The following is a 57671-nucleotide window of genomic DNA, read 5'->3' as shown; positions in this document are numbered from 1 at the left end:
GAAGGCGTTGGCGAACACCAGGGAGAAGAGCGTCACCGAGTTGAGGATGGGCCAGGCGACGACGCGGTTTCCCGCCGCCAGCGCCATGACGAAGGCGACCTGATTGCCCACGGTGAAGAGGGCGCGCACCAGCAGGTTGGTGCGTGCGCGGCCGTCCACGACCAGCTCGCTCAACTGCGCCCCCAGCGTCCCCCGGGCGCCGAAGAGGAGCAGCAGCACCAGACACGCCGCGCTCCTCCAGAACATCAAGGCGGTGCTCACCTCCAGGTTGGACGCCACGCCCGAAGGCTGGCCCTGGAAGAAGAGCTCCCCGCAGAGGCTCTGCACGAGGACGGCCACGGTGATGAAGAACGCCGGCAGCCACAGGGCGCGGCGGCTGTCCGAGCCACCTCCCGCGGCCAGCAACGAGCAGCCGGACACGGCGAGGGCGAACAGGTACTCGGTCCAGTGCACCGTTCGGCCGGACAGCATGAGCGCCAGGGGGATGAGCACATCCCCGATGCGCGAGGCGATGTTCACCCGGGCGACCGTGAGGTGCCGGAAGCCGTAGGAGAAGGCGAAGGCCACCCCCTGGACGCTCACCGCGAACAGCGCGAGCCTCGCGTTGCCATAGAGCGCCCACCCCGCCCTGTCCGTCATCGGCAGCAGCGGCGTCAGCGCCGCCAGCAAGAGGAACGGGACGAAGTTGTTGGCGAAGTTGAGGACGAGGATGGACTGGCGGCGGAGCCCGTAGCTGAGCCGGTCGAAGACGCTGTTTCCCGACCGCAGCAGGACGGACGTCAGCGAGTAGAGGACTGTTTCCATCGCGTCCGCGCGTCGGCGCTCGGCCCGGGGAAGAGGCGCTCCAGACAGGGCCACAACTGGGGATGACAGGGCTCGTCCAGCAGGCGCCCCAACTCCTCCGGCGCCAGGAACAGGCCCCCGTCCACCTCCCGCTCGGAGAAGCGCAGCGGGCCTTCCATTCGGGCGCGGTAGAGAAAGATGCGCCGGTGGTGCCCATCGTCGAAGACGAACTCCGCCACGGGCACCAGCGAGCCCTCCAGGCCCAGTTCCTCCTGGAGCTCCCGCTGGGCGGCCTCCAGGGGCGCCTCGCCCGCGCTCACGTGGCCTCCCGCGGACGTGCACAGGTGGCCGGGCATGAAGGTCATGTGCCGGGAGCGCCGCTGCAGGAAGACCTTGCCGTCGCGCTCCACCATCACATGCACGATGCGATGGGGCAGCTTCTGGCCGTAGATCTGGTCGCGGGGCGCGCTCCCCACCACCTGTCCCTGGGTGTCGATGACGTCAATCAGCTCCATGCCACGGACATCCTATGCGACCAGGGGCTTCCGGCCTTCCGCGGGAATGACCTCGATGCGGTCCCCCACCCACTTCCGGAAGTGTGCGTCCAGGTCGTAGTTCTCTTGCTTCCAACCGTCCTGGACGGAGCCCGTCACCAGCGAGGCGAAGAAGAGCTTCTTGCCGGTGACGATCTCCTCGGTGCCCATGATGCCGTCTGGCCAGATGAGGAAGTAGTAGCGGCTGTAGTTGACGGTGCGGTCCGACAGGCGAATCTGCATGTCCGGGTAGCGCACCCGCAGCCGCTCCACGGCCGCGGTGACGTGCGACGTCTCCTCCGGCATCAACTCGCCGTAGATGTGATACGCGCGGCCGGCGGAGAGCGTCCAGGAGATGGCCCAGTCGCGGATGCCCCGCTCGTAGATGAACTGGGCCAGCTCCTCGACATGCTGGCTGTTGTGGCGGTTGAGACAGGTCAGGATTCGCGGCGCCACGCCATGGTCCACGCACAGGCCCATGGCCCGGAGCGTCTCCTGGTAGGTGTTACCCTTGGCGTTGCGGCTGGGGCGAATCTCGTTGTTGACCCGCTCGTCCATGGAATCGAGGCTGATTTCCACGCGCGTGCAGCGAGACACCGTCTTCATCATCTGCTGCGTCAGGAAGGTGCCGTTGGTACCGAGGATGGTGGCGACACCATGGTCCGTGAGCTTGTCGATGACGTTCAGCGTGTCTCGGCGCATCAACGGCTCACCGCCGGAGAGAATCTGTCGCATGATTCCCGCGCGGATGACTTCGTCGGCCACCTTGAGCTGCTGGGGCGTGGAGAGCCGCTTCGACGGCAGGTCCTCGACGTTCCCGTAGCAGTGGATACACACGAGGTTGCACGGCGCGGTGACGAGCCATCCACAACCGATGGGACTCCGCGGCACAGGCACGCAGCCCTCGAACACCTTCGCAGAGAACTCATCGCGGAGGTTGTCGTAGATGATGGTGCCCCAGCTCTCCTGACGCTCTCTGATGCGTGCGGACATGGCGAAGAATTAAGAACAGCCCCGCAGCCGACGATGGGCCGCAGAGCCTTGGTTGAAGAATCTGAGCCGCCCAATCGAAAGACACACCACGCCCAGGAGGACGCCCATGCCGCCTTGGGCACGGATACCGTCACATCCGCCCGGCAACGCCCCTGAACATCCCGGGGCGCCCCCTCGTAACTTCTTGAAATAGAAGAGCCAGCCTACGCTGACGTCACAGAGATGTTACGCGGATTTCATTTTATCCGCAAGAGCGAGTTTTTCTGTTTCTTCATGAGGTCCCTGGAGGAGGTTCATCTGCCGCGACATTCTCTTTAACTCACGCCACTGACATCGCGGTGTCGGGCGCCGCCGCGAGCCAGCGTCGGCTCCGCGGAGAAGCGGCGAATGCCTCCTGGCAGCGCAATCACAAACACCCCGAGTCCATCAAGACCGGCTCAAGCGCGTGTCAATTCACGAAGACACGGAGCCGCGCACGGATACTTGGGGCTCAATACAACGTCCCACACTCGGCGATCCGCTGGACTCGGAGCGCGGCGAGCCGCGCCAGGGGCATGGCCACTTCGGGCCCTTCCAGCGCCGCCACCGCTCGAGCCACGGCATCCAGGGTGGACATCCCGGAGGGGTGCGAGGGTTCGCGGAGCCGGAGGAGTCCTGGCTCCGGTGGCGGCAGCGCCAGGCGAGGCAGCGTCCGTAGCGCGGCGACCCGCTGTGTCATCCGCCGCGCCTGGGACCAGCTCGCGTCCAGCACCACCAGTTGCCGGGGTGGCGGCGTATCGGGCCGGGGTGGCGGCCCATCGGGATAGAGCAGCCACGTCCCAGGCTCGGAGAGCAGCTCCAGCTCCGCGCTCCCGCTGAGGGAGCCGTGGATGAGGCGCTTCGAGTTCACCAGCGCCAGCGCGGCCACGCCGCCGGTGTTGCTCTTCTTCGCGATCTCCATCACGTGCTGCAGGAGGAGGATTCGCGTCCGCGTGTGGACCTGGGGAATCTCGTCACACAGACACAGGTGAAGCGCCAGGTTGCAGCGGGAACAACGCGGGCGACTGGCGAGACGGGAAGACACTGCCCCCATCTTGGTCCGGCCGTTGGACGAACAGAAGCACTCGTTTCCCCCTGGCCCTCGTGCTGGGATGCTTCGCCATGGGTGATTGGGCGGTGACGACGCACTGGGCCTGGACACGGCCGCGAATGCCTGAAGCCAGGGACTTTCCGAGCGACCGCTGGGCTGCCCGCCTTGGCCGGGTGGGCCCGGGGCTCTGGCAGTTGGAAACGCTCCAGAAATACGGCTACTACCGTGCCCCCGAAGGGACGGCCGCCGTGGGGGTTCAAGCTCCCGACGACTATCTGGTGGAATACGGAGGCGGCCCCTTCTCCGCGGCCTGGAACTATCTCGTCGCCACAGAGCCCTCCGACGCAAGCCGCTTCGCGCGCGCCGCGGCGCTGCTGGGTGAAGACGCCTCCCTCCCGCCTGCGGTTCAACACGCGGTGCTGTGTCTGCGCACCCCCATCCGCTTCGAGCGCCCTCTTGCATCCTGGAGCCTGAGCGAGAGCCATCTGGACTCAGCCCCCGCCGCCCGCGTCGCGGAGGCGCTCATCGCCGGAGGCCACCCTCCTCGCCGGGGACGGCTGGAATGCGTGGTGGGACTCTTCACTTTCGAGTTCGGCTGGGTCCACACAGGCGTCCTGACGCTGTTCATCGACCATTCGATGGAGCGAAGTGGGGCCGAACTCGAAATGACAGGCCGGTTCAACGCACTCTCCGAGACAAGGGAGGTCGGCCCGTTCGCGCACTCCCTGTACATGGAGCGGCCCACACCGGTACCGGTGGCCCTCGTCGCCTGGCCCTTCCCCACGCGGTAACTCGGTCTGCCAGTGGCCCTGCGAGCACGATGTGCATCCGCTCGCCGACACTCCCGGTGGTTGTCCGGCCACCTCATTTGTAGGAGGCTGCGCCGCAAATGACTCCGGAGCGTCGAAAGTACCTTGTCGTGGGCGGGCTGGCCACGCTGTTGCTCATCCTCGACCAATGGACGAAGGTCCTGGTCCGCGAGCACGTGAAGCCCCTGGGCTACACCGGCATGAGCGTCTTCGGCGACGTCATCCGCTTCCAGTACGTGGAGAACACCGGCATCACCTTCGGCATGTTCCGGTCGCTGCCCTACGCCCAGCTCATCCTCAGCGCGGTGGCCATCCCCGTCTTCCTGCTGGTCATCCACCTGGTCCGCCAGACGCCCGCGGACCACTACCGGCTGCACGTCGCGCTCGGCCTCGTCGGCGCCGGCGTCGGCAACCTGATTGACCGCGTCCGCCTGGGCAGCGTGACGGACTTCGTCGTCGCTGACTTCGGGTTCTGGCCGGTGAACCCCTGGTATGCCTTCAACGTCGCGGACGCCGCGCTCGTCGTCGGCGCCATCTTGATGGCCTTCGACTCCCGCCGTCCGCAGCCGGCCCCTGCGCCCGCTCCCGCTCCGAGCCAGGACGACTAGCCAGGACGTGGGCGCGAGAGCGGGCCACCGCTCGCGCGCCCCCTTGGCGCACCATCCGCATCACGCCATGGCAGCGGCGGCCCGCGCCTGCTCGCCAGCAACCGGGCGCTCGGTCGCCTCCTCGCGGCGCACCACCCAGCGCTGGTACTCCTTGCCCGAGTTCAGGTCCTTCAGCGTCCCGTTGATGACCATCAAGGGGACCTTCATGTTGCCCTTCTTGTTCGGCGACTCCCAGCGCTCGAAGGCCTCGGTGAACTGAGGCGTTTCCTTCACCACGTTCAACGCCTTCACCACGTTCGCCGTGATGTTCTCATGGTGGACCACCGTGAAGCCCAGCGCCTTGAACTCTTCGTTGATGCGGGCGGTGTGCTCGGCGGACTCGGTGATGTCCGCGAAGCAGAAAGCGCCCCCGGGCTTGAGCACCCGCTTGACCTCCTCGAAGAACGTCAACTGCGAGGGGTAGCAGTGCGACGACTCGATATTCACCACCACGTCGAAGCGCCTGTCCTCGAACGGGAGCGCGCAGGCATTGCCCACCTGGAAGGACAGCCCGTCCAGCCGGTAGTTCTCCTTGCAGCGCGCGATGGCCACGTCGGAGAGGTCCACCGCCGTCAGTGAGCGAGGCTTCAGCCGCGTCATCAGGTATTCACTGCCACCGCCGCGGCCGCAGCCGACCTCCAGCACTTCGCGACCGGAAAGCTCCGCCTGCCCCACCACGCGCTGGTACAGGCTTTCCCACAACACATACACATTCTCCGGCCGGTTGAAATCCACCGCCTTGTGGTCGCCCTCCATGTCCGCGTAGCCACAGTTGATGAACTTGTAGCCCTGGTGTGAGTACATCTTCGACGCCATGTTGTATTGGAACCGGGCGACCGCCAGACGGAATGATGGCACCACTTTGTGGATGACGATGCCCACCGACCGCGTCACCGCCGCCTGAACCTGAACCAGTGTCTTCTTCACTTCGAACGCCCTTTCGTAACAACTATTTCCCGTAGAACCGGGCACAGAATCCGGCAATCACCCGTTGAACAGCGGGCTCCGCGAGCAACATGAGATGGTTTGACGAAGCGACTTCCAGAATCTGCATCCGGGGCAGGAACCGTTCCCACTCCGCCCAGTAGTTGGTTCCGTCGAACGTCAACTCGCCGGGCGTCAGGGTGAGATACGGCTCCAGGTTGCCGAAGAAGCTGCAACTGCCATTGCGCAGATAGAACACCGCCACCTCCTCCGGACGAAGCAGGGGCTTGAGCCGGAACCGGCCCACGTCGTACGCCGCATGGACCCGAGCGTTCTGCTCGACCATGAAACGCACCTGGTTCTCGTCCTTGCTCAGGCCTCGCGACTGCGCGAGCCCCATCAGCTGGCGCAGCAGAGCCGTGTCATCCAGGTCCGCCTCCACCTCATCGCGGTGGATGAGCGTCTGCTCCAGCCGTTCCGGGTGATGGGCAATGGAGGAGAACAGGGCCGTGTTGACCGCCTGGAACGTCGCCGTGCGCCGTGAGAACTGGAACACATCCAGATGGGTGCTGTCGGGTGCATCCAGCATGACGATGGAAGCCACCCGCGCCCCGCGTTCCTGCAACTGGCGAGTCACCTCGTAGGCCAGCATTCCGCCCAGGGAGTAGCCCCCCAGCTCATAGGGCCCCTCGGGCTGGGCCGCCAGGAGGATGTCCACGTAGTAGGACGCCATGGCCTCGATGCCGGCGATGGGCGCCTCTTGGCTCATCCAGCCGCGCGCTTGAATCCCCAGGAAGGGACGGCGGATCTCCTGGGACAGGGCGCGGTAGACCTCGACGCCGCCCATGCCGCCGTGGAACCAGAAGATGGGCCGGCCCTCGGTGCTGCCGTTGAGACGGACCAGTTCCTGGAAGCGGGTGAACGCGCCAAGGTCCAGGGGCTCCGTCGAACGGCCCACCGCGGCAGGCGCGCTCACGTCCTGTGTATCCAGATGCGGCGAGTCGATGGTGACGACAATCTTCCCGATGTTCTTCCGGTCCTCCAGGGCCTTGTACGCGCTCTGCACGTCGCTGAAGGGGAACGTGCGGTGAATGGTCGCCCGGAGCTTGCCCTCCTCCACCAGTCTGACGAACTCATGTTGATGCCGGGCAATGACATCCGGCCGCGAGCTCGCCAGCTTTCTCAGGTCGAGACTGAAGAAAGTCTGATTGTCATTGAGCACGGACAAGTCGAACGACTTCTCGGACTTGAGCGCGGTCATCGCCAGCTCGATGTACCTGCCTCCCGGCCGCAGACACCTCACGCCCTTCTGGATGGCGGTCCCCGACAGGGTGTTGATGACCACGTCCACCCCCTCGCCATGGGTGAGTTGCTTCACCGCCGCCTCGAAATCCTCCTCGAGGTAGTTGATGCAGTGATGGACGCCCAGACGCTTCAAGTACTCGAGCTTCTCGGCCGAGCCCGCGGTGGCGAAGATCTCCGCGCCCTGAAGCTGCGCGAGCTGGACGGCAATCAAGCCCGTGCCGCCCGTGGCCGTCTGAATCAGGATGCGCTCGCCCGGCTGGAGGTCCGCCTTCTTGAAGGCGTCAATCATGGTGAGCGACACGGCGGGCAACGCGCACGCTTCCTCGAAGCTCAGGTTCGCGGGCTTGAGGAACACCCGCGACTCGGAGCACACGATGGACGTGGCATGCGCGCCCAGCATCTCTCCCATGCCGGCGACCACCGCGTCTCCCGGCTTGAGCGAGCGCACCGCCGCCCCTATCTCCACCACCACGCCGCTCGCCTCGAAGCCCGGGGTGAAGGGATAGGGAGGCATCGTGGGATAGAGGCCCTTGATGCACAGCAGGTCGCCGAAGTTGAGCGAGAACGCCCTCACCGCCACACGGACCTCGCGGTCTTCCAGCGGCTGCGCGGTGTTCATGATGCGTTTGATGTCATCCGCCTGCCCCGGCCGCTCCAACAGCACCCTGCACACCAGGGGCGCCTCGGCGGAGGGCGTGAGCCCCAGCGCCGCGGGAACCTCAGGCTGCGGCGCGGGCGCCGCCTTCTTCGCCAGGGGACGCGACACCTGGAGCTGAGCGCCATACCGGGCCACCAGCGCGTCCGCGAGCTCGTCGACGGTGCCGTGGTCGAACAGCAGCGTGGTCTCCAGCACCAGGCCCAGCCGCTGGCCAATCGCGTTGATCAGCTTGACGGCGATGATGGAGTCCACGCCGTATTCGGTGAACCTGCGGTCGTTCGCAACCGCCGCTGGCGCCATCTCCACGCACGCGGCCAGGCAGTCCCGGACGACGGTCCGCAGCTCGCCCCCCGACAGGCCCGTGGACTTCGGCGACGCGACGGCCGGCGCGGCGACGGTGTGACGCGCGTCTTCCCCCCGCCCTGCGAGTGCCTTCGTCCGAGCGGCCCGAGGCTGCCGGACGATGCCGTCACTCTCCGCGAGGACAATCTGCTGCCCCAGGTGATGCGCGTCCTCCACGGGGAACGCGACCGAGCGGTAGCCCTCGCGCTCCAGTGCGCGCTTCCACAGCGAAGGAGAGAGCGCCGGACCGCCTAGCAGCCGCGAGGCCTTGTCCGCGAACGCCCACCACCCGTCGAGCAACCCGAACGTGAGGTGCGCCATCAACGTGTTGGCCGTGAGTTCGTTGAGTGCCAGCACGCCACCCTGGGCCAGCGCCGCCTTTGCGTTCCGCAGGCTCTCCCGGACATCGGTCGTGGCGTGAATCACGTTGCTGGCAATCACGATGTCGTAGGCGCCCTGCTCCAGGTCCTGCTCCGCCAGCGGACGTGACACGTCGAACAACTGGAACCGCATGAACGGATGGGCCGCGCCATAGGCTTCTCGCGCGTGCAGCAGGAAGGCCTTCGACACGTCCGTGAAGCAATACTCCGCGACGTGCGTCCGGTATGGCGCCAGCGCCGCCAGCACCGAGGCCGTCGTGCTGCCCGTGCCCGCGCCGATTTCGAGCACTCGAAGCCCGGCGGAAGGCGCGCTCCGCACGCGCTCGGCGACGCAGTCCGCGACGGCCGCCGACGTCGCCTGGTTGAAGAAGTCGGAGACGGGGTTGTGCTTGTAGAGGTCCTCGACCAGCGTCATCCGGCCGCCCGGGAACATCACGTCCGTGGTGCGGCGCTTGCCGGTGATGATGTCAGGGAGCGCCCGCAGTGCCGGTTCGAGCAGCCCGACGACGGCTCGCAACGTGGGTACCTGCCGCCACTCGGCGCTCGACTGCGTCCACCGTGCCCACGCCTGTTCCCGGTCCGGCACCTTTCCTTCGAGGAAGCGGGTGCCGTCAGCGGCCACGTAGCCACGACGCGCCAGGATGGCCATGCTTTCGGTGAACCAGTGGCGATGGCTGGAGGCCACACCGGGCCCCATGTCATGCAACTGGGCGGCCAGCAGGTCCACCAGAAGCGACTCGACCGCCGCCAGCCGTTCTGCCTCGAGCCCCACCGCGGCCTTCGTCTCCGCGATTCCCGCGGCGCGGGCGGCGGCGCCCCGGGTCGCCGATGCGACGAGTGACGCGCGCGCAGGGCCACGCTGAACACTGAGCCGGTCATCTGTGCTGACGCCAGCCAGCGCTGCGGGCCGGGTGGTCTTCAGCATCCCCACCTGCTCCAGCGGCGAGCACAGATGGGTTTCCAGCGCCTTCATCGCCTCGGCGGGAGCCAGGGAGCCGATGCCGAACTGCTCCATCCGGCGGCGATACTCCTCCGTGGCCACGATGCCCACGTTGCCCCAATAGCCCCAGTTGAGCGTCTTGACCGCGCACCGCGATGTCTGCGCCAGGTGCGAGGCCAGCGCGTCAACGAAGGTGCACCCGGCCGCATAGTTGCTCTGCCCCGGCGCCTTCGTGAAGCTGTTGATGGATGAGAAGAACACGATGAAGTCCAGCGGCTCCTGCTGGAACACCCGGGCCATGTGGATGCTGGTCTCCACCTTGGCGGCCAGGCTCGCGCGGAAGCGGTCCTCGTCCATCGCCGCCAGGCTCTGGTCCCTCAATACGATGGCCGAGTGCACGACGCCATGGATGGCGGAGTGCTGCTCCCGAATCTTCCGGTAGGCCTCTCGCAGCGCGCCTTCGTCCGCGGCATCCGCGCGGAGGTACGTCGGCCGAGGGCCCAGCGCCCCCAGCTCTCGCAGCCTGGCTTCGATGTCCGCATCCACCGGCCGCCGGCCCAGCCAATAGACGTGGGCCCGGTGCTTGCGAATCATGAACTCGGTCCACACGCCGCCGAGCCCGCCCGCCCCGCCAATGACGACGTACACGCCGCCATCCCGGTAGACGGAGGGCGTGCTCGCGGCGAACGCGTCCCAGTCGACCGGTAGCAGCTTCTGCCGGTGCCACTGCCCCTGCCGGTACACGACGGCATTGCCCTGGGCATCGAACGGGAGGTCCCAGAGCGCAGCGTCCCGCCAGGCGCCCGCATCTGGCAGGTCGACGAGCCGGACCTTCCAATGCCCGTACTCCTTGGCCATCGAGCCGATCAGCCCGTGCACCGCGGCATGCGTGGGGTCCACCTCATCGCCTCGGCCCGTGGACTGCGCGCGATAGGTCACCACCGTCCACTCCAGGCGTGAGCTTCCGTGCCCAGCGCTCAGGAGTGCCTTCACCAAGCGGAACAGTGACAGCACGCCCTTCGACTGCCGGGGAGCCACCTCGTTGAACGCCAGGGGTTCCTCGGGCGCGACCCACACCACGTGGTCGATTCGATCCAGCCCGCGCAGCCGGTCGCGAATGCGCTCGATGCTGTCACCTTCGTCGATGACCAGGCGTTCGACACGTCCACACCGGATTGCGAGACCTGCCGCGATTTCATCCGTGGCGCCGACGGCCAACACGTGCTGCGTGGCAGAAGGCGTGGCCACTTCCGGCTCGATGACAGCGGTCTCCCATACCGGGGCCACCAGGACATCACCGACCAGGGTGTCGGCACTTTCGCGCACGGGCGCCGTCAACACCGGCCGAGTCGAGAACCCCCGCAGCACCACCGCGACGCGGCCCTGGTCATCACAGAGGTCCAGGTCATAGCGCTGCGTCATGCCTTCCCGTCGTCCGGAAGGGGCTTCGTTGTCGGGACTGCGGCGAATCCAGGCCCACGTAGGTCTGGCGCACGCGGAGAAGACCTGGAGTTCCTTCAGAGCGAAGGGCAGCTCACCGCGGTCACCGCCAGGATGCAGGCACATGATGGCCTGCAGCGCCCCGTCGAGCACACTGGGATGCAGGATGTAGGCGTCGCTCTCCGCCACGCCGTCGGGCAGCACGACCTCCGCGAGCACCTGCCCGTCGCCGACGTACACCTCACGAACGCTCTGATGCGCGGGACCGTACTGCAGGCCCAGCCGCTGATAGTTCGTGTAGAGGGTGCCGCCCGCGACGACCTCGCGGCCGCACGCCGCCCTCAGGGCACCGAGGTCGACACGCTGTGGACGCGGCAACGCCATGCGCTGCGCCTGCCCCTGGCTGTGGAGCACCGCCCTACTGCCCTGTCCCGCGCCAGCCGTCTGCACCTCGAAGGAGAACGCACCACCTCCCTCACTGGCTCCGTCGAGCGTGAGGTGGATCTCCCGGTTGACGCCGTTGACGACGATGGGTTGTGACCAGACGACGTTGCTCAAGCGGATGTCGCCCGTGCTCGTGGCGCCCGTCCGGTGGACGACGGCGGCCCGGGCCATCTCCAGATAGGCGACGGCGGGGAGCACCCTGTTGCCGTTGACCTGGTGATCGGCCAGGAACGGCTCGTTCCCGTTCAACGTGGAGGCATACCCCGTTCCATCCGGTCCGGCCCCGTTCCGATGGAGCATGGGATGCAGCCGCTGCGGCGCCGGTGGAGGCTGGCGCTCGGCGAGCGGGGTTTCTCCCGCCACCCAGTACGACTCCCGGGCGAAGGGGTAGCTCGGCAGGGGAATCCGCCGCGAGCGGCCAGCGCGGAACAACCCCTCCAGCTCCAACGTGTAACCCTGAAGATGGAGGTCCGCGATGACGGCCAGCTTCTCCAGGTACTCAGCGGTCGGAGCGCCCTCCGCGCACTGTTGGATGCATGCATTGCCGTACCGCCGGAATTCGGCCTGCTCCCGCCGGGTGTTCTCGTTGACCTCCGAGACGTGCACCCCGGGCGCCCTTCCCTTCGCCAGCCACGTCTCCAACGCGGCCGACAGCTCCCGCTCGTCACGGACCACACACGCCAGACGGTGGGCCAGGTGGCGCCGTCCCAGCAGCAGCGTCTTGCTGATGTCATCGCAGTCGATCCGCTCGAGCTTGAGGTGCGCGGCGAGCCGCTCCACCAACGCCTTCAGCTGGGCCGCGGTGTGCGCCGACAAGGCGATGAGGTATCCCGGCGCCTGTCCCGAGATGCGTCGTTCCTGAAAGGGCGCCTCTTCGAGGATGACGTGCCCGTTGGTGCCGCTGAATCCGAACGAGCTCACCGCCGCGCAGCGCGGCTTTCCCGGCTCCACGTCCCAGCCCCGGGTCTGGGTGTTGACGAAGAACGGACTGCGCTCGAGGTCGATCGCCGGGTTGGTCGCATTGCAGTGCAGCGACGCGGGGATCTTCCGGTGCTGCATCGACAGCAGCACCTTGATGATGCCCGCCACGCCCGCGGCGGTCGCGGTGTGGCCCAGGTTCGTCTTGATGGACCCCAAGGCGCAGTAGCCCCGCTTGCGGGTATAGGCGCCGAAGGACTTCGTCAGCGCATCGAACTCGATGGGGTCGCCCAGCCGGGTGCCCGTCCCATGGGCCTCCACCATCTGGATGTCCTCCGGGTTCACCCCGAAGCGCTCGTAGACCTCCCGCTCCAGCCGCTCCTGTGACTTGCCGCTGGGCGCGGTGAGCCCATTGGTGGTGCCGTCCTGGTTGACGCCGGTGCCACGAATCACGCCGCGGACGTGGTCTCCATCCGCGATGGCATCCGACAGCCGCTTCAGCACCACCACGCCCACGCCCTCCCCTGGCACGAAGCCGTCGGCCTCATCGGAGAAGGTGCCACAGCGCCCCTTGCGCGACAGCATGCCGCCTCGGCTGGAGAGCACGTAGAACGTCGGCGTCGAGTTCAGATGGACGCCACCGGCCAGCGCCATATTCGTCTCCCGCCGCCACAGGCCCTGGCATGCCAGGTGGATGGCGATGAGAGAACTGGAGCAGGCGGTGTCCACGGCCAGCGCCGGGCCCTGCAGATTCAGGAAGTAGGCGATGCGTGCGGGGATGACGGAGCTGGCATTGCCCCAGAACGCCTGCGCCGGAGCCTGACGTGGAAGCAGCGTCGCGTAGTCACCGTTCGCGCACCCGACGTACACGCCGCAGCGCTGATGGTACGGCGTGCTCCCCGCGTACCCGGCATCCTCCAGCGCCTTGTAGGACTCCTCCAGGAACAGCCGCTGCTGCGGGTCCATGCATCGGGCCTCCAGCGCGGAGATGTTGAAGAAGGACGGGTCGAAGCGGTCGATGCCTTCGATGAAGCTGCCCCGCATGCACCGGTCGCCCTCGCCCGACAGCGTGGAGGCGTAGTGGCTCGCCAGGTCCCAGCGGCGAACGTCCTCCACCAGGTCGCGTCCCGCCTCCAGGTGCCGCCACAGCGCCTCCACCGAGTCGGACTGGGCGAAGCGGGCGCTCATTCCCACGATGGCGATGGGCTCCTCCGCCGTCGCGACCGCCACCGTCTTCCGGAGGGAACTCACGGCGACGGGCAGCGGCGCCTCCCTGTCATCACGAAGGACTTCGCGCGGGGGCACAGGCGCCTCTCGCGGCTTGTCGTCCAACAGCCGCGATGCCTCGGCGCCGTGATTCCGGGCAATGAACTGACTCAGCGCCGCGACGCTGTTGTAGTCGAAGAGCACCGTCGTCGGCAGCGACGTGCCACAGGCGTCGTTGATGGCGTTGCTCAGGTTCACGGCGATGATCGAATCCACGCCGTAGTCCGCGAAGCTGTAGTCGACCTGGATCTGCGACTCCGGAACCTTGAGGGATTTCGCGACGCACGCCTTGATGACGTCCCGGACCCGCTCCTCGATGGACGTGGCATCCGTGATGACGGGGCGAGGCTCCGGGGCCCGCTGCCGCTGGGCGCGCGGGCTGATGGGCTGGATGACGCCATCGCTCTCCGCGATGATGACCTGCTGGCCACGCTCGTGAGCATCGGCCGCCGGGAAGAAGACCGAGCTGAATCCTTCCGATTCGAGCACTGCCTTCCACGTCTCAGGAGCCAGCGCCGGGCAGCCAGGAATCCGCAGGTCCTCGTCCTCGTAGCTCCACCATCCGTCGAGCAACCCGAATGTGAGATGCGCGAAGAGGGTGTTGTGGCTGATCTCATTGAGGATGAGCAGCCCGTTCTGGGCCAGCGCGGACTTGGCGTTGCGCAGGGTCCGGCGGATGTCCGGCGTCGCGTGCAACACGTTGCTGGCCAGGACAATGTCGAAGTGCGCACGGGGAATCCCCTGCGCCTCCAGAGGGACATCGATGTCCAGCAGCCGGCGCGTCAGGAACGGGTTGCCGGGGCTGTACGTCTTCTCCGCGTGCTGGAGGAACGCCGGGGAGACGTCGGTGAAGCAGTACTCCTCGACGTCCAGCGCGCAGGTGCGCAGCATGGCCAGGACGTGCGCGGTGGCGCCGCCCGTGCCCGCCCCGATCTCCAGGATGCGGACGCGTGCCCCCGGGGACTGTTCGCGCAGGAGTTCGGCGTACGCCACCACACTCCGGGCGAGCGCGTCGTTGAAGAAGTCGGCCACCGGGTTGTGCTTGTAGACCCCCTCGACCAGGCTCATCGAGCCACGCGAGAAGAGCACATCCGTGGCCAGCTGCCTGCCCACGAGGATGTCGGGGAGCGCCTTGATGGTGGTCTCCGCCAACGTGGTCAGCGCGCGCGTGTTCGGATCCTGCGTCCACCGCGAGCGCGACCCTTCCCACTCCTGCCAGACCTCATCGGGACGCGAAGGAGGCCCGGACCGGGTGTACGTCTTTCCATCGCGCGTGGAGAGGACGCCGTGCCGGACCAGCGCCGCGACGCTCTCACTGAACCAGCGCGCGTACCGCGGTGAGATTCCAGACGAGGCCTGCATCTCGTCGAGGCGCGCGGGCAGCCGCGTGAAGCAGCCCATGGCTTCGAGCTGCGCTCCGAGGAGGCGCGGAAGCGACTCAATCATTGACGGTTTCTCCCTCGATAGCGGCCGCGCCGATGCGCGTCCGCAGCTGTCCGATCAGCGATGGGCGTGTCTGAGCAACCGGTTTTTCAAGCGTCTGTTGTTCCCGCGGGGGCGCGGGGGAAATCCAGTAACGCTCCCGCGCGAACGGGTACGCGGGGACGTGGGTGCGGCTCAACGGCGCCGCGTAGAGCTGTGTCCAGTCAACGGTCCCCCCCGTTGCCCACAGCCCGAGCAACGGCGAGGCGTCTCCCGCCTTCCACGCCGTCACCGCGTCTCGTACGGCGGCTTCTGCCTCGGCGGAACCCTTCCCGGACGGATGCGCCCTGCCAGCGCGGCCCCCCACGAAGAGCCCCTCCCTGCCTCCCGTGAGGAACACCTGCAGCCGGGTCTCCAGCGCCGCCAGGGAGTCGACCACCATGGCCAACCGCTCCTCCATGGCCTCTCGCCCGACCTGGAGCGTGTAGGCCAGCGAGGGAAGCTCCGCGTCCGACCAGCGCCCGCTCCGAACCGCATCCAGCAACTGCGCGGCCTGCTCCCGAAGCCGTTCGGCGTTCTTCGCGGAGAGGACGATGGCCACGGGCCCACGGGGCACATCCGCCTTGGCCGCATTGGCCCGAGCGTTCCCCAGGTACTCCTCCATGACGACGTGCGCATTGACGCCACCGAAGCCGAACGAGCTGACGCCCGCGCGCCGGGGCAGCGGCTGCCCGCGCTCGTCCATCAGGGCCGGCCAGTCCTGCGTCTGCTGAACGATGAAGAACGGGCTGTCCTCCAGCTTGATGTACGGGTTCAAGCGCTCGCAGTGCAGCGTCTTGACCAGCATCCGGTGCTTCATCTGGAGCAGCACCTTGATGACGCCCGCCATGCCAGCGGCCAGCTCCAGGTGCCCGATGTTGCTCTTCACCGAGCCGAGCCCACAGTGCTTCTCGAGGCTCGTACCGCCACCCCGGGCCTCGATTTGCGCCGCGAAGGCGCTCTTCAGGCCATTCACCTCCACCGGGTCTCCGAGCTCCGTCCCGGTGCCGTGCGCCTCCACGTAGCCGATGGTGCGCGGATCAATGTCCGCCTTCCGGTAGGCGTCCTGGAGGAGCTGCGACTGGGCGTTGGGGTTCGGCGCCGTCAGCGAGTTGGCCCGGCCGCCATGGTTCTCCGCACTGCTGCGGATGACGCCGTAGATGGGGTCACCATCCCGCTCCGCGTCCGCCAGCCGCTTGAGGAAGACGACGCCGACGCCTTCACCCCGGGCGTAGCCGTTGGCAGTGGCTGAGAATGTCTTGCAGCGGCCGTCCTCGCTGAGCATGCCGGCCTTGTCGAACGCGATGTGTCCCCCGGGCGTGACAATCGTGTTCACGCCACCCGCGAGCGCCATGTCGCAGCTTCCGCTGTCGATGGCCTCCATCGCCCGGTGCAGCGCCACCAGCGAACTGGAGCAGGCGGTCTCCACGGGCTCGCTCGGTCCATGGAGGTTGAGGAGGTAGCTCATCCGGTTGGGACCAATCGACGGGACGACCGCCGTGGACGAATACCCCTGGATGGCGAGGTTCGCCCGCTCGACCAGGCTGTTGTAGCCGGTGATGCCGGTGCCCACGAAGATGCCCGTCCGCGTCCCCGACAGGCTGTGTGGGGCGTAGCCGGCGTCTTCGATGGCCCGCCAGACATGCATCATCAGCAGCCGCTGCTGCGGGTCCATGACCTCGGCCTCGACGGGTGAGATGCCGAAGAAGAGTGGATCGAACTCCTCGACGCCTTCGATGAAGCCGCCCCACTTCACCTTCGTCTTGTTCCCCTCCTTGCGTGGGTCTCCGTAGAGCTCGCGCCAATCCCAGCGCGACGCAGGGACCTCGGTGATGGAGTCGACACCACCGGCCAGGTTGGTCCAGAACTGCTCCAGGTCACGGGCCCCGGGGAAGCAGCCGCTCATCCCGACCACGGCCAGGGGCGTGGGTCCCCGGCGGGCCGGCGTGGACGTCGACGGCGCGTCCGTCCGCGCCGGTTCAACAGAACGTCCGCGCGAGCCACCCCTCCGCTCACGCGTCCTCAACGCGGATGTCACTGGCTCGGCCGCGGGCATCCGTTCGGCCAGGCTGACGACTTCCGGCGTGGCGCCGCGTTCCTGCTCACCGAAGTGGTGCACCATTGACTCGCGGTGTGCACGCAGCAGGTAGCCCGCCAGCGTATCCACGCTCGGGTACTCGAAGAGCACGGGCGGCGTCAGGTCGAGCTCGTAGGCCCGGTTCAGCCTGTTCGCGAACTCGGTGAGGGTGATGGAGTCGAATCCGTACTCACTCAGCTCACTGTCCGCGTCCACGGCGGCGGCATCCACCTTGAGGACCACCGCGATCTCCGAGCACAACATCGCCGAGACGCGGGCACGTACTTCATCCCCCGGCTCCGCGGTGCTTGAGGTCGCGCTGGCCGACGGGCTCGGGCTCACCGACGTTCCTTCCAGCAGCCCGCTGCGGCCCAGCCACTTGCGGATCCGCTCGGCCTGTCCCGCCAGGATCATGACCTGGCTCTGCGCGTGCTCCAGGGCGTGCTGGAAGGCTTGCACGCCGGCGGTCGTCTCCAGGACCGCCATGCCGGTGGCATGGGTCATCATCTGTTCGGTCGCGGCGTCGACATGCATGCCGCCCTCGCGCCACAGCGGCCAGTTGATCGACAGCGTCTTTCCGAAGCGCTCGCCCCGGGCCACTCGCGCTTCCCGCTGGCGGGCATACGCATCCATGTAGGCGTTCGCGGCCGCGTAGTCCGACTGCCCCGGGTTGCCGATGGCCCCCGCGAAGGACGAGAACATCACGAAGAAGTCGAGCCGTTCGCTACGGCTGGCCTCGTCCAGACAGGTGAGCCCCTGGACCTTGGGTGCCAGCACCCGCTCCCAGGCCTCCCAGTCCTTGTTCTTGAGCAGGCTGTCCTCAATCACGCCCGCCGCGTGGAGGATGCCATTGAGTCCGCCGAAGGTGTCCCGCACCCAGGCGATGAGCGCCTGACAGTCCTCGGCACGGGTGACGTCACAGGGGCGGTACTCCACGCGCACACCGGGCCGCCGCAGGGACTCCATGAATGCCCGCTGCGCATCCCCCGCCGGCGAACGGCCCGTGAGCACGATGGAGGCTTGCTCCGTGGCCTCGACGATGGTCTGCGCGAACCGCTTGCCCAGGCCGCCCGCGCCACCGGTGATGAGGTAGGTACCCCCCTTCCGCCAGAGTGGCGCCTCCGGGGCCGGCGCTGTCAGCTCCCGCCACCGGGTCACCAACACCTTCTCGTCCTGGAACAGGAGGTGCGGAAGCTCCGGCGCCGTGCTGCTGGACTGGAGCCGCGCGACCACTCGCTCGACGTCCGTTGGCGCGTCGACCTCCACCATCTGGAGCTGCAACGTCGGGTGCTCCAGTCGCGCCGTCTTGAAGAGACCGAGCAAGCCCCTCAGGGAGTCCCGCTCCGTGTCCTGCGTGGACACCACACACTGGAGCAGCGTCGCCTCGCGGCCTGCTTGCAACGCCATTCCCTTGATGGCCTCGAACAGCTTCTGAACCAGCTCACGGAAGCGCTCCGGCGCGCTGGCGGCCGACGTCCCCATGACCACCTTCTGCGCCCCCTGAATCCGGTTCGCGGCGGCCTCGGCCACGGCGCTGGTGGCGCCACAGAAGACGAGCACCCGGCGCCGCGCCGCTGTGATAGGCGCGCTCGCGAGCGCCGTCTCCTCCCAGATGGGCGCGAACAGGAGGACGTGATTCTCGGCGCCAGCGCGCACACCGGCCGCGGGCACGGGCCGCGTGGAGAATCCCTTCAGGCGGACCCAGACCTTGCCGTCGCGGTCACAGAGGGAGATGGAAATCTTCTGCCGGTTCTTACCCGCGGCGCCGTCCGTCTCATCGCGCAGGTGAATCCAGACGTCCGAGGGAGCAGGCCCGTCCCACACCTCCAGCGCATCGAGCGCGAACGGAAGCGAGAGCTGTCCTCCCTCGTCCGAGTGCAGACCGAGGGCCGCCTGCAACGCGGCATCCAGCAAGCTCGGATGCAGGACGAACTGCCCCTGGCTGCTCAACACCTGCTCGGGGAGCACGGCCCGCGCCAGCACCTGGCCACGACCCACCGAGAGCTCTTGGAGCGCACGAAGCGTGGGTCCGTAGGTCAGCCCGGCCGACGCGAACGTCTGGTAGACGGCCGCGCCGCTCTGTCGCCGGTCCTGACAACCGGACTGGAGGACCGACAGGTCCACGCAAGGTGCAGTGGCCTCCTCGTCCGTCCCAGCGCCGATGCGCGCCCGCCCCTGACAGAAGAGCAGCGGCGCCTCGTCGGTGCCTCCGTAGATTTCGAAGACGACGCTGCCGTCCTGCTCCGCCTCCAGACCGATGTGCACCTGCACCGGGGCGTCGGTCACGATGATGGGCCGTGACCAGACGACGTTCCGCAGTGTCACCTTGCCGGGAGGCGTCAGGCCACTGGCGTTCACCACCGCGGCGCGCGCCATCTCCAGGAAGGCCACGCCGGGCAGCACCTTGTCCTGGCCCACGACATGGTCTCGGAGGAAGAACTCCTCTCCCGTGAGGTGGGCGCTGTAGCGCTGCCCCCGCAGGTCGGACGAGTTCTCATGCACCAGCGGATGCAGGGCCGCCCGGCTGCCGGCCCGGACGCGGTTCTCCGCGCGCGCCGGCTTCGCTACCCAGTACTTCTCCTTCGCGAAGGGATAGGTGGGAAGGCTCCGTCGCCGGAGCTGCGCGCCGCCATGCAGCTTCGCCCAGTCGACGGGCATGCCACGCGTCCAGACCTCTAGGACCTTCGACAGCTTGCCCCGGGCCATCCACTTGGCCACCGCCTCCTGCATCTCCGCGTCATCCGCGAAGACGGACAGGAACTCCTTATGCCGCTTCACGTGGCCCCGGTACACGCTGTCCGCCAGCCCCCTGCCCTCGGTGAACTCGAGGAGCTTCTCCTTCAGCTCCTCCAACGAGCGCGCGAGTAGCCCCAGCCGTTCCTCCATCGCATCGCGGCCGACTTGCAGGGTGTACGCCACCGACGGCAGGTCCGCCTGCGACACCTCGCCTTGCTCCACGGCATGCAGCAACTGCCGCGCGCGCTCGATGAGGCGGGCCTCGTTCTTCGCCGACAGCACGATGAGGTGCGGCGCGTCTTGCGGAACCTCCGCGGCGGGCGCACTCGATGGCAGGTACTCCTCCACGACCACGTGGGCATTCACACCGCCGATGCCAAACGAGCTGACGCCGGCCCGGCGCGGAACCACGTTGCCGGCGCCGTCCTCCAACGCGGGCCATGGCTGCGTCTCGCGCACGATGAAGAAAGGTGAACCGTCCAGACGGATGTGCCGGTTCAACTGCTCGCTGTGCAGGCTCTTGGCCAACGTCTTGTACTTCATCTGCAGCAGCACCTTGATGACGCCGGCGACGCCGGCCGCCAGCTCCAGGTGGCCGATGTTCGTCTTCACGGAGCCCAGGCCGCAGAAGGCGCGGTCCACGGGGCCCGCGCCGAGCGTCGGGTCCAGCGCGGTGAAGGCGCTCTTGAGCCCGTCGATTTCGATGGGGTCTCCCAGCGAGGTTCCCGTGCCGTGCGCCTCGATGAACGTGACGGTTCGCGGGTCGATGCCAGCTTGCGTGTAGGTCGCATGCAGCAGCTCGGCCTGGGACTTGGGGCTGGGCGCGGTGGGCGAGTTCGTCCGTCCGCCATGCCCGGCGGCGCTTCCCCGGATGACGCCATAGATGTGGTCGCCATCCGCCTCGGCGAGGGAGAGGCGCTTCAGCATCAACATGCCCACGCCTTCACCGCGCACGTACCCGTTCGCCTGGTCCGAGAACGTCTTGCAGCGCCCATCCGGGCTCAACATGCCGGCCTTGTCGAAGCCAATGTGCCCCGCGGGCGTCGGGAGCGTGTTGACGCCGCCGACGATGGCCGTGTCGCACTCGCCCCGGTGGATGGCCAACATCGCCTTGTGCACCGCCACCAGCGAGCTGGAGCAGGCCGTCTCAATGGGTTCGCTCGGGCCCTTGATGTTGAGGAAGTAGCTCATCCGGTTCGGGCCCACGGAGGGCACCGCGGCCGTCGACGCGTAGCTCTTGATTTCGGCGTTCGCCTGCTCGATGAGCGAGCCGTACCCGGCCTGTCCCGTGCCGATGAACAGCGCGGTCCGAGTACCCGACAGCGAGCTGGCGGAGTAGCCCGCGTCTTCCATCGCCAGCCAGACGTAGGTCATCAACAGGCGCTGCTGGGGGTCCATCAGCTCCGCCTCGGAAGGCGAGACGCCGAAGAAGAGCGGGTCGAACTCGTCGATGCCGTCGATGAACCCGCCCCACTTGATGAGCGTCTTCCCGGGCTCCTGATTCGCGTCGCCGTAGATCTCCCGCCAGTCCCAGCGGGACGCGGGAATCTCCTGGATGCAGTCGACACCGTCCCGCAGGTTCCGCCAGTACGCCTCCAGGTCCTCGGCCATGGGGAAGCGGCCACTCATGCCGATGACGGCCAGTGGTTCGTCATTGCCATACGTGAGCGGTTCCGCGCTCCGAGACGGCCGAGGCATGCGTCGCAGCCGCCGTGCCTCCGCCTTCGGCCCCACCGCCTTCGTCGGCGCTGGTGTGTTCCCCGAATCGGCGCCTCGCTTGGCGACGACCATGTACCGGTCGAAGTTCTGCCGGTACTTCTCAGCGAGGTGCTCGGACAACGCTGCAATGGTGGGCAGCTCGAAGAACAGCGTCGGCGTGAGCGACAGGCCATACCCGTGGTTCAGCCGGCTGGTGAACTCCGTCAGGCTGATGGAGTCGAAGCCATACTCACTGAACTCCGTGTTGATCTCGATGTCACCCGCGCTGACCTTGACGGCCCGCGCGACCTCCGTGATGAGGACGCTGCGAATCTGGTCCCGCACCGAGCTTGGGTCCCCCAAGGGTCCGGCATCGGCCGGCGAGGCATCCACCTCTTCTGCCGGAGCCAGGATTCGAGGCGCGGGCGCGGCGCGCAGCTCCTTCACCGGCCGCATCAGGAAGCCCTTGAGCCGGATGCACACCTGTCCGTCGTCCGCGAGCAGGTCCAGGTCCAGCTTCCGCACAGCCCCTCCCGCAGTGCTTCCCGCTGCGTTCCGGATCCAGACCCACAGCTGGGGCGGACAAGGAGCCAGAACCTCCACCGCATCCACCGAGAACGGCAACCCGATGGGAGCCGGCGACTCCTGCGCGCTCAGGCCGATGGTCGCCTGCAATGCCGCATCCATCAGCGAGGGGTGCAGGACGTAGGGCGCCACCGTCGAACCGAGGCCCTCCGGAAGGACGAGCCTCGCCAGGACCTGGTCAACGCCCTGATAGACGGCGCGGAGCGCCCGGTGCCCCGGTCCATAAGCGGCCCCCAGTGACGCAAAGGCCTGGTAGCACTGCTCGGCGGACAGCTCACCGCGCTGGCACTGCGACTTCAGGGCGGCCACATCCACCGCCGCCGCGGGCTTCGGCTCGAAGAAAGTCACCAGGCCCTGGCTGTGGCAGACGTGCGTGTCGTCGGAGCCGCTGTGGATGTCGAATCGCACGCGCCCATCGTCCTCGGGGAACAGCGACACGCGCAGCTCGGTCGTGGGCCCCTCCACCACCTGCGGCTGGGGCCACGTCACGTTCGTCACGCGAACGGGCCGGACGACCGCCGCCTCCTCCCCTTCGGCGAGCTGGAGCGCGGCACGCGCCATCTCCAGGTAGACGACGCCGGGCACCACCCGCTTGCCTAGAATCACGTGGTCAGCGAGGAAGAACTGGTCCGCGCTGAACACGGCCTCGTAGCCCTGCTGGCGGAGGTCGGAGACATTCCGCCGCAGCAGCGGATGCAGGGCGTCCACGCCGCCAGCCCTCAGCGCTCCCCACGTGGGCACACCGGCAGGCTGTTCCCCTTCCGGGACCCAGTAACGCGTCCGGGAGAACGGGTACGTGGGCAGGCTCAGCCGCTGCGGCCGCTGGGCCCCGTACAGCCGGTTCCAGTCGAACGACAGTCCCTTGGTCCAGAGGTCGAGCAGCTTGTGGTACTTGCCCTTGCTCAACCACGACGCAATGGCCTCCTGGAGGTCGTCGTCGCCCGTGAACACGGACAGCGCGTCCTTGTTCCGCTTCACGTGACCGCGGAACACCGCGTCGCCCGCGCCCGCGCCGTCCACGAAGGCACGGAGCTTCTCCTGGAGCCCGGCGATGGAGTCCACCAACAAGGCCAGGCGCTCCTCCATGGCGTCACGGCCCACCTGAAGCGTGTACGCAAGCGCGGGCAGGTGTTCGTCCCGGTACCCTTCCCGCTCCACCGCCTCGTGCAGCTGCCGGGCCTGTTGCCGCAGCTGCTCCTCCGTCCGACCGGAGAGCACGCAGATGGCCGGCCCACGCAGCGGCGTCGGAGTCGCTTCGTGGCTTGGTACGTACTCCTCCACGACGACGTGAGCGTTGACGCCGCCAAAGCCAAAGGAGCTGACGCCCGCGCGCCGTGGCAACGGACGGCCGCTGGCATCCTTCAGCGCGAGCCAGGGACGGCCTTCCTGCACCACGTAGAAGGGCGACCCCTTGAGCGCGATGTAGGGATTCAGCTCCTCACAATGGAGGCTCTTCGCGAGCACCCCGTGCCGCATCTGCAACAGCACCTTGACGAGCCCCGCCACACCGGCGGCCAGCTCCAGGTGCCCGATGTTGCTCTTCACCGAGCCAATGCCGATGTGCGCGTCGGTGCCTTCAGCCGCCCCCGTCTTCTCGTAGAGGGAGTGGAAGGCGCTCTTGAGCCCGTTGATTTCGACCGGGTCTCCCAGCGACGTCCCCGTGCCGTGAGCCTCGATGTAGCCCGCCGTGCGTGGGTCCACGCCCGCGCGCAGCCAGGCGGCCTCGATGAGGTCAGCCTGGGCCTTGGGGTTGGGCGCCGTGAGTGAGTTCGCCCGGCCGCCGTGGTTCTCGGCGCTGCCCAGCAACAATCCGTAGATGTGGTCCCCGTCGCGCTCGGCCAGACTGAGGCGCTTGAGGTACAGCACGCCCACGCCCTCGCCTCGCACGTAGCCGTCCGCGCCGCGAGCGAAGGCCTTGCAGCGCCCGTCCTCACTCAGCATCCCGGCCTTGCCGAAGCCGATGTGCGCGTCCGGGGTGACGATGGTGTTCACCCCGCCGACCAGGGCCGCGTCACACAGCCCCAGCTCGATGGCGAGGAGCGCGCGGTGCACCGCGACCAGGGAGCTGGAGCAGGCGGTCTCGATGGGCTCGCTGGGGCCATGGAGGTCCAGCAGGTAGCTCAGCCGGTTCGGTCCCACGGAAGGCACGGAGCCGGTGGCGGTGCTTCCCTTGATGGCGACGCCAGAACGCTCCAGCAGTGACGCATAGCCGGTGTTGCCCGTTCCCACGAAGATGGCGGTGTTGCTGCCAGCCAGGCTCTGCGGCGCGTGACCCGCGTCCTCGATGGCGCGCCATACGTGCGTCATCAAGAGCCGCTGCTGCGGGTCCATGATCTCGGCTTCCGACGGGGAGATGCCGAAGAACAGGGGGTCGAACTCGCCAACGCCTTCGATGAAGCCGCCGTGCCGGATGCGGGTCTTGTTGTCCTCCGCCGCCGGGTCGCCGAAGTAGTCTCGCCAGTTCCAGCGGTCCGCGGGGATCTCCTCGATGCAGTCACGCCCCGCCGCGAGGTTCCGCCAGAAGGCCGCCAGATCGGGGGCGCCGGGGAACGCGCCACTCATGCCGACCACCGCGACCGGCTCCCGCTGTCCCGGCACCTTCGCGACCGCCGCCGGACTGAAGCCTGGTGAACGACGCCCTGAACGCCGGCTGACGGGAGGCGTCGGCAGCGTGTCTTCGGGCGACGTGTCGGCCACGGGGCCCGCCACACCGCGATGCCTTTCGGCCAGCAGTGGCCGGTGCTCGCTGACCAGCCGTCCCACCAGGGCGTTGATGGTCGGGTGCTCGAAGAACACGGTGGGAGCCAGGTCCAGCCGGTACTCCCCAGCAAGCTGGTGCGCGAGGTCGGTCAGCGAGATGGAGTCGAAGCCCATCTCCTTGAGCTCGGCGTCGGCGTCGAGCTCCTCGAACGGAATCTTGAGGACCTTCGACACGACCGACATGAGGACCTGGCGGACCTGCGTCCTCAGGGTGTCGTCATCAATCGTCACGGCGCGCGCCGCGCCAGTCGCCGCGCGATGTGCCCCGCCCTCCTCCGACAAGGTCAGTCGGCGCTGGATGGCCTCCAGGTGCCCCGAGAGCACCATCAACTGGGCCGCATCCGTGCGCAGGCCGCGATAGAGCGCGTCGAAGGCCTGGGTGCTCGACAGTGCCGCCAGCCCCCACTCACGGACCTTGCGCTTCGCCGTGGCGGCATCGACCTGCATGCCGCCCTCCTCCCAGAAGGGCCAGTTGACCGACAGCGTGCGCCCGGCACGTTCGCCAGTCCGAACCAGTGCGTCCCGGTGCGCGGCATAGCCATCCATGAAGGCGTTGGCCGCCGCGTAGTCCGCCTGGCCGATGTTGCCGATGGCGCCGGCAATCGACGAGAACACCAGGAACAGTTCCAGCGGCTCTCCGCGCGTCGCCAGGTCCAGGTTCACGATGCCCCGGACCTTGGGCCACGCCACTGCCTGCAGTTCCTCGGAGGTCTTGTCCCGGAGGTAGCGGTCACGCAGGAGGCCCGCCGCATGCACCACGGCCTTGATGGGGCCGAAGGCGCTCCGGACCTCTCGCACCAGGGCATCGACCGCGGTCAGGTCTCCGACGTCCGCCTGGCGGTACACCACCTGCGTCCCTGTGCCGGCGATGCGCTCGATTCGCGCCGCCACTTCGGACGTTGGTGCCGAGCGCCCCACCAGCACGATGCTCGCTCCACGCGCGCGCTGAGCAATCTCCTCCGCGACCCGCAAGCCGAGGCGCCCCGCCCCGCCGCTGATGACGTAGACGCCACTGTCTGGCCAGGAAGCCGTGGCGACCGCGTCGGTGGACCGGGCCTTCCAGGTCGCGAGCAACCGGCGGCCCTCGTCGTAGCGCACGGAGTTTGAACCAAGCCCCCGCGCCTCGTTCCGCAACACCTCGACCATCTGGTCGATCGAAGAAGCGGGATGTGCGAGCAGCACCGTCTGGCCCACGATCTTGTCGTCCTCGAGCGCCGCGGTCTTGAGCATCCCACTCAGGCCATACAGCAGCAGGTCGGCCCCTGAAGCGGCCACCATTTGGACCAGCGCCTTGCCCGAGAGCCTTGATGTCGTGACTCGCTGGAGCACACCCAGCAACTGCGCGCTCGCATGGAGGAAGCGGTCCGCAACGGAGGCATGCGACGCGTCCACCGCCACGCACTCCGCACCGTCGAGCCGCGATGACAGCTGCGCCACGTCCACGCCCTGCATGCCGCACAGGATGACAACACGGTGTTCGAACGTCCCCGCATCGCCAGCGGGCAGCTCGCGAGGCACCCACTCCATCTGGAACAGTCCCGTTGCCACGGAGGCCGACGGCTGCTCGGGAAGAGGCCGCAGGGAGAGTGCGTGGATGGAGACACGGACAGCGCCCTGTTCGTCGCACAAGTCGACGTCGAGCTTCCGTGCCATCCCCTCCCCGGTCCCGCTCCGCACGACCGCCCACATTCTTGGGATGCACGGGCCATGGACCACGACCTCTTCCACTGCGAACGGCAGCGCGGGCGCGGTGCCGCCTTCGTCGCCCAACACACCGACCACCGCTTGCAGCGCGGAGTCGACCAGCGCGGGGTGCAGCACGAACGATCGGCCGTCGCCCACCAGGTGCTCGGGCAGCTCGACCTCGCCCAGCGCTTGGCCGTGCCCCACCCGCACCCGGACAAGCGCACGGTGACCGGGCCCATAGTTCAAACCAAGCCGGGCGAAGGTCTCGTAACACTGCTCCCGGCTCAGGACGCGCAGGGTGCAATCCGCCTCCAGCCGCCGGAGGTCATGGCGCGGCGCCACGCGCTCCTGCAACTCCGCCAGACCGCGGCAATGGACGGTGCGCTCCCCCGCTGCGTCGGGCGCGGAATGAATCTCGAACGTCAGCCGCCCCGCATCCTGCGCATGAAGCGCGACTCCGACCTCCGCCGCGTCATCCACCACCAAGGGCGAGGTCCAGACCATGTTCCTGAGGACAGGTATCCGGCCCACCGCTTCGTCCGCCCATGCGTCACTGGCCGCGAAGCGAGCCATCTCCAGATAGGCCGCGGCGGGCAGGACTTTGCGCCCGTTGACCTGATGGTCCGCCAGGTAGAAGGCGTCGCCCCGGAGCGTGCTGCTGTAGCGCTGCTCAGCCAGGACGGAGCTGTTGCGGTGGACGAGGGGGTGAAGCACCGCGCCGCCTCTCACCGTGGAGACGGCCTGCGCCTCCACCACGGGCGGGGAGTAACGCTTCTTCGAGAACGGGTACCCCGGGAGGCGCAGCCGACGAGGCGTGTGCGTCGCGTACAGCCGCCGCCAGTCGACATCCACGCCCTGCGTCCAGAGGTCCGCGACCCTCCGGAGCTTCCCCTTGTGCAGCCAGCTTTCGAAGAGGACCCGTCCGTCCTCGTCAGCGGCCAGGGCGGAGATGCTCGCTGCCGTGCGCTTCGCCTGCCCCGACAGCACGGCCGCCGACGGCCGGCCAGAGAGATACGCGGCCAGCGCCTCCTGCAAGGCTTCCCGCGAGCCCGCCAGGATGGCCAACCGGTGCTCCAGCATCTCGCGGCCGACTTGCAGGGTGTACGTCAGGTCTCGAAGGTCCACGTCCGGCGTGGCCGAGATGAACGCCGCCATCGATTGAGCCAGCTCCTTGAGCTGCACCTCCGTCCGGGCCGATAGCGTGAACACCACGGGCGCCGCCGGTGACACGGCATCCCCCGCGACGGTCCGCGACTGGGACGGTGCCTCCTCCAGCACGACGTGCGCGTTGGTGCCGCTGAAACCGAACGAGCTCACACAGGCCCGTCTGACGGGGACGCCAGTCCAGGGCTTCAGCTCCGTGTTGACGTAGAACGGCGAGCCTTCGAGCGCGAGGTGCGGATTGACGGCCTCGAAGTGGAGGGTCGGCGGCAGGGACTGATGCCGCATGGCCATCAGCACCTTGAGCACACCGGACACGCCGGCAGCCGTCATGAGGTGGCCGATGTTGCTCTTCACCGAGCCCAGCGCGCAGTAGTGCTTCCGCGCCGAGTGCTCTCGGAAGGACTCGACCAGGGCCTCGACCTCGATGGGGTCGCCCAGCCGAGTGCCGGTACCGTGCGCCTCCACCAGAGAAATGGTGTCCGCGTCGATGCCAAAGCGGCGATACACCTCGCGCTCGAGCGCGGCCTGCGACTTCGCACTGGGCGCGGTGATGCCATTCGTCTTCCCGTCTTGATTGACGCCCCACCCCCGGATGACGCCGGCAATCGGGTCGTCGTCGCGCACGGCATCCGACAGCCGCTTGAGCAGGAGTACGCCCACACCCTCGCCAGGGACGAAGCCGTTCGCGCGCGCATCGAAGGTAAAGCAGCGGCCATCCTTCGACAGCATGCCGGCGTCGCTGCTCATGATGTGCATCGCCGGTCCGAAGGCGACGTTCACACCACCCGCCAAGGCCAGGTCGCAGTTCCGCAGGACGAGGCTGTCACACGCCTGCGAGATGGCCACCAGGGAAGACGAGCAGGCCGTTTCAATGGCCAGGCAGGGGCCCTTGAGGTTCAGCAGGTAGGAGATGCGGGCGGCGAGGATGGACGTCGCGCCTCCCATCAGCGCCTGGGCGTTGAGGTCACCGCCACGCAGGTCACGCCCGTAGTCCGTGGGCCCGCAGCCCACGAAGACGCCGCAGCGCGTATCCGACAACGAGGAGGGCCGGATGGCCGCGTCCTCGATACAGTGCCAGCACGCAGCGAGAAACAGCCGCTGCTGCGGGTCCATCCGCTCGGCTTCCGCCGGGGAGATGCCGAAGAAGAGCGGGTCGAAGCTCTCCGCATCCTCCAGCACGCCCAGCCACTTGCTGTAGCTCTTCCCCGGCGTGTTCCCGTCGGCGTCGTAGTGCTCCGCCACCGACCAGCGCCCGGCGGGCACCTCCGAGATGCAGTCCACGCCCCGGGCGATGTTCTGCCAGAACTGCGCAAGATCACTCGCGCGCGGGAACTTGCCCGCCATCCCAATCACCGCCACCGGCTCCATGTCCTGGGTCACCGGGCGCTCCGTCCGAACCTCAGGTGGGGACACCGGCACGGTGGGCTTCGAAGGCGCGGAGGACTCGAAGCGCTTGCGGTGGCGAACCATCGCCTCGATGCACGCCTCCGTGCGGTCGACGACCTCCTCCGCCGTGTGACTGAGGACCACCTTGCCAATGTGCTTGCCCTCGCTCACGTACTGGAGGGCGTCCTGAAGCTTCCGGACCGGGTAGACGCGCGAGACAATGGGAACGATCTCCCCCGCGCTCGCCATGGCGGCCATCTCATCCAGCAGGCGGTGCGCCCCCAGGCGCCCGGCGAACCCGACCCTGCGCAGGTCGATGCTGTGGAGGGTCTGGTTCTGCACCAGCCGGGACAGGTCCAGCTTCGGGCTGGTCTTCAGGGCGTGCACCGCGATTTCGAGGTAGCGCCCGAAAGGAGCCAGGGAGTCGATCCCCTTCTGGATCGCCTCGCCGGACACCATGTTGAGCACCACGTCCACGCCCCGCCCACCGGTCTGATTCCGAATCTCCGGCGCGAAGTCACCGGTGTAGTCGATGACGTGTGGAACGCCGATGCGCTCGAGCACCTTGCGCTTGTCATCACGGCTGGAGCTGCCGTGACAGATGCACCGCTTCAGGTGGGCCAACTGCAAGGCCATGAGCCCACAGCCACCGGTCGCGGTCTGCACCAGCACGTGCTCGCCCTCGGCGAGCTTGCCCATCTCAAAAGCGTAATAGACGGTCGAAAAGACCACCGGCAGGCTGCAAGCCTCCTCGAACGTCAACGTCGCGGGCTTCCGCACGGCGTTGTCCGCCGGCACGTTGACCTTGGAGGCGTGTCCGCCCAGGAGCGGTCCCGTGACGGCGATGACCTCGTCGCCCACCGCGAAGCGGGCGACGCCGGGCCCCACGGCGGAGACCACACCCGCCACCTCGAAGCCCGGCACGAACGGGTATTCGGGCATGGTGGGGTACAGCCCCCGGACACACATCACGTCGGGGTAGTTGAGGGCAGACGCGCGCACCTGGATGGTGATGTCCCCAGGCGACGGCGGTGCCACGGCCCAGGCTGACAGGCGCGCGGCCTCCACGCCGCCCACGCCCGCGACCACCAGTCCGAAGTCCTCCGGCTGCACCTGCGCCTCGATGGCGGCCAACGCCTTCTTGGCGTCCGCCAAGGCCATCCGTCCCGACTGGAGCGCCTGCAAGATTTCGAGACGCGTCATGACTGCCCCCCTTCCTGGCCGGCCAACCTGGGGTACTGGCGGTTGAGGTATTCGGCGGCTTCCGTCATCAGCTTCATGGCAATCACGTCCGCGTGGCGGTTGCTGAAGGACTCCAATTCGGTGCCCTTCACCCACTGGTTGAAGGCCCCGAGCGCGGGCCCGGTGTGCACCTGGTAGTTCACGCGGTCCTCGCCGGTGCCAGCGAAGGCGAGCCGGGTCGAGTAAGCGAAGTACCACCTGAAGATCAGGGCCAGCTTCTGCTTGGGATGGGCCTCTGCCTTGTCAATCGTGGCCTGCTGGCCCTTGCGGCGCAGGTACACCTTGGTGTCTTCCCAGACCTGCGAAAGGCTCTTCTTGAAGAAGCTGCTCTCAAGCTGCTTGCGCACCTTCTCCGGAATGTCATCCACGCTGTCGTAGTGCGTGTAGAGCGCATAGAGCTTGTTCGCGCGCGCCGGGAAGAAGACGCCTTTCTTGAGCACCTGCACCTTGGCGCCCATCTCGAACATATCGCCCGCGGGCGCATAGTCCGTGTCCTGCACACCCATCTCCTGGAGGAGCAGCTTCGCATCCGAGCTCATCCCGGACTCCACCGTGCACTGATTGATGGAGCCGGTGAGGATGAAGTCCGCGCCCATGATGAACGCCGCGGCGGCGGCCTCCGGCGTGCCGATGCCACCCGCCTGGCCCATGCAGATGGGCTCTTCGTAGCCGTACCGGCTCACCAGTCGGTCGCGAAGCCGCAGCAGCGTCGGCAGGATGATGGTGGGAATCGCGCCGTCTGTGTGGCCACCGGAGTCGGCCTCCACACAGATGTCGTGGCTGAGCGGAACGCGCTCCGCCATCGCGGCCTGCTCCGGCGTAATCATCGCGTCGCGGAGCAACTGCTCCACCAACCGCCGAGGCGGCGGAGACATGAAGACCTCGGCCACTTCCGGACGGGAGAGCTTGGCCATGATGCGGTTGTCACAGACGACGCGGCCCTGGGCGTCCTGCCGCAGTCCCTTGACGCGGTAGAACACCAGGGACGGCGTCGCCTGGGTGAACGCGGCGGCCTCGACGTTGCGGACACCTCGGGCCAGGTAGAGCTTGACGGTCTCCAGCTCCAGGGACGATTCGCCATGACTGGCCAGCAGGTTCATGCCGAAGGGCTCACCCTTCGTCAGCTGGGATTGAATCTCATCAATCGCCCGGCCGATCTCCTCCACCGAGCAGCCGCCCGTGCCGAAGAAGCCCATGAAGCCGGCCTTCCCCATCCGCGCCACCAACGGAGCGGACGCGATGCCCCGGTACATGGCACCCGAGACATAGGAATAGGCCAGACCAAACCGGCGCCGGAACGTCGAACTCCCCAGCGATTGCGCGGTGATTGTCAAACCAGCATTGAGCGTGGGCGTATTCATGAAATGTGCATGCAGCGTCAATCCGCGCAAGCAATCACTTGCGCGTTCGGACACGACCAGAGGACCCGATTCAAGCCGCCTTGCCGCGAAGCCGAGGCAGCTTGAACGTTGTCAGGATTGGCTGTTCGTCAGGAACTGCTGAGCGACGGAGGGATCCAGCTCGCCGGCTTCCACCTGGCGAAGCAGCTCATCCAACGAAGGCGGCTCACCCTGAGCCGGAGCGCCCGCGCTGACCGTCTTTTGAATCTCGTTGCCCAGGTACTTCGAGAACTCGCGGATGTTCGGATAGTCATACACCCGCGTCGCCGCGACGTTGATGCCGTAGCTCTTGTTGACGGACTGGATCCACTCCACGCTGATGATGGAGTCCAGCCCGATGTGGCGGAACCCGACGTCCAGGTCCACCTCGGAGGGTTGCAGGAAAAGCGCGCGAGCCAGGCTGACGGTCAACTCCGCTTGCAACTGTTCGAGCGTGACGCCGGCGGGTGCGGGCGTGCGAGGCGCAACAGGTGCCGGGCGCTTCGGTGCGGGCACCGGTGGCTCCGAGACAGGCTGCACGGGCGCGCGCGCAGGCTCGCGGACTTCCGCTACCACCGGAGGCGCGTCCTCGGGCGAGCGCGTCGGAGTCAGGACCTTGGGCATCGGCGGGAGGCGACGCGCCTCGACGCCGTTCCCCACGGAGACCTGGCCCACGGGCTCCAACTTGATCCGAGCGCGTGGCGTGACCGGCGCGGGAATCTCGCGGGGGAGGCTCGGCACCGGGGGGAGCTCCACGTGCTGCTTGGGTTCCGGAGTCGAACGCTCGTCGAACCGTGGCACCCAGTAGCGCTCCCGGGCGAACGGGTACGTCGGCAGAGACACCTTCCTAGGCTTCGAGCCGCCATGGAGGCGGCTCCAGTCGATGGATACCCCGGCGGTCCAGAGGTCCAGCAGCTTGTCGAACTTCCGCTTGGCGACCCAGGCGTCGACAGTCTGCTGCATGTCCTCGTCAACGAGGGCGTCCGTCAGTCCATTCGACACCCGCTCGACCCGTCCGCGCCACACGCGCTTGCCCTTGGACTTCGGCTGCGAGCCATCCGCCGCCAGGAAGTCCTCCAAGGCCGCCTCCAGTTCCGCGAAGGTGCTGACGACGAAGGCCAGCCGCTCGACCATGTGCTCGCGGCCGTTCAGCAATGTATGGGCCACGTCATCCAGCGAGCCCTGACGCAGCTCGGGGTCGCGCATCCAGTCCAGCAGCTGGCGGGCCCGAGCCTGGAGCCCAGCCTCCAGCGTGGCGGACAGGAGAATGACCACCGGTGCCTGGCTTTCGCGATCAGTGGCCCTCGGATTCGCCTCCTCCACGTACTCCTCGAACACCACGTGTGCGTTCGCGCCCCCGGCGCCGAACGACGACAGCGCGGCGCGCCGAGGCTGCGTGACGCGGCGGCCCTCGTGCTCCTGCACCGGGCTCTTCCACTCCGTCAGCCGCTGTTGCACGACGAAAGCCGTTCCATCGAAGTCGATGTGCGGGTTGAGCACCTGGGAGTGGAGCGACGGCACCAGCTGGCGGTGCTTCATCTGGAGCAGCACCTTGGTCAGCCCAGCAATGCCCGCAGCGCTCTCACAGTGGCCAATGTTCGACTTCACCGAGCCAATGGCGCAGAACGCCTTGTCGGAGGTGAACTCGGAGAACGCCTTCTGGAGGCCCGCGATCTCCACCGGGTCGCCCAGGGACGTGCCCGTACCGTGCGCCTCCACGTAACCCACCGTGCGAGCATCCACACCCGCGCGGCGAAGGGCGCGTCCAATCACCTGGGCCTGCGCGTTCGGGTTCGGCACGCTGAAGCCCGCCGTCCGGCCTCCGTGATTGACCGCCGTGGCCTTGATGACACCATAGATGCGGTCACCATCCGCCTTCGCCCGCTCCAGCGGCTTGAGCAGGACAGCGCCCACACCCTCCGCGGGAACGTAGCCATCACCACCAGCGCCGAAGCTCTCACAGCGCCCCTTGCTGGAGACGAAGCGCCCCTGGCTGAGACCCAGGTACTTGTTCGGATGCACCGACAGGTTCACCCCGCCCACCAGGGCCGCCTCGCAATCTCCGTTCGCGAGGCTCTGCATCGCCAGGTGAAGCGCCGTGAGCGACGAGGAACACATCGTGTCCACCGCCATGCTCGGCCCGTGGAAGTCGAACCAGTAGGAGACCCGGTTGGCGATGGACGACGCGTTTCCCGGCAGCGACAGGGGCCGTCCCTGAATCGTCTCCTGCGCCCCGTACAACTGATACTCCTGGTACATCACGCCCACGAAGACGCCCACGCTTCCGCCGGCACGGTCCCCGCCGAGCTTTGCCAGGGACTCCCGCGTGTAGCCCGCGTCCTCACAGCAGGCATAGGCGCACTCCAGGAAGAGGCGCTCCTGCGGGTCGATGAAGTGGGCCTCCTTGGGAGGGATGTTGAAGAAGCGGGGGTCGAACTCCGCCGCGCCTTCGATGAAGCCGCCCCACTTGCTGTACGTCTTTCCCGGCCGAGACTTGTCCGGGTCGAAGATGGCGCTGTGATCCCAGCGGTCCTGCGGAACCTCTCCGATGCTGTCCACGCCTTCACGCAGATTCCGCCAGAAGGCGTTGAGGTCCCTCGCGCCCGGGTAGCGGCCCGCAAGACCGATGATGGCCACGTCCGTGGGGCTGCCTCCGTCACTCACTCGGGGCGCCGGTTCACGCTTGGCCGGACGCGTGGCCTCCTCTCGCTGTTCGACCGATGGGGCAAGGCCGAAGATGCCCGCCAGGCGGTCAGCGAAAGCCTCTGCCAGGTGTGCGGTCAGCTCCCCGAGCGTCCGATGCTCGAACAGCAACGTCTTTGACAGGGGCCCGAAGTCGCGTTCGAGCTCGCTGATGACCTGCAGCATGTTGATGGAGTCGATGCCGTAGTTGCCCAGCGACACGTCGTCGTGCAGGCGCTGCCGGGGAACCTTCAGGACCCGGCCGAACACCGTCTTCAAGTGGTCGCTCACGGCGTCCTGACCCGCGCGGCCCGTCATCGCCGGCGTACGCGCGGCGGGCACCGCGTCGCTCACGCCGCGCTCCTGCCCGACATGCTCGCGCAAGCGTGCCGGCTCTCCCACCAGCACCAGCACCTGTGGCTGCCCCGTCTCCCAGGCGCGATAGAACGCCTGCAGTCCCTCCTTGGCGCGCAGTGATGCCAGCCCGGAGCGCTGCTCCGCCAGATCCCTGAGCTCGGGGCCCACGCTCATCCCACCGTCACTCCAGAGCGGCCAGTTGATGGACAGCGTCCGGCCCGACCGCTGCCCCGCCGCCACCAGCCCAGCGCGGTAGTGCGCGTACGCATCGAGGTACGCATTGGCCGTGGCGTAATCCGCCTGCCCCACGCCGCCCAGCGCCCCCGCGATGGAGGAGAACGAGATGAACAACTCCAGCGGCAGGTCCTTGCTCGCCTCGTCAAGGTTCGACACGCCGAGCACCTTCGGCTCCATCACCTCGCTCAGTTCGGCGTCGCTCTTGTGGCGAATGAAGCCATCCCGAAGGATGCCCGCGGCGTGGATGATGCCGGTCAGCGCGCCGTGCTTCTCACGGATGCCAGCAATCAACCGCCGGACTTCGTCCAACTGGCTGACGTCGGCGCGCAGGTATTCGACCGTGACGCCGGAACGACGGAGCGTCGCCAACCGGGGCTCCATCTGACGAGGAGACGAACGGCCACAGAGAATCAGCGTCGCACCTGGCGCACGGGCTGCAATCTCCTGGGCGAAAATCATCCCCAGCCCCCCCAGTCCGCCCGTCACGAGATACACGCCGCCCCGGCGCCAGACGGACTCGCTGTGCGGAGTGCTCGACGCTCGCTGTGCCACTTCCTGCCACCGCGGCTCTCGCCAGCCTCCGCGTGTGTACCGGAGCGGAGCCTGTCCACCCGGCGTCGCGGCGAACAGCAACGACGCCAGCGAAGCGCCCTCCGGCTCATGCACCTCGATGAGCCGAGTCTTCAACCGGGGCTCCTCGGCGTGCGCGGTCTTCAACAGGCCGTCGAGCGCGGTGAGCAACTGCTGCTCCCCCTTGGCTGGGATGACCAGATGGCAGAGGACGTCCCCCTGCGGCCCGGACTTCAAGACGCGCTTGAACGTGGAGAGCAGCCGGCCCGCGTACTCCTGGACGCGGTCTCCCATCCGGTCATGAGAGGACTCCAACCGGATGAGTTCGGCATCCCCAGCGTGAGGCCGCAGCGCCGCCTCCAGTGCCCTGCCCGTCTCGCACAGGAACACGATGTGGCGGCCGGGCTTCGCGGGACTCGTGCCATCCACTCGCGGAGAAGACACGGTCCACGCGGGCGTCATGAGCAGGACTTCCCGGCCGTGCTCAGCCGACTCACGGGACGCCTCCGGTGCCCGCGTGACAAAGCCCTTGAGCTCGACACACAGCGTGCCCTGCGCATCGTAGATGGCGATGTCGACGCAAGGCATGGCCGAGTCCGGTCCATTCGCGGCTGGCCGCGTGATGTGCGCCCAGGCCTCCGAGGGACACGGCCGATACACGTCCAGGCGCTCCAGACCGAACGGCAGGGCCGCTGGCGCGTCGTCCTTGCCGCGCGCCAGACCGACCACGGCTTGCAACGCCGAATCCAGGATGCCCGGAGGCAGTGCGTAGGACGCCGCCGCACGGGCGTTGGATGCCGGCAGGGACAGGTCCGCCACCACCTGCTCCCGGCCTACGTGAATCCGCCGCAGTGCTTGGAACGAAGGACCATGCTCCAGGCCCGCGGCGCGGAAACGGCGGTAGCACGCCTCGCCATCCAGGCTGTCGACGCCACACTCACGCAGCAGCGTGTTCCGTTCGACACGCGACCGCTCCGCCGCACCGGGCATGTCGGCGGTCTTCAGTCGCGCCGTTCCCTGGCAGAACAGCACGGCCATCCCGCTGTCGTACTCAGGCGAACTGTAGATCCGGAACGCCAGGTCACCGTCGGGCTGCGGCTTGAGCCCGATGTGGATGTCGGTGGCACCCGTCTCGACCACCAGGGCTCTCGGCCAGACGACGTTCGCCAACTGCACGCGCTTCGTCCGCTCACCCGCACCGAGCAACGCCACCACCGCCGCCCGCGCCATCTCCAACTGGGCGGCAGCCGGCATCACCCTGCGGCCAGCGACACGATGCTCGGCCAGGAACGGCTCATCTCCGGTGAACGTGGACGTGAACCGCAGCTCGGACAGTGTCGATGTATTCCGCTGGACGAGCGGATGACCAGCGTCCGTGATGGCATGCGCCATGGGCGCCGCGGCCTCGGATGCATGCTCAGGCAGCCAGCACCGCTCCTTGGCGAACGGATAGGTCGGCGCGCTGATTCTGCGAGGGCCCTGTCCGCCGTGGAGCGCGGCCCAGTCCACGCGTGCGCCCCGGACCCAGGCGGCCGCGATCTTCGCGTAGCTGTGACTCTGTCTCCAGACACCCACGAGGACGTTGAGGTCGTCGGTGGACGGCGCCTGACCGCTGGCCGGCCCAGCCCCGAGCGCGGTGCCCACGAAAACGTCCTTCCCCGGCGAACCGTGGAGGAAACCCTCCAGCGAGCGACTCAGCTCCGAAGCGCTACCGGCCACCACGGCCAGCCGATGCTCCATTGCCGCGCGCCCGACTTGCAGTGTGAACGCCAGGTGGGCCAGCGCGCCTGCATCCAGCGTTTGCACGAATCGGCGAAGCTCGGCCGCGGAGCTGGCCAGTTGCTCCGCCGTCTTCGCCGAGAGCACGAACACCGACGCCGGCCCCACCGCGCTCACGGTCGGCGGCCTGGACGCCGCGGGATACTCTTCGAGCACCAGGTGCGCGTTCGTTCCACTGAAGCCAAACGAGCTGATGGCGGCCCGCCGGAGCGCATGGCCGTTCGGTTTCCAGGGCTTGTGCTCGGTGTTGACGTAGAACGGTGACCGCTGGAAGTCGAAGTGCTGGTTCGGCTCGGAGTAGTTCAGGGACGGAACGAGCGAGCCATGCTGCATCGCGAGGAGCACCTTGTGGATGCTCGCCACCCCCGCCGCCGCGGAGGTATGCCCGATGCTGCTCTTGACCGAGCCGATGGCGCAGAACTGAGTCCGGTCCGTGCGCTCCTTGAAGACGGACGACAAGGCCTCCAGCTCAATCGGGTCGCCGAGCCGGGTACCGGTGCCGTGCATCTCCACGTAGCCAATCGTGGCCGGGTCGACCTCGAACCGCCGGTAGACCTCGCGCTCCAACTCCATCTGACTGGCCGCGCTGGGCGCGGTGATGCCGTTCGTCTTGCCGTCCTGGTTCGTGCCCGAACCGATGATGACGCCCAGGATGGCGTCCCGGTCACGCTCGGCATCCTCAAGCCTCTTGAGGACGATGGCGCCCACGCCCTCGCCGGGGATGAAGCCGTCCGCGCCATTGTCGAAGGGCCGGCATGCGCCCCCCGTCGACAGCATGCCCGCGTCGCACATGGCCAGATATGACTCGGGCGCCAGGTACAGCGTGACGCCGCCCACCAGGGCCATGTCGATTTCATGGCTGGTCAGCGCCTGACAGGCCAGGTGCGTGGCCACCAGCGACGACGAACACGCCGTGTCGATGGCGATGGCCGGGCCCTTCAGGTTGAGGTGGTACGCCAGCCGTGCCGCCGCGATGGCGTAGCTGTTGCCCGTGGTGTTGATGGCCTGGGCCCCACTCCGCTGCAACAGCGTGGCGTACTCACTGCCCATGATGCCCAGGTAGACGCCACACCGGCGGCCATCCAGGGCCTCACCGGCGTACCCCGCGTCCTCGAACGCCCGGTAGCCTTCCTGCCAGAACAGCCGGTGCTGTGGGTCCGTCACTTCGGCTTCGGCCGGCGACATGCGGAAGAAGAGCGGGTCAAAAGACTCGATGTCCGAGAGCGCGCCCATCCGGTGGCAATAGTTCCGGTCCTGCCGGAACTGCTTCGCGGTGGCCTCGTCCCATCGGGTGTACGGCAGCTCGGAGATTCCGCTGACCCCGTCCCGGAGGTTGTCCCAGTACTGCCGAAGGTTCTCCGCTCCAGGGTAGCGCCCCGACATGCCGATGACGGCGATTCGCACGGTGCCCGCCGGTGCGACCTCCTTCTTCACGATCGCTGGCGCCTGCACCGCTTGCACGCTGGGAGGCGGGCTCGAAACGACGGGCGCGACGCGTACCGTCTTCGCCTCCACCTGTGGCGGCGGCGCGGGAGGCGGTGCGGTCGGCCCCAGCTGCCGGGCGAGGTAGTCCGCGAACAGTGAGAGGTTCGGGTGGTCGTAGACCTTGGTCACCGGGAGTGACAGGCCGTATTGCTTGTTGATGGCGTGGATCCACTCCACCCCGACAATCGAATCCAGCCCGAGTTCGACGAAGGTGGACTCCGCGTTGACCTGCGCGCGGTCGATGTAGAGCGCCTGGGCGAGGCTCGTCGCCAGTTCCTCGCGCAGTTTGCTCGACGCAGCTGCGCTCGGTGGCGGGGGTGCAGCAGGAGGAGCGGTGGGCGTCGGACGCTCCGGCTCGGGTGCCTCGACCACGGTATTGCGCTTCGGAGTTGCAGCGTCCATCAACTCGGCCTCCAGGTCGCTAGGGTCTCGCAGCACGATGGGTGCCCTCCTGTTCGCGGTGGCGCGTGTCACCACGCGACCGGCACGGAGGGGTTGCGCGGGTGTCTGCGTGTCCAAGACCCAATGTCTTTCTCTGCTGAACGGATACGTAGGCAGGCGGATGCGCTGGGCGCGGCCACCCGCATGGAGTTCGTGCCAGCGAACCTTCCCGCCGCGAACCCACGACTCCAACACGGGCGCAATCTCTCCCCGTGAGATCCGCTCGGTGAGCCCACTCGCCGGCTCCTCAACAACGGCAGTGCCGCCACGGCTTCCGGCAGTGCCACGGTAGAGGCCCGACTCGAGCTCGGTTCCCTCGACGAACGCCGTCAACTGGCGTTCGAGCGTGGCCAGGGAGTCGACGGTGAACGCCAGCCGCTCCTTCATCTCGTCCCGGCCCACCTGCAACGTGTAGGCGATGCGCGCCAGTTCCCCGTCCTGATACCGGCCATGCCGGAGGGCGTCGCGCAACTGCTGGGCCTGGACCTTCAGGCGCTCGGCCGTCTTCGCCGAGAGCACGATGATGGCCGGCGTACCGGGCATCACCTGCGTGCTCGCGGTCTCCTGTCGCCGCGCCACGTACTCTTCGAGCACCACGTGCGCATTGACGCCACCGAAGCCGAACGAGCTCACGCCTGCGCGCCGAGGCAGTTCCACTCCTCGCCGGTCCGTGAGGCGCGGCCAGGGCGCCGTCTCCCGAACGACGTAGAACGGCGTGTCGTCCAGCCGGATGTGCGGGTTCAAGGTCTCGCAGCCCAGGCTCTTCACCAGCGTGGCGTGCTTCATCTGAAGCAGCACCTTGATGACGCCGGCGATGCCGGCCGCCAGCTCGAGGTGGCCGATGTTGGTCTTCACCGACCCGATGCCACAGCGAGGCTGCGCACTGGCGGCGTCCCCGTCGGCCTTCACGAGCGTCTGGTACGCGCTCGTCAACGCCGTGACCTCCACGGGGTCTCCCAGCGCGGTGCCCGTGCCGTGAGCCTCGATGAAGCCCACCGTGCTCATGGGGACTCCGGCCTTCCGGTAGGCCGCCATGAGGACGTCCGCCTGCGACGCGGGATTGGGAGACGTCAGCGAGTTCGCATGGCCGCCGTGATTCTCGGCGCTCCCCAGGATGAGGCCATGAATCGCGTCCCCGTCCGCCTCCGCTCGGCTGAGCGTCTTGAGGACCACGAAGCCGGCCCCTTCGCCCCGGCCGTAGCCGTCCGCCCGGTCGGAGAAGGTCTTGCAGCGGCCATCCCGGCTCAACATGCCGGCCTTGCTGAAGCAGATGTGCCCGTCCGGCGTGACGATCGTGTTGACGCCACCCACGATGGCCAGGTCACACGTGCCGTCCGCCAGTGACGTCATCGCGCGGTGCAGGGCCACCAACGAGCTGGAGCAGGCCGTCTCCACCGGCTCGCTCGGCCCGTGAAGGTCGAGCAGATAGCTGAGCCGGTTGGGCCCCATCGACGGCACCAGGCCCGCGGACGTGTAGCCCTCGATGGGGATGCCGGCTTCCTTGATGAGGTCGCCGTAGCCGAAATGGCCCGTCCCGACGTAGATGGCCGTGTTCGAACCCGCGAGGCTTGACGGCGCATAACCCGCGTCCTCAATGGCCTTCCACGCGTACATCATCAGCAGCCGCTGCTGCGGGTCGATGAGCCGGGCCTCGCGAGGAGAGATGCCGAAGAACGCCGGGTCGAACTCGTCGATGCCGTCGATGAAGCCGCCCCACTTCACGTCCGTCTTGTTCGGTTCGCGGATGGGGTCACCGTCATAGGCCCGCCAATCCCATCGCGAGTTCGGCACCTCCCGGATGCAGTCCTTCCCGGCGACGAGGTTCCCCCAGAACGCATCGAGGTCATCCGCACTGGGGAAGCGCCCCGCCATGCCAATCACGGCGATGGGCTCTCTCGCGCGCGGCTGCGCGGGCGCGACCCGTTCCTCGCTCCTTGCAGGCTCGACCGGCATGGGGGCCGACGGCGGCGAAGCAGGCTCGAACGCAGCGGCCTCCGCGCCCAGTTGGTCCAGCAATCGTGGGCCGTGGCTCTCACACAGGTACCCCGCAAGCGCATTCGCGGTGGTGAACTCGAAGAAGATGACCGGCGACAAGCCCAGCGAAAGCTGTCGATTGAGGAGGTTGGCAAACTCCGTGAAGGTGATGGAGTCGAAGCCGTAGTCACTGAGCTTGGTGTCGGCGTCCAGCTCCTCGCGCGGCACCTTGAGCAGCTCTGACACGCCCTCCAGCAACACCGCCTCGACGCGCGCTTGCAGGTCTCCTGCGTTCGGGGTCTCAGGGGCTCGCTCGCGACGCGACACGGGCTCCTGGCCCACCAACTTCCGAATCGACTCGACCCGCCCCACCGTGACCAGGACCCGCGACGCGCTCCCGGTCAGCACCCGGTAGAGCGCCGTCATGGCGGTCCCCGTCGGCATGGGCACCATCCCCGTGCCCAGCGTCATGGCCTCTTCCGTCGCCGCGTCCATGCGCATGCCGCCGTCGCGCCAGAACGGCCAGTTGAGGGCCCGGCTCACGCCGCTCCGGTCGCCAGCGGCCACCTGCGTCTGGCGGTGCGCCATGTACGCGTCCATGAACGCGTTGGCCGCCGCGTAGTCCGCCTGCCCAGCGTTCCCCAGGGCGCCTGCAATTGAAGAGAACGCCACGAAGAAATCGAGGGACAGGCCTCGCGTTGCCTCGTCGAGCACCACCAATCCGCTGACCTTGGGCGCGAACACCCGGACCAACTCCGCCTCGGACTTCCGGGCGAGCAGGTTGTCCTCGATGACGCCGGCCGTGTGGATGACGCCGTGGACCGTTCCGAACTCCCGGCGGACTTCCGCGACCACCTCCGCCATCCGAGCCATGTCGGCAACGTCCACGACGAAGTACCGCACCCGCGCACCGGACGCCTCCCACTCACGAAACGCGGCGAGCAGCGGTTCCTTCGCGTCCGAGCGCCCCACCAGGACCAGCGTCGGCCGCTCACACCGCCGGACAATCTCCTGGGCCATCAGCCGAGCCACACCGCCACCACCACCCGTGATGACGTAGACGCCCCCGGCCCGCCAGGGTACCGCTCCGACCGTGTCCGCCTCGCACGCCACCGGGAGACGGGCGCGCTCATGCCAACGCGTGACGAACCGCGAGGCGCCTTCATAGTCGACCTCACGCTCCCCGGGCGTCCGGGCGTTCTCCAGCAAAGCCTTCGCCAGCTGCTCCGCCGACACCGGACCGTCGAAACCAATGCTCTGGCAGCTCAGCCGCGTATTCTCGAGCGCCGCCGACTTCAGCATGCCGCCGAGGCCCGCGACGACCTTGTCCGCTCCCGCGTAGGCCAGCTGGACCAGCAGCTTGCCCTTCGTCCCGGCCAACGTCTCGCGCAGGCGTTCAAGCGTCTGGCGGGCGAAGTCGAGGTAACGCAGGTCCAGCCGCTCCTGACGGGATTGCAGCTCGCGGCAAGAGACCGACGTGGAGCCACGGCCGTCCCGAACCGCGCGCTCGACGTCCGAAGCCGTCAGCCCCGACATGCCGCAGGTGAGCACCAGGTGATGGTCGAAGGACGGCGCTGGGCTTTCCGGTGCTGGCTCGCGCACACGCTCCGGGGACCAAAGCAGCGTCGCCTGCTCGTCCGCGGGCGGCTGCGCCGTTGCGCTATCGATGGGCCGCGCGTTGAAGCCTTCGAGCACCACACACGGCTCGCCTGCCTCGCTGGTGATGCGTATCGCACACACGATGGGGCCATTCGCTCCGCCTCGCGGTTCACGCTCGACCACCACCCAGGCCTGGTCCGGGCAGGGACGGAGAATCCGCAGGGTGTCCAGGGAGAACGGAAGCGCCGTTCTCAGCGCGCCCTGTCCCATCGCCAGGCCCAGCGTGGCCTGGAGGGCCCCATCGAGCAGGCTGGGCGGCAGCGTGTAGGCAGCGCGGTCTGCGAGGCTCGTCCCGCGCAGCGACACCTTCGCGACCACCCGGTTCTCTCCCACCGCCAGTTCATCAATCACCCGGTGCGCGGGCCCGTAATCGATGCCAATGGACTGGAAGACGTCGTACAGCGCCTCGCCGTTCACCACCTTCCGGGTGCAGCCCGCCAGCGCGCCTGGAATGTCCACGCGCTCCGCAATCACGCCACCCGGGCCACGGCGCGCGCGCCCCTGGGCGTGCAGCATCGTCTCTCCGGACCTGCCGGTGCTGGTGATCCGGAAGGACAGGCTCTCGTCGGCCACAAGCGACAGTCGGACGGTCAGCGACGCATTCTCCGCCGAGTAGACGAAGGGACGCAGCCACACGACCTGCTCCAGACGGATGGCCGTCGAGCCGCGTTCCGCCGGTTCCAATGAGCGCAGCACCGCCTCGTGCGCCAGTTCGAGGTAGCCGACCCCAGGCAGCACCTTCTGGCCCCGGACCACGTGGTCCGCGAGGAAGGGCTCGTCCCCGCTGAAGTGCGTGACGAAGCACGGACCGGCCAGCGTCGACTGGTTCTCGTGCAACAGCGGGTGCAGGCGCGCCGGAGCCACGGCCGATACGGCGGTTGGCGTGGCCGGTAGCGCGTAGCGCTGCTTCGCGAACGGATACAGGGGCAAGCTGAGACGTCGCCTGCGCTTCCCCTCGTGCAGACTCCGCCAGTCGACGTGGCCGCCCTTCACCCACCGCGCGCCCAGCTCAGAGAGCGCGCCTGTCCTCATGGCTTCGCCGCCATCCTGCGAGGCCAGACCCTCGGGGTTCTTCCGGATGTTCGCCGTGAGCAACTCGGGCGTGGACCGCCCCTGCGCGAAGTCGCTCAGCCGCTCCCTCAGTTCGCGGATGGAACCAACCTGGCAGGCCAGCCGGCAGTCCATCGCCTCGCGTCCCACCTGGAGCGTGTAGCAGAGATCCTGCAGTGACAGCGCGGGCGCCTGCGCCAGGAAGGCGTCGAACGACGCGGCATACGTGCGCAGCTGCTCCTCCGTCCGGGCGGACAGGACAAAGAGCGCGGCCCCGTCTACGAGCGCCTGAGGGTCTTGCGTCATGGCTTCCGCCGGGGCTTCCTCGATGATGAGGTGGGCGTTGCTGCCCCCCGCGCCAAAGGAGGAGATGCAGGCAATGCGGGGGATGGACTGTCCCTGCGCGTCGCAGGGCAGCCAGTCCTCGCAGGTTTGCTGAACGACGAACGGCGTCTTGCCGAAGTCGATATGGGGATTCAGCGTGCTCGAGTGCAGGGACGGCACGTACTTGCGGTGCTGTCCCTGGAGCAGGATCTTGGACAGCCCCGCGATGCCAGCGGCGGCCTCCAGGTGCCCGATGTTCGTCTTCACCGAGCCGATGCGGCAGTACGCGAGGTCTGGCGTCTGCGCGGCGAAGGCCTCCGTCAGCCCCCGAATCTCGATGGGGTCTCCCAGGTCCGTGCCTGTGCCGTGCGCCTCGACGTAGGTGATATGCCGGGCAGGCACCTTCGCTCGCGCCAGGGCCCGAGTGATGACCTCCGCCTGGGCCCGTGGGTTCGGCACCGTGAACCCGTTGGTCTTCCCACCGTGGTTGATTTCCGAGCCCCGGATGACGCCGTAGATGTGGTCGCCATCCCGCAGCGCGCGTCCCAGAGGCTTGAGCAGCACGGCGCCCACGCCCTCCCCGGGCACGAATCCATTGGCCCCCGCGCCGAACGCCTTCGACCTCCCTTCCGTCGACAGCATCTGCAGCTTGGAGAGGTCCGCGAAGTGGTAGGGGTGGGTATAGGTATTGACCCCGCCCGCGATGGCCAGCGTGCAGTCACCTGATTGGAGCTGCTGGCACGCCAGGTGGATGGCCACCAGCGACGACGAACAGGCCGTGTCGATGGCGAGGCTGGGCCCCTTCAAGTTCAGGGCGTAGGAGACGCGGTTGGGGATGGTGAAGAAGGTGTGGTGCTGCTCGGCCACGCCCACCTTCGACGCGCCGACGAACACGCCCACCCGCTCCGATGCCAGCGCCGTCGGCGTATAGCCCGCGTCCTCCACGACGTGCCAGGCACACTGGAGAAACAGCCGGGACTCCGGGTGAATGATCTCCACTTCGCGCGGAGAGATTCGGAAGAACAGCGGATCGAAGTCGTAGAGGCCTCCAAGGAACCCGCCCCACTTGCCGTAGCTCTTGCCACTCGCGATGGCTGCGTCCTTGTCGGCGTCGAAGAAGACATCCAGCGGCCAGCGGTCGGATGGCAGCTCGCTGACGCAGTCCGCCCCGCGCGCCAGGTTTGACCAGAATGCCGTCAGGTCGTGTGCCTCGGGATAGCGCCCGCTCAGGCCGATGATGGCAATCGGCTCGTCGGTGTTCCGCGGAGCGGTGGCCCCCGCGTGAGGCAGGAGGTCCGAAGCCGGTGACGGTGGTGCCGCATCCCGCGCCAGCTGGTCACTCACGTGCTGGATGAGCTGCGCGGGCGTCGAGTACTCGAAGAAGGCCGCAGGCTCGACCACCAAGCCATGCCCCTGGCGAAGCGCGGCGGCCAGCTTGATGACCAGGATGGAGTCGAAGCCCAGCTCGCTGAACTCCGCCTCCAGGTCGAGCTGCTCCGGGGGCACGCGCAAGAAGGGACTGAGCGTCGTGCGAATCATCGACTCGGCCCGCGCTCGGAACCGGGTGTCATCCCCCGGCCTGGATGCAGGGTGTTCCGCGATGGGCATCGTGCCCTCCCGGGGCTGCCGCGGCGCCGCATCCACCCAGAGCCGTTGCATCTTGAATGCATAGACGGGCAGGCGCACGCGCTGGGGCTTCGCCTCCAGTGGCCATTGCCAATCGACCACGGCGCCCCGGCACCACGCGACCGCAGTCTCCTGAGCCTCCCGCTGACTTGCCTGGAGACTGGGGTGCGCAGCTGCGTCCCGCTGCCCCTTGCTCTTCTCAGCGCTCCCTTCGAAGACGCCTTCCGAGCGCTCGCCCGCGACGTACCGATCGAGCTGATGCTGCAACCGCGTCCGGTCCTCGGCCAGGAAGGCCACGCGGTGCTTCATCGCGTCCCGTCCGAGTTGCAGCGTCAACGCCACGGCGTCCAGGTCCAACTCCGGCTCCGCCCTGAGCGTGGCCGCCAGCCGCGCGACCCTGTCGACCCGCTGCTCCACGCTGCTCGCCGACACCGGAACGACATGCCACTGACGCGAGGGCGGCCCGCCCGCGGACGGCCGCGATTCCAGCTGGGGCACGTATTCCTCCACGAGGAGGTGCGCGTTGTTCCCGCCGGCGCCGAACGAATGCAGGCCCGCCAGCCGCGGCTTTCCATTGCGCCGCCAGGGCTCCGTCCGGGTCGCGAGCCGCGCGGGCTGACGGTCAAGCTCCAGATACGAGTTGGCGGATTCGAAGCCGGCGATGCCGTAGACCTTGTCGCGGCGGAAGCTGTGGATGACCTTGAACAGCGCGCCGAGCGCCGACGCCGACTCCATGTGGCCGGTCAGCGGCTTGAGGCTGCTCACCCGGCAGTGGCCCGGCACCACGTCGACGCCCTGCGCCGTGGCAAGCCGCTTCAGCGCGTCATTGATGGCCTCCCACTCCGCGATGTCGGCGACGGGGTTGGCCATGCCCTGCGCCTCGATGTACTCGACGTCCCGCACGTCGATGCCCGCCGAGCGATAACAAGACTGAATCAGCTCGCTGTGGCTCTGACGGCTCGGCGCGGCAATCGATACGCCCGAGCGACCGTTGTAGTTGACCGCGCTGCCCCTCAGCACCGCGTGGATGGGGTGCCCCTCACGCTCGGCCTGCTCCAAGGGCATGAGCAGCACGGAGGCCACGCCCTCCGCGCGTTGGTGCCCGCTGGCGTCCTTGCCAAACGACTGCACGCGGACGCTCGGGCTCAACTGCTGCAATTGGGAGAGCTTGATGAACCCATCGGGCCGCAGGATGACGTTCGCGGCGGCGACGATGGCACGGTCAATCTCCCCCGACCGGATCGCCAGCACCGCGCGGTGGATGGCCACAGCAGCGCTCGAGCACATCGTGTTCACCAGCTCGCTCGGCCCGCTCAGGTCGAAGAAGTACGACAGCCGGTTGGCCACCATGCTGGCCGCCTGGTCGAAGCCAGACGCGGTATCGACGCCTTGCTCGCGCAGGTGCAGCAGGTACTCATTCTCCTCCGCGCCTACGAAGACGCCCGTGCGGCTGCCCTTGAGCTTCTCCGGGGCCTGCCCCGCGTCTTCGAGGCAGTGGTAGACCGCCATGAGCAGCAGGCGCTGCCGGGGGTCCAGGGTCTCCGCTTCGGCCGGGAGGATGTTGAAAAACCCCGGGTCGAACGACGCGACGTCGGGAATGAAGCCGCCCCACTTGCTCCGGCTCTTGTCCGGGAAGAGAGGCCGGTAGTCGAACCGGTTGGGAGGGATTTCCTCCAGGAGCGTCTGCTCGGCGTCGAGCGCATCCCAGAAGGCCTGGAGCGACTGGCAGCCCGGAAAGAAACCCGCCGCGCCCACGATGGCCACGGCCTGAGCGTCCTTACCCCCGCGTGTCTGCGAACGAGGCGCGGGCGCGTCATGCTCAGGCACGGGAACCACGGAGGGCAGCGGCGGTGCCACATCCAACTGCGTTCCCAGGTACTCGGAGAGGCTACGGACCGAGGGATGCTCGATGAACTCGCGGGGGGAGACATCGCTCCCGAGCCGCCGCTTCAAGCAGACCGAGAGCTGGACCGCCGAGATGGAGTCGAGGCCATAGCGCTGGAAGGCCCGGTCGTCGTCCAGTGTGTCGACTGGCAACTGGAGGACCTCGCAGACCGCGTCACGAATCGCTGCCTTCACCCCGGAGCTGTCCACTGCTGGCGCCGCTTCTGGCGTCTCCACCGTGCGCCGTTGGGTCGTCACGGGCGACTCCGCGAGCATCGGGTTGCCCTCGGCCCAGGACGTCTCCGGATGGAGGTAGGCCAGCAACACCCAGCTCCTCGCCCCCAGGCGCATCGACTTCTCGAACAGGGCACGGCCCTCATCGTTGGTGAAGCTCCGCATCCCGAGCGAGCCCAGGGCCTGGTCGAGCCGTGCCTTGTCCTCGGGTGAAAGGCGGGCGCCCGCGCCGGTCTCGTTCCAATCCACCCAGGTGATGGTCCGGTAGCACGTCCGCTTCCGGCCTTGGTGTTGATAGGCCGTGAAGTGGTCCAGGAACGCGTTGGCCATCGCGTAGTCGCTCAGGCCCCGCGCGAGCCTCGGTATCACGCCCGTCAGCGACGAGAACGAGACGAAGAAGTCGAGGTCCGCGCCTTCGAGGACGTCGCTCAGGCACTCGATGCCCCGAACCTTGGGAGCGAGCACCCGTTCGATGTCCACGGCCTTTTTGTCGACGAAGGCTGGCGTCTTGATGTCGGAGTAAGCCCCCGCGCTGTGAATCACGCCTCGGATGGGGCCTCGCTCGCGCTGGATTCTGGTGAACAGCGCAGCGAGCGCGGTCCGGTCGTCCAGCGGGCCAATGTGGATGTCCAGTGAGTCCACTCGGCGTTCAAGCGCCGCGAGCTTCTCCAGCCTGAGCGTGTCCTGCGGGGAACGACCTCCCGCATCTGGCCCGCGCCTCGACGGCAACGGCGTCGCACCCATCAATACCAGCCGACGCGCACCTCGGGAGACCAGATGCTCCGCGATCTCCAGCCCGATGCCGCGAGTGCCTCCCGTCACCACATAGACGCCTGTTTCGTGCAGGTCGAACGGCTGGCGCTCCAGGCCATCCGCGTCAGTGCGTTCCACCCGCCTTTTTTCGAGCAGCGGTGCGAAGCGAAGGCCGCGCCGGTAGCACACCTCGGACTGTTCTCTTGGAGCCGCCAACTCCCTGCCCAGCAGTTCCACGAGCGCCTCAGCACCGACGTCGAGGTCGATGCTCTTCGCGACCACGTGGGGGTACTCCGCGCTGAGCATCTTCATGAGGCCCACGAGCTTGGCCCCCGCCAGACTCGGCTGGGCGCACTCGAATGGCTGCAGGCCCCGCGTGACATGCAGGATGGACAGCGCGGAGAACTCGCGAATCAGTCGCTGGAGGAAGGTGACCCTGCCCAGCTTGTCGTCATCCACGCTCCTGGGCTGCGCGTAGAGGTCAGACACATCGATCACCACATCGACGTGTCCCACTTCGCGCAGAAGCTCGGACGCCAGTGCCTGCCCCGCTTCTGGAGAGAAGAGCGCTCCGGCAATGACGACGCGCACCTCCGCGGGTGCCAGAGCCTGCCGCAATTCACTGACGAACTGCGCCGTCTCGGGGTTGACCAGGACGACCACCCGGCTCCCGGCTTGCCAGCGCGAACCGGTCGAACCCTCAGCCGTCGACACGGAGACAGGCTGGCGCCGCCATACCTTCTCCAGCAGGTAGACGGGTTCCATGGCTTGAACCACGGGAACCTGCCCCACCGACTGGGTGCTCATCGCGCCCCACTGGAGCAACCGCCTCCGCTCACCCGTGTAACGCACCAGGCTCCGCGCTGGCCGGCCTTCGTCGACAATCCACTCACGCAGGAAGCGCTGCAAGCTGGGGAGTGAATGAGCGTCATCCTCCATGAACACGCAGCGCCACGAGTCCTGGGGCCGCGCCATGGTCGACAGCGCGGCATCGAGGCCACCAACGTCGCCCTCCAGCGTCGCAGCCGTGCCACCGCCCAGGCAGTACACGGTGACACCCGCGCCCCGCGATACCCATCGCTCGAATTCAGGCAGCGCGGCGCGCAGCCACCCTGCCGTGTCCCCCACCGCTCCCGGGAGCAACCAGAACACGGTCGCCCGAGCTTCGTGGCCCACGTCGATGCGCGGTCCCTCAACCGCTGCACCACGAACGAAGCGGTGCATGTGGATCTGAAGCGCTGATGACACCCCGCCGGACGCGCTCACCTGCTCCAGCAGCGCCACGAATCGCCGGGCATCGGACTCTTCGTCGTAGACGACCCAGACAGTGCCGCCGAGCTTGGAGAGCAGCCGCTCCCGCCAGGGCAGCGTCTCGGGCACTGGCGCGTCGATCCACTCCACCTTCGTCTCCAGCACGGACGGCGACACGGTTCGCACGCCCTGCCCCTTGAGTGCCAGCCAGTAAGTCCTCCGCTCGAACGGGTACGTCGGAAGGCTCACCCGGCGCGGCGCCGGTGCCTCGCCACCGTAGAGCCCGCCCCAGTCGATTTCCCGGCCCTGGACCCACGCCGCCAGCAGCTCACGGCCCCTGCTTTCGTCCAACGGCTGCGCGAGCGTTTGCGAGGCCGCGCTCCGGGCACGGCCGAAGGCACAGGCGTCGTCGTCCACCTCGCCCAGCAGGACATCTGCGCCCGCATCCCCGCGGAGGAAGGCCTCCAGCTTCTCTCGTGCTTCGTCGGCCGACCGAGCCGTGAAAGCCAGGCGCGCGTTCATCGCTTCGCGCCCGACCTGAAGCGTGTACCCCAGAGCGCGCAGGTGCTCGGCATCGACGTGCCGCGCCTGGAACAGGTAGCCGCACAAACGGCGGCCCACCTCGCGCAGCCGGTCGGGATTCTTCGCCGAGAGCGGGAACAGGACCGGCGTGCCCGGACGCATGGGAGTCTTCTCCGGGCCCATCTCGAACTCCTCCACCAGGACGTGTGCATTCGCCCCACCGGCGCCAAACGACGACACCCCGGCAAGGCGCGGCCGCTCCGAGAGCACGCCGTCAACCTCGACTCGAGGCCGTGCCCAGTCCTCGAAGCCGCGCTGCACCACGAAGGGCGTCTCACCAAAGGCGATGTTCGCGTTGAGCGACTCCGCATGGAGGCTGGGCACCAGTCGCTTGTGGCGGAGCTGGAGGATGACCTTGGTCAGACCCGCGATGCCCGCGGCGGCCTCCAGGTGGCCGATGTTCGACTTGAGTGAGCCGATGCGGCAGTACGCGCGGGCATCCGTGTCGCGGCGAAACGCCTGCGTGAGTCCCGCGACTTCAATCGGGTCCCCAAGCTCGGTCCCCGTCCCGTGCGCTTCCAGGTAGCTCACATCGCGCGCGGAGAGGCCCGCCTTATCCAGTGCACTGCGAATCAGCGCCGCCTGCGCCTGCGGGTCGGGAACGGTGTAGCCGTTCGTCTTCCCACCGTGGTTCACACTGGTTGACCGGATGACGGCGTAGATGGAGTCGCCGTCGGCGATGGCCTTCGACAGCGGCTTGAGAAGCACCGCTCCAACACCCTCGCCGGGAACGAAGCCGTTCCCCCCTGCCCCGAAGCTGCGGCACCGGCCGTCCGTCGACAGCATCTGCTGCCCGGACAGGCTGACGTAGCTCGACGGGTGGACGTAGAGATTCACTCCACCCGCGATGGCCATGACGCAGGCGCCTCGTTGCAGCGCCTCGCAAGCCATGTGGACGGCTGTCAGCGAGGCCGAGCACATGGTGTCCACGGGCATGCTCGGCCCCTTCAGGTCGAGCAGATACGAGACGCGGTTGGCAACAGACGCAAACGACGTATAGGGCCGGACCGAGGCATCTCGTCCTTCCAGCTCCGCGCCGTAGAGTTCGTAGCCCGTCTTCGTGATTCCCGCGAAAACGCCCACCGCGCTGCCAAAGCGCTGGGCCAGGCTGTCCCGGGTGTACCCCGCGTCCTCCAGGACCTCCCAGCAGCTCTGCAGGAACAAGCGCTCCTGCGGGTCCATGCTCGTCGCCTCACGCGGCGAGATGTTGAAGAACAGCGGGTCGAAGTCAGCGAAGCCGCCGAGGAAGCCGCCCCACTTGCTGTAGCTCATCCCCCGCGCGGCGGCGTGCTTCTTGTCCGGGTAGAAGAACCCGTCCAACGACCAGCGCTCTGGCGGAATCTCGGTGATGCAGTCGTCACCGCGGCTCAGGCGCTCCCAGAACTCCGTCAGGTTCTCCGCCCCGGGATAACGGCCGCTCATGCCAATGACGGCGATGGGCTCGTCGGCGCGAGGCGCCCGGTGCGTCGCATCCGCACGTGGCGGCCTGGCCTCCTGGATGACGGAAGACGAATTCTCTCCAGGTGCCGCCACCCACTTCGCGCTCTCTTCCGCGCGGTGCTCGGCCAGATACCCGCTGACTTCCGCGAGCGTCCGGTATTCGAAGAACAGCGTCTTCGAGAGGGCGTTGTACGGCCCTTCGAGGGCTTGGTTCATCTGCGTGATGATGATGGAGTCGATGCCATAGCGCTCCATCGGCTGGCGGGCATCGATGCGGCGCTCTTCGTATCGCGTGACCTCGCTGAAGAGCGCCTTCAGCTTCGTCTCGACCTTCTCGGTGATGGACACCACGGCGTCCAACGCCACCTGATGCGGAGGCGGTGCGGGCGAAACACTCACGGAGAGTTCACGAAACCTCTGGGCCTCCCCCGTCCACACCGCGACACCAGGGGAGCCCAGTTCCAGCGCCCGGTAGAACGCCCCCAGTCCCGCTTCGTCTCCCAGCGCGGCCATCCCGGTCCGCTGCATCAAGACCTCACGGCTCCGTGAGTCGAGCTGCATCCCGCCGTTCTCCCAGAGCGGCCAACGGATGGACACCGTCCGGCCCTGCCGCTGTCCGGCGTTCACGAGCGCCGCTCGGGACTCCGCGAATCCGTCCATGAAGCCATTGGCCGCCGCGTAGTCCGACTGACCGGCGTTTCCAAACGCGGCCAGGGACGAGAACGTGACGAAGAAATCCAGGGGCAGCTCGCGGGTGGCGTGGTCCAGGTTGACGAGCCCCACCACCTTGGGCGCGAGCACCGCCTGCATTTCCGCCACCGGCTTGTTGAGCAGGTAGTTGTCACGGCGGATGCCCGCCGCATGGATGACACCGTCGATGCGCCCGTGTTCGCGCAGCACCGTAGCGACAAAGGCGTTCACGTCGTTCGGTTGGGTGACATCCACGGGAAGGTGCCGCACGCGCAGCCCGTTCCCACCGTCCACCGCCTCCGCCGAGGATGCGCGGGCAACCAGAATGACGGTGGCCCGCGTCGCGCGCTTCCCGATTTCGGCGACGAACAGCCGGGCCAGGGCGCCGGTTCCTCCTGAAATCACATAGACGCCGTCTTCGCGCCAGAAGCGGGATGCGTCCCCCTTGGCGACACGTGCCTCGCGCCACTCACAGCGAGAAAGCTGGCCCGCGTGGTACCGCGAATCGGTGACGTCACCGGCGCGCGCGGACTTCACCAGAACGTCCACCAGCGCCGATGCGGAGACGCTTCCCTGGACGCGGATGAGCTGCCCCCGGACCAACGGATTCTCCTGCGACACCGAACGCAGCAGGCTCCCCAGGCCACTCAGTGCCAGCGCATCCCGCTCCTCTGGCACCAGCACCTGCAATGTCACAGGAGCGGTCAGACGCTCCGACAGCAGCGCCTTGACGCGTTCGAAGACCGCCGAGGCATGCGCCATGAACCGCGCGTCCAGCCGCGCACTTGGGCTGGACGTCCTGACCACTTCGATGCGCCTGTCCGCGAGCGTGCTCGCCAGCGCGGAGGCACCTTCAGCCCCCAGCGCATCAAGAGGCTCGCACAACACCACCAGGTGCCGGAGCGCCAACGAGGCATTTGACGCGCCCTCAGACCACGGCTGCCAGGTCGGAACGAAGAGCGGGACACCCGCGTCAGGATGCGTCTTGGAGGAATTCGCCACGGAGTGCGCGGGCGACAACCCGTAGCGCTCCTTCGCGAACTGATACGTGGGCAGGCTGACACGGGCGGGCTTCACGTCACCGTGCAGCGAATCCCAGTCAATCGAGTCGCCCGTCGCCCACGCCTCCGCAACTGCCCGAGCATCGGCATCCACGCTGGGTGACGTATCGACCACCGTTCCCACGTGGGCACCGCCCACCGTCGCGATGCCTCGCCGCAGTCCCTCCACCAATTCGTCGCGCGTCGACGCAGTCACCACCATCCGCTCAGGCATCGCGACCCGGCCGACCTGCAACGTGTAGGTGATGTCCGCGAGCGCCACCTCCGCGGACGCCGGGTCCTCCAGGAAGTCGAGCAGCGCGCGGAGGTTGTCCTTCAACGCCTCCAGGGTGCGCGCCGAGAATGGAGCCACCGCACGGACTGCGTTCGACCGCTGGCTCCTCTCCCGTGGGCGGGAGTCGCGCGGGTAGTGTTCGAGAATGGCGTGGGTATTCGTCCCGCCAAGGCCGAACGCACTCACGGCCGCCCGCCTCGGTCCCGGCAGGGACGGCCACGGCGCCAAACGGTCGGCGATGACGAACGGCGAATCCGTCAGCTCGAGCTTCGGATTCACCTGGGTCACATGGAGCGTCGGAGGAACTTCGCCCTGCCGCAGGCTCAGCGCCGTCTTGATGAGCCCAGCCAGTCCAGCCACTGTGTCCAGATGGCCCAGGTTCGACTTCACCGAGCCCAGCCGGCAGTACCCGCGCCGGTCGGTGAAGGTCCGGAAGGCTTCGCTCAGCGCGGAGACCTCGACAGGGTCACCCAGCAAGGTTCCGGTGCCATGGGCCTCGACGTAGCCAATCGATGCAGGGTCGATGCCGGTCCGGTCGAACAGACGCCGGATGACCTCCGCCTGCCCGGTGGCGCTCGGGGCGTAGAAGCCCACCTTGTCCTGGCCGTCGTTGTTGATCCCCACCTTCCGCACGAGGCAGTAGATTGGGTCGCCATCGCGCACCGCCGCTGCGGCGTCCTTCACCACCAGCACGGCGACACCTTCACCGGCAATCATGCCGTCCGCCGCGGCGTCGAAGGCCTTGACCCGCCCCGCGCTGGAGAAGTTGAGCCCCCGCTGGTGCAGATAACCCAGGTTCGCCGAAGGGAAGACCGTGGCGGCCCCCACCAGCGCCGTCTGGCAGTCTCCCGCTGCGATGGCCTGCTGAGCCACGTACAGCGCGGACAGGGATGACGAGCAGTTGGTGTGGACGAACAGGCTCGGCCCCTTCAAGCCGAGCTTGTAGGAAACCATCGTCGGGATGGAGCCTGCCTGGGCCAGCACCCACAGCACGTATTCGTCGGCGGTGCGGAGGACCGGCTGCCCGTCCGCAGGAAATTGCGGCGAGCCCTGGTGATAGAAGCTGTTGCTGGCCGTCATGAAGACGCCGCACGGTCCCAGGCGCTCAGGCGTCGTCGCCGCGTCTTCCACTGCCTTCCAGGCGTGCATCAGCAACAGTCGGAACTGCGGGTCCATGAAGGACGCGTCCCGCGCCGTCAGACCGAAGAACTGCGGGTCGAAGCACTCCTTGTCTTCGATGGACGACCGGACCGCGACGTAACGGGAATCGCGGAGGACCTCCTCGGGCACGCCCAGCTCGCGCAGTTCCTCATGGCGGTACGCCACCACGCTGTCCCTGCCCTCTCGCAGGTTCTTCCAGAAGCGCCAGGGGTCCGCGGCTCCGGGCAACTGACAGGAGATGCCGATGACGGCCAGGCTGCCCTCGTAGTCACGCTCCGACGCGGTGTCCTCGCGAGCCGGCTCGGTGGCCCCAGTACGGGCTTGCGCCGTCGCGCCCTCCATGTGGCGCGCCATGTCGCGAATATTGACGTACTTGAACAGGTCGGTGACGGCGAGCCGCGTGTCGAAGCGCCGGTTCATCTCCTCCACCAGCACGGCGGCCAGCACGGAGTCCCCCCCCACTTCGAAGAAGCGATCCTCGACACCCACCTCGTTGACCTGGAGCACGTTCTTCCACAGCTCGACGAGGGTGGCCTCAACAGGCGAACGGGCATGGACCGCGGATGTCTTCCGCCGGGTGACCACCGGCCTGGCCATCAGCTGGCCCCGGTCCACCTTGCCATTGCCCGACAGCGGAATCGCATCCACCGCGAAGACGTGCGCGGGGACCATGTAGTCGGGGAGGAACTTCCGCAGGTGTGCACGGATGGCTTCCTCATCGAAGCTCGTTCCCGCGGGCTGACAGTAGGCGACGAGCTGCGAGGTGCCGTTCAGCTCCTTGGCCACCACGGCACAGTTCTTCACGCTGGGATGCCCGGCCAACTGCGCTTCAATCTCCCCCATCTCGATGCGGAAGCCGCGCACCTTCACCTGGTGGTCGAGCCGCCCCAGGTACTCAACCTCACCGTCAGCGCGCCAGCGCGCCAGGTCCCCCGTCCGGTAGAGCGTCGTGCCCGGCGTGAACGGATTGGAAACGAAGCGCTCGGCGGTCAGCGCCGGCCGGTTGAGGTAACCGCAGGCCACGCCCGCGCCCGCAATCCACAGCTCGCCCGGCACACCGATGGGCACCGGCTGCATCCGGTCGTCCAGCACGTAGACCTGCGTGTTGTCGATCGGCTTTCCAATGGTGACCGGACGCGAGGCCGAGACCTTCGCCATCGTCGACCAGATGGTCGTCTCGGTGGGCCCGAACATGTTCCACACGTCGCTCGCGGTGCGAACGAAGTGGGCCTTGAGCGACTCCGGCAGCGCTTCTCCACCGCAGAGGATTCGAACCCGCTCGGCGTTCTCCCAGCCAGACTGGAACAACAGTGTCCAGGTCGCGGGCGTCGCCTGCATCAACGTGGGCCGATGGGTGCGCAGCGCCCGCTTCAACGCCTGCGCATCCCGAACCGTCTCCGCCGACGCGATGATGACCTGCGCCCCCGCACACAGCGGAAGCAGGAGCTCGAGCGCCGCGATGTCGAAGCAGTACGTCGTGACCGCCAACAGCGAATCCGTGCGCTTCAGGCCCAGCGTCCTGCGCATGCACAGGAGGAAGTTGACCACCCCGCGATGGGGAATCATCACGCCCTTGGGCCGGCCCGTGCTCCCGGACGTGTAGATGACGTAGGCAAGTCCGTTCGGTGAGGTTCCCGCCGGCGCGGACGTGGCTCCAGCCTTGACGTCCTCCAGCACGCACACCTTGCAGGAGGCTCCGGCAATGGCGGCGACCTTGTCCCGCGAGGCCTGACGGGCCAGCACGACCACCACGCCACTGTCCTCCAGCATGTACCGCAGCCGGTCCTCGGGGTGCACCGGGTCCAGGGGTACGTAGGCCGCGCCAGCGGACAGCACACCCAGCATCGCCGCCACCAGCTCCGCGGACCGGTCCAGGTAGATGCCCACGAGCGCCCCAGGCTTGACGCCGAGGCTCTTCAGGTGCGCCGCAATCTCGCGGCTCCGCGTATCCAGCGCCTGATAGCTGAGCGAGTGCCCCTCGTAGCTCACAGCCATGGCGTCTGGGGTCTCCCGGGCCTGCCGCTGGAAGAGCTCGTGAACGCCCAGGTCCTCGAGGAACGGCGTGGCCGTGGCATTCCAGTCGCGGAGAAGCGTGCGGCGCTCTTCGTCGTCGAGCCACGACAGTGCGCTCAGCGGAGACTCCACCCCATCCGCGACCTGGTCCGCGGCGCGCAACAACTGACGCGCCATCCGTTCGACCGTGTCCGCCTCGTACAGCCGCGCGTCGTACTTGAAATGCAGCGTGAGGCCCTTGGCGCCCTCCACCACTTCAAGCTCCAGCGGGTAGGCGCCTTCCTGATGGACGCAGTCGAGCGGCTCAAGCTCCGGCAACCCGCCCGACCTGGGCTCCGGCCTTGGCGGAGCGCTCGTCAGTTGCAGGCTCTGGAAGGTGAACATCGTCTGGAAGCCAGGCGCCTCCTCGGGCCCATTCGACAGCCGGAGGTCCTTCACCACTCGCGGGAAGGGATAGTGGGCATGCTCCAGGCCATCGATGACCGAGTCGTGGAGGTGGCGCAGCAGCGAGCCGAACGA

The 57671-nt window shown here is 67.8% G+C and carries 11 protein-coding genes (2 of these 11 cut by a window edge); 2 read left to right on the top strand and 9 right to left on the bottom strand.

The window, feature by feature from the left end:
- The 4 genes from FMQ63_RS09925 to FMQ63_RS09910 form a co-directional block, all read right to left on the bottom strand.
- On the bottom strand, positions 1 to 804 hold the 5' portion of the coding sequence (locus FMQ63_RS09925) for a hypothetical protein (RefSeq protein WP_011553936.1). 81 nt of this gene lie to the left of the window's left edge; only the first 804 of its 885 coding nucleotides appear in the window; the start codon lies at positions 802 to 804; its stop codon lies off the left edge, out of view.
- Positions 780 to 1298, bottom strand: coding sequence for an NUDIX domain-containing protein (locus tag FMQ63_RS09920; RefSeq protein WP_011553937.1), 519 nt, complete (start codon positions 1296 to 1298; stop codon positions 780 to 782). The genes FMQ63_RS09925 and FMQ63_RS09920 overlap by 25 nt, the downstream gene beginning before the upstream one ends.
- 12 nt (positions 1299 to 1310) lie before the next feature.
- Positions 1311 to 2309, bottom strand: coding sequence for a radical SAM protein (locus tag FMQ63_RS09915; protein WP_011553938.1), 999 nt, complete (start codon positions 2307 to 2309; stop codon positions 1311 to 1313).
- A 490-nt stretch (positions 2310 to 2799) separates the two neighbouring features.
- Positions 2800 to 3381, bottom strand: a complete 582-nt coding sequence (locus FMQ63_RS09910; RefSeq protein WP_020478102.1) for a tRNA-uridine aminocarboxypropyltransferase — start codon at positions 3379 to 3381, stop codon at positions 2800 to 2802.
- 116 nt (positions 3382 to 3497) lie between these two features.
- Between FMQ63_RS09910 and FMQ63_RS09905 the strand changes: the two genes are divergently transcribed.
- Both FMQ63_RS09905 and lspA read left to right on the top strand, forming a co-directional pair.
- Complete coding sequence (locus FMQ63_RS09905; RefSeq protein ID WP_020478103.1) at positions 3498 to 4169, top strand: hypothetical protein; 672 nt, start codon at positions 3498 to 3500, stop codon at positions 4167 to 4169.
- Positions 4170 to 4267: 98 nt separating this feature from the next.
- Positions 4268 to 4795 carry a signal peptidase II gene (lspA, locus tag FMQ63_RS09900; protein WP_011553940.1) on the top strand — a complete coding sequence of 176 codons (528 nt, stop codon included), beginning with the start codon at positions 4268 to 4270 and terminating at the stop codon, positions 4793 to 4795.
- Between the two features lie 60 nt (positions 4796 to 4855).
- On the opposite strand, the gene FMQ63_RS09895 is transcribed toward lspA, so the two are convergent.
- From FMQ63_RS09895 to FMQ63_RS09875, 5 genes are all read right to left on the bottom strand, one after another.
- On the bottom strand, positions 4856 to 5761 hold the full coding sequence (locus FMQ63_RS09895; RefSeq protein WP_020478104.1) for a class I SAM-dependent methyltransferase: 906 nt from the start codon (positions 5759 to 5761) through the stop codon (positions 4856 to 4858).
- Between the two features lie 22 nt (positions 5762 to 5783).
- Positions 5784 to 14897 (bottom strand): SDR family NAD(P)-dependent oxidoreductase, encoded by a 9114-nt coding sequence (locus FMQ63_RS09890; protein ID WP_011553942.1) that lies wholly within the window; start codon positions 14895 to 14897, stop codon positions 5784 to 5786.
- Positions 14890 to 30207, bottom strand: a complete 15318-nt coding sequence (locus FMQ63_RS09885; RefSeq protein ID WP_020480755.1) for an SDR family NAD(P)-dependent oxidoreductase — start codon at positions 30205 to 30207, stop codon at positions 14890 to 14892. The genes FMQ63_RS09890 and FMQ63_RS09885 overlap by 8 nt, the downstream gene beginning before the upstream one ends.
- Complete coding sequence (locus FMQ63_RS09880) at positions 30204 to 31607, bottom strand: PfaD family polyunsaturated fatty acid/polyketide biosynthesis protein (protein WP_044274842.1); 1404 nt, start codon at positions 31605 to 31607, stop codon at positions 30204 to 30206. The genes FMQ63_RS09885 and FMQ63_RS09880 overlap by 4 nt, the downstream gene beginning before the upstream one ends.
- 111 nt (positions 31608 to 31718) lie before the next feature.
- A protein-coding gene (locus FMQ63_RS09875; protein WP_011553945.1) for a non-ribosomal peptide synthetase crosses the window boundary here: on the bottom strand, positions 31719 to 57671 show its 3' portion. Its footprint extends 996 nt past the window's final position; only the last 25953 of its 26949 coding nucleotides appear in the window; its start codon lies beyond the right edge, outside the window; it ends in the stop codon at positions 31719 to 31721.

It is taken from the genome of Myxococcus sp. CA005, from assembly GCF_006518205.1.
Lineage (GTDB): Bacteria > Myxococcota > Myxococcia > Myxococcales > Myxococcaceae > Myxococcus > Myxococcus xanthus.
The sequence above is the reverse complement of the archived record's forward strand: the minus strand, read 5'-3'. Positions and strand labels throughout refer to the sequence as shown.

Bases quoted from the DNA above. Each gene is read 5' to 3' on its own strand.
- FMQ63_RS09910 (WP_020478102.1), bottom strand. From the start codon at position 3,381: ATGGGGGCAGTGTCTTCCCGTCTCGCCAGTCGCCCGCGTTGTTCCCGC.
- lspA (WP_011553940.1), top strand. From the start codon at position 4,268: ATGACTCCGGAGCGTCGAAAGTACCTTGTCGTGGGCGGGCTGGCCACG.
- FMQ63_RS09915 (WP_011553938.1), bottom strand. From the start codon at position 2,309: ATGTCCGCACGCATCAGAGAGCGTCAGGAGAGCTGGGGCACCATCATC.
- FMQ63_RS09880 (WP_044274842.1), bottom strand. From the start codon at position 31,607: ATGAATACGCCCACGCTCAATGCTGGTTTGACAATCACCGCGCAATCG.
- FMQ63_RS09920 (WP_011553937.1), bottom strand. From the start codon at position 1,298: ATGGAGCTGATTGACGTCATCGACACCCAGGGACAGGTGGTGGGGAGC.
- FMQ63_RS09890 (WP_011553942.1), bottom strand. From the start codon at position 14,897: ATGATTGAGTCGCTTCCGCGCCTCCTCGGAGCGCAGCTCGAAGCCATG.
- FMQ63_RS09885 (WP_020480755.1), bottom strand. From the start codon at position 30,207: ATGACGCGTCTCGAAATCTTGCAGGCGCTCCAGTCGGGACGGATGGCC.
- FMQ63_RS09905 (WP_020478103.1), top strand. From the start codon at position 3,498: ATGCCTGAAGCCAGGGACTTTCCGAGCGACCGCTGGGCTGCCCGCCTT.